The organism is Streptomyces sp. RP5T (genome assembly GCF_003933965.1).
In the GTDB taxonomy this organism is placed as follows: domain Bacteria; phylum Actinomycetota; class Actinomycetes; order Streptomycetales; family Streptomycetaceae; genus Streptomyces.
Map to the genome: position 1 here is coordinate 1 of NZ_RSAJ01000001.1, position 57,671 is coordinate 57,671.

Annotated in this window: 40 protein-coding genes and 3 pseudogenes; 33 read left to right on the forward strand and 10 right to left on the reverse strand. The window is 69.8% G+C overall.

Annotated features, from left to right (window positions below):
- Positions 1-267 precede the first annotated feature (267 nt).
- From EHS43_RS00005 to EHS43_RS47310, 12 genes are all read left to right on the forward strand, one after another.
- A complete protein-coding gene (locus EHS43_RS00005; protein WP_125188179.1) occupies positions 268-2,892 on the forward strand; it encodes a valine--tRNA ligase in 2,625 nt (874 codons plus the stop codon).
- Between the two features lie 105 nt (positions 2,893-2,997).
- Positions 2,998-4,482, forward strand: a complete 1,485-nt coding sequence (locus tag EHS43_RS00010) for a folylpolyglutamate synthase/dihydrofolate synthase family protein (protein WP_125188181.1) — start codon at positions 2,998-3,000, stop codon at positions 4,480-4,482.
- 9 nt (positions 4,483-4,491) lie between these two features.
- Positions 4,492-4,866 carry a DUF4233 domain-containing protein gene (locus tag EHS43_RS00015; protein ID WP_125188183.1) on the forward strand — a complete coding sequence of 125 codons (375 nt, stop codon included), beginning with the start codon at positions 4,492-4,494 and terminating at the stop codon, positions 4,864-4,866.
- A gap of 64 nt (positions 4,867-4,930) precedes the next feature.
- A complete protein-coding gene (ndk, locus tag EHS43_RS00020) occupies positions 4,931-5,344 on the forward strand; it encodes a nucleoside-diphosphate kinase (protein ID WP_125188185.1) in 414 nt (137 codons plus the stop codon).
- Between the two features lie 322 nt (positions 5,345-5,666).
- Complete coding sequence (locus EHS43_RS00025; RefSeq protein ID WP_004931372.1) at positions 5,667-6,686, forward strand: rod shape-determining protein; 1,020 nt, start codon at positions 5,667-5,669, stop codon at positions 6,684-6,686.
- Positions 6,687-6,801: 115 nt separating this feature from the next.
- A complete protein-coding gene (mreC, locus tag EHS43_RS00030) occupies positions 6,802-7,749 on the forward strand; it encodes a rod shape-determining protein MreC (protein WP_125188187.1) in 948 nt (315 codons plus the stop codon).
- 11 nt (positions 7,750-7,760) lie between these two features.
- Positions 7,761-8,438 (forward strand): rod shape-determining protein MreD, encoded by a 678-nt coding sequence (gene mreD / locus EHS43_RS00035; protein ID WP_125188189.1) that lies wholly within the window; start codon positions 7,761-7,763, stop codon positions 8,436-8,438.
- An 80-nt stretch (positions 8,439-8,518) separates the two neighbouring features.
- On the forward strand, positions 8,519-10,774 hold the full coding sequence (gene mrdA / locus EHS43_RS00040; protein WP_125188191.1) for a penicillin-binding protein 2: 2,256 nt from the start codon (positions 8,519-8,521) through the stop codon (positions 10,772-10,774).
- Entirely contained in the window at positions 10,771-11,970 is a 1,200-nt protein-coding gene (gene rodA / locus EHS43_RS00045) for a rod shape-determining protein RodA (RefSeq protein ID WP_125188193.1), read from the forward strand. Before mrdA ends, rodA begins: the two co-directional genes overlap by 4 nt.
- Positions 11,971-12,034: 64 nt before the next feature.
- Positions 12,035-13,534: a CYTH and CHAD domain-containing protein gene (locus tag EHS43_RS00050; protein WP_125188195.1), complete on the forward strand. Its 1,500-nt coding sequence runs from the start codon at positions 12,035-12,037 to the stop codon at positions 13,532-13,534.
- 76 nt (positions 13,535-13,610) lie between these two features.
- Complete coding sequence (locus EHS43_RS00055; protein WP_125188197.1) at positions 13,611-15,572, forward strand: TIGR03960 family B12-binding radical SAM protein; 1,962 nt, start codon at positions 13,611-13,613, stop codon at positions 15,570-15,572.
- Between the two features lie 353 nt (positions 15,573-15,925).
- A complete protein-coding gene (locus tag EHS43_RS47310) occupies positions 15,926-16,342 on the forward strand; it encodes a hypothetical protein (RefSeq protein ID WP_185806062.1) in 417 nt (138 codons plus the stop codon).
- Between the two features lie 599 nt (positions 16,343-16,941).
- Here EHS43_RS47310 and EHS43_RS00070 read toward each other — a convergent pair.
- A pseudogene (locus tag EHS43_RS00070) lies at positions 16,942-18,177 on the reverse strand (IS256 family transposase); the annotation flags it as partial.
- A 352-nt stretch (positions 18,178-18,529) separates the two neighbouring features.
- On the opposite strand from EHS43_RS00070, the gene EHS43_RS00075 reads away from it, so the two are divergent.
- Complete coding sequence (locus EHS43_RS00075) at positions 18,530-19,666, forward strand: protein kinase (protein WP_125188201.1); 1,137 nt, start codon at positions 18,530-18,532, stop codon at positions 19,664-19,666.
- A 45-nt stretch (positions 19,667-19,711) separates the two neighbouring features.
- Here the strand turns inward: EHS43_RS00075 and EHS43_RS00080 are convergent.
- The 3 genes and pseudogenes from EHS43_RS00080 to EHS43_RS00090 form a co-directional block, all read right to left on the reverse strand.
- Positions 19,712-21,310, reverse strand: a pseudogene (locus tag EHS43_RS00080) (recombinase family protein).
- 501 nt (positions 21,311-21,811) lie between these two features.
- Positions 21,812-22,948: an FUSC family protein gene (locus EHS43_RS00085; protein ID WP_125188203.1), complete on the reverse strand. Its 1,137-nt coding sequence runs from the start codon at positions 22,946-22,948 to the stop codon at positions 21,812-21,814.
- Between the two features lie 302 nt (positions 22,949-23,250).
- A pseudogene (locus EHS43_RS00090) lies at positions 23,251-23,571 on the reverse strand (XRE family transcriptional regulator); the annotation flags it as partial.
- Positions 23,572-23,652: 81 nt separating this feature from the next.
- On the opposite strand from EHS43_RS00090, the gene EHS43_RS00095 reads away from it, so the two are divergent.
- Positions 23,653-24,063, forward strand: coding sequence for a hypothetical protein (locus EHS43_RS00095; RefSeq protein WP_125188205.1), 411 nt, complete (start codon positions 23,653-23,655; stop codon positions 24,061-24,063).
- Here the strand turns inward: EHS43_RS00095 and EHS43_RS00100 are convergent.
- From EHS43_RS00100 to EHS43_RS00115, 4 genes are all read right to left on the reverse strand, one after another.
- Positions 24,057-24,395, reverse strand: a complete 339-nt coding sequence (locus EHS43_RS00100) for a hypothetical protein (protein ID WP_125188207.1) — start codon at positions 24,393-24,395, stop codon at positions 24,057-24,059. The genes EHS43_RS00095 and EHS43_RS00100 overlap by 7 nt on opposite strands.
- 80 nt (positions 24,396-24,475) lie before the next feature.
- Entirely contained in the window at positions 24,476-25,309 is an 834-nt protein-coding gene (locus tag EHS43_RS00105; protein WP_125188209.1) for a class II glutamine amidotransferase, read from the reverse strand.
- A 112-nt stretch (positions 25,310-25,421) separates the two neighbouring features.
- Complete coding sequence (locus EHS43_RS00110; RefSeq protein WP_125188211.1) at positions 25,422-26,120, reverse strand: DUF899 family protein; 699 nt, start codon at positions 26,118-26,120, stop codon at positions 25,422-25,424.
- Positions 26,121-26,240: 120 nt separating this feature from the next.
- Positions 26,241-26,825, reverse strand: a complete 585-nt coding sequence (locus EHS43_RS00115; RefSeq protein WP_125188213.1) for a TerD family protein — start codon at positions 26,823-26,825, stop codon at positions 26,241-26,243.
- A gap of 149 nt (positions 26,826-26,974) precedes the next feature.
- Here EHS43_RS00115 and EHS43_RS00120 point away from each other — a divergent pair, with 149 nt between their 5' ends.
- The 17 genes from EHS43_RS00120 (at position 26,975) to EHS43_RS00200 (ending at position 51,210) form a co-directional block, all read left to right on the forward strand.
- On the forward strand, positions 26,975-28,132 hold the full coding sequence (locus EHS43_RS00120) for a hypothetical protein (protein ID WP_125188215.1): 1,158 nt from the start codon (positions 26,975-26,977) through the stop codon (positions 28,130-28,132).
- Positions 28,133-28,180: 48 nt separating this feature from the next.
- Positions 28,181-28,945, forward strand: a complete 765-nt coding sequence (locus EHS43_RS00125; protein ID WP_125188217.1) for a TIGR03936 family radical SAM-associated protein — start codon at positions 28,181-28,183, stop codon at positions 28,943-28,945.
- A 263-nt stretch (positions 28,946-29,208) separates the two neighbouring features.
- Positions 29,209-33,237 (forward strand): Rne/Rng family ribonuclease, encoded by a 4,029-nt coding sequence (locus tag EHS43_RS00130; protein WP_125188219.1) that lies wholly within the window; start codon positions 29,209-29,211, stop codon positions 33,235-33,237.
- Between the two features lie 211 nt (positions 33,238-33,448).
- Positions 33,449-34,516, forward strand: coding sequence for a glucose-1-phosphate thymidylyltransferase (locus EHS43_RS00135; protein WP_125188221.1), 1,068 nt, complete (start codon positions 33,449-33,451; stop codon positions 34,514-34,516).
- The gene (gene rfbB / locus EHS43_RS00140) at positions 34,513-35,499 is read left to right on the forward strand and encodes a dTDP-glucose 4,6-dehydratase (protein WP_020116357.1); all 987 of its coding nucleotides are present in this window, start codon (positions 34,513-34,515) and stop codon (positions 35,497-35,499) included. The genes EHS43_RS00135 and rfbB overlap by 4 nt, the downstream gene beginning before the upstream one ends.
- Positions 35,496-36,392 carry a dTDP-4-dehydrorhamnose reductase gene (gene rfbD, locus EHS43_RS00145; protein WP_125188223.1) on the forward strand — a complete coding sequence of 299 codons (897 nt, stop codon included), beginning with the start codon at positions 35,496-35,498 and terminating at the stop codon, positions 36,390-36,392. The genes rfbB and rfbD overlap by 4 nt, the downstream gene beginning before the upstream one ends.
- Positions 36,389-38,392 carry a glycosyltransferase gene (locus EHS43_RS00150; protein ID WP_125188225.1) on the forward strand — a complete coding sequence of 668 codons (2,004 nt, stop codon included), beginning with the start codon at positions 36,389-36,391 and terminating at the stop codon, positions 38,390-38,392. The genes rfbD and EHS43_RS00150 overlap by 4 nt, the downstream gene beginning before the upstream one ends.
- A gap of 10 nt (positions 38,393-38,402) precedes the next feature.
- Positions 38,403-38,996 carry a dTDP-4-dehydrorhamnose 3,5-epimerase gene (gene rfbC / locus EHS43_RS00155; RefSeq protein ID WP_125188227.1) on the forward strand — a complete coding sequence of 198 codons (594 nt, stop codon included), beginning with the start codon at positions 38,403-38,405 and terminating at the stop codon, positions 38,994-38,996.
- 206 nt (positions 38,997-39,202) lie between these two features.
- Entirely contained in the window at positions 39,203-39,523 is a 321-nt protein-coding gene (rplU, locus tag EHS43_RS00160; protein WP_007381993.1) for a 50S ribosomal protein L21, read from the forward strand.
- A 14-nt stretch (positions 39,524-39,537) separates the two neighbouring features.
- Entirely contained in the window at positions 39,538-39,792 is a 255-nt protein-coding gene (rpmA, locus tag EHS43_RS00165; RefSeq protein WP_030961848.1) for a 50S ribosomal protein L27, read from the forward strand.
- A gap of 117 nt (positions 39,793-39,909) precedes the next feature.
- The gene (gene obgE / locus EHS43_RS00170; protein ID WP_125188229.1) at positions 39,910-41,346 is read left to right on the forward strand and encodes a GTPase ObgE; all 1,437 of its coding nucleotides are present in this window, start codon (positions 39,910-39,912) and stop codon (positions 41,344-41,346) included.
- 101 nt (positions 41,347-41,447) lie between these two features.
- On the forward strand, positions 41,448-42,977 hold the full coding sequence (locus EHS43_RS00175; RefSeq protein ID WP_125188231.1) for an FG-GAP and VCBS repeat-containing protein: 1,530 nt from the start codon (positions 41,448-41,450) through the stop codon (positions 42,975-42,977).
- 202 nt (positions 42,978-43,179) lie between these two features.
- On the forward strand, positions 43,180-44,730 hold the full coding sequence (locus tag EHS43_RS00180; RefSeq protein WP_125188233.1) for an alkaline phosphatase: 1,551 nt from the start codon (positions 43,180-43,182) through the stop codon (positions 44,728-44,730).
- A gap of 90 nt (positions 44,731-44,820) precedes the next feature.
- The gene (locus EHS43_RS00185) at positions 44,821-45,987 is read left to right on the forward strand and encodes a hypothetical protein (RefSeq protein WP_125188235.1); all 1,167 of its coding nucleotides are present in this window, start codon (positions 44,821-44,823) and stop codon (positions 45,985-45,987) included.
- 144 nt (positions 45,988-46,131) lie between these two features.
- Entirely contained in the window at positions 46,132-47,631 is a 1,500-nt protein-coding gene (locus tag EHS43_RS00190) for a bifunctional cytidylyltransferase/SDR family oxidoreductase (RefSeq protein ID WP_125188237.1), read from the forward strand.
- A gap of 150 nt (positions 47,632-47,781) precedes the next feature.
- Positions 47,782-49,857: a hypothetical protein gene (locus EHS43_RS00195; protein WP_260470319.1), complete on the forward strand. Its 2,076-nt coding sequence runs from the start codon at positions 47,782-47,784 to the stop codon at positions 49,855-49,857.
- A gap of 159 nt (positions 49,858-50,016) precedes the next feature.
- On the forward strand, positions 50,017-51,210 hold the full coding sequence (locus EHS43_RS00200; RefSeq protein ID WP_125188239.1) for a glycosyltransferase family 2 protein: 1,194 nt from the start codon (positions 50,017-50,019) through the stop codon (positions 51,208-51,210).
- Here the strand turns inward: EHS43_RS00200 and EHS43_RS00205 are convergent.
- Together EHS43_RS00205 and EHS43_RS00210 are read right to left on the reverse strand one after the other, a co-directional pair.
- Positions 51,194-53,203, reverse strand: coding sequence for a hypothetical protein (locus EHS43_RS00205; protein WP_185806064.1), 2,010 nt, complete (start codon positions 53,201-53,203; stop codon positions 51,194-51,196). The two genes, EHS43_RS00200 and EHS43_RS00205, sit on opposite strands and share 17 nt — an antisense overlap.
- A 158-nt stretch (positions 53,204-53,361) precedes the next feature.
- Positions 53,362-55,407 (reverse strand): hypothetical protein, encoded by a 2,046-nt coding sequence (locus EHS43_RS00210; protein WP_125188243.1) that lies wholly within the window; start codon positions 55,405-55,407, stop codon positions 53,362-53,364.
- 290 nt (positions 55,408-55,697) lie between these two features.
- Here EHS43_RS00210 and proB point away from each other — a divergent pair, with 290 nt between their 5' ends.
- Positions 55,698-56,804 carry a glutamate 5-kinase gene (gene proB / locus EHS43_RS00215; protein WP_125188255.1) on the forward strand — a complete coding sequence of 369 codons (1,107 nt, stop codon included), beginning with the start codon at positions 55,698-55,700 and terminating at the stop codon, positions 56,802-56,804.
- Positions 56,805-57,156: 352 nt separating this feature from the next.
- Positions 57,157-57,666: a hypothetical protein gene (locus EHS43_RS00220; RefSeq protein ID WP_260470322.1), complete on the forward strand. Its 510-nt coding sequence runs from the start codon at positions 57,157-57,159 to the stop codon at positions 57,664-57,666.
- Positions 57,667-57,671: the final 5 nt, after the last annotated feature.

The following is a 57,671-nucleotide window of genomic DNA, read 5'->3' on the forward strand; positions in this document are numbered from 1 at the left end:
GGGTAGCCGTAGCCGGGCTGGGGCGCCTGCGGGGGCTGGCCGTAGGGGCCCGGCTGGCCGTACGGCCCGGGCTGCGGCTGCTGCCCGGGCTGCTGGGGCTGCCCGTACGGGCCCGGCTGGTTGTGACTCATCTCTGGGTTCCCCTCCAGATGCTTATGTGTTCCTCACATCCTGGCCCAGGCCAAGTCGGCACAGGCCATCGGGGGCCCCACCGTTACAGAACAAACGCGTTTCGGGACACGCCCGGGACACCCCTAAACTGACCCCGTGACCGAGAACGCTCAGCAGCAGCCCACAGCGCCCAGCACCGAACTGCCGACCCAGTACGCGCCGGCCGAGGTAGAGGGGGCGCTGTACGAGCGCTGGGTGGAGAAGGGTTACTTCACCGCCGACGCCAAGAGCGACAAGCCTCCGTACACCATCGTCATCCCGCCGCCGAACGTCACCGGCAGCCTGCACCTGGGCCACGCCTTCCAGCACACGCTCATGGACGCCCTCACCCGCCGCAAGCGCATGCAGGGCTACGAGGCGCTGTGGCTGCCGGGGATGGACCACGCCGGCATCGCCACCCAGAACAAGGTCGAGCAGCAGCTCGCCGAGGAGGGCAAGTCCCGACACGACCTGGGGCGCGAGGAGTTCGTCGAGCGCGTCTGGCAGTGGAAGGAGGAGTACGGCGGCCGGATCCTCGGCCAGATGCGCCGCCTCGGTGACGGCGTCGACTGGAGCCGTGAGCGCTTCACGATGGACGAGGGCCTGTCCAAGGCCGTCCTCACCATCTTCAAGCGGCTCTACGAGGACGAGCTGATCTACCGCGCCGAGCGCATCATCAACTGGTGCCCGCGCTGTCTGACGGCCATCTCCGACATCGAGGTGGAATACCAGGAGGACGCGGGCGAGTTGGTCTCGATCCGCTACGGCGAGGGCGAGGACAGCGTCGTCGTCGCGACCACGCGCGCGGAGACGATGCTCGGTGACACCGCCGTCGCCGTCCACCCCGACGACGAGCGCTACCAGCACCTCATCGGCAGGCAGATCAAGCTCCCGCTGACCGACCGCACCATCCCGGTCGTCGCCGACACCCACGTCGACCCCGAGTTCGGCACCGGCGCGGTCAAGGTGACCCCGGCCCACGACCCGAACGACTTCGAGATCGGCCGTCGCCACGACCTGCCGTCCCTGACGATCATGGACGAGCACGGCATCATCACGGTCCACGGGCCCTTCATCGGCCTGGACCGCTACGAGGCCCGCTCGGCCGTCGTCGGCGCCCTCAAGGAGCAGGGCCGCATCGTCGCCGAGAAGCGCCCGTACATGCACTCCGTCGGCCACTGCTCGCGCTGCAAGACCACCGTCGAGCCGCGCCTGTCCCTGCAGTGGTGGGTCAAGGTCGGCCCGCTCGCCCAGGCCGCCGGCGACGCGGTCCGCGACGGCCGCGTCAAGATCCACCCCGAGGACATGTCGAAGCGCTACTTCGACTGGGTCGACAACATGCACGACTGGTGCATCTCGCGCCAGCTGTGGTGGGGCCACCGCATCCCGATCTGGTACGGCCCCGACGGCGAGGTCGTCTGCGTCGGCCCCGACGAGGAGCCGCCCACCGGCGAGGGCTGGACCCAGGACGCCGACGTCCTGGACACCTGGTTCTCCTCCGGCCTGTGGCCCTTCTCCACGCTCGGCTGGCCCGAACAGACCGAGGACCTGCGGAAGTTCTACCCGACCGACGTCCTGCTCACCGGCCACGACATCATCTTCTTCTGGGTCGCCCGGATGATGATGTTCGGCCTGTACGCCATGGACGGCCAGGTCCCCTTCCACACCATCGCGCTGACCGGCCTGGTCCGCGACGAGTTCGGCAAGAAGATGTCGAAGTCGAACCCCAACGCCGTCGACCCGCTGGTCTGGATGGACGCCTACGGCTCCGACGCCGTCCGCTTCACCCTCGCCAACGGCGCCAACCCGGGCGCGGACGTGCCGATCGGCGAGGACTGGGTCAAGGCCTCCCGGAACTTCACCAACAAGATCTGGAACGCCACCCGCTTCGCCCTGATGAACGGCGCCACCATCGAGGGCCCGCTCCCGGACGCCTCCGAGATGTCGGCGACGGACCGCTGGATCCTCTCCCGCCTCAACACCACGGTCGCCCAGGTCGACGCGTACTACGACGACTACCAGTTCGCGAAGCTCGCCGACGCCCTCTACCACTTCGCGTGGGACGAGGTCTTCGACTGGTACGTCGAGCTGTCGAAGACGACGTTCTTCGCGGGCGGCGAGCAGGCGAAGGTCTCCGGCCGGGTCCTCGGCGAGGTCCTGGACGTGATGCTGCGCCTGCTCCACCCGGTCATCCCGTTCGTCACGGACACCCTGTGGACCACCCTGACCGGCGGCGAGTCCCTCGTCATCGGCGAGTGGCCGGCCGACAGCGGCTTCCGCGACAGGGCCGCCGAGCAGGAGATCGAGCTGGTCCAGCGGGTCGTCACCGAGGTCCGCCGGTTCCGCAAGGACCAGGGCCTCAAGGACGGCCAGAAGGTCCCGGCCCGCCTGGAGCTGGGCGGCACCGCCCTCGCCCCGCACGAGGCCGCCATCCGCCAGCTGCTGCGCCTCCAGCCCGAGGGCGAGACCTTCGCGGCCACGGCGACCCTGCCGGTCGCCGGTGCCACGGTCGCGCTCGACCTCTCCGGCACGATCGACGTGGCGGCGGAGCGCAAGCGCCTCGCGAAGGACCTGGCGGCGGCCGAGAAGGAGAAGGCCCAGGCGACCGCCAAGCTCGGCAACGAGGCGTTCCTCGCCAAGGCCCCGGACAACGTGGTGGACAAGATCCGCGGCCGCCTGGCCAAGGCGGACGAGGACATCAAGAGGATCCAGGAGCAACTGGACAGGCTTCCGCAAGCCTGACCCACCCAGGGGGCGCGGGGAACTGCGCGACAAGCCACGGACTCCCCGCGCCCGCCAGTCAGGACCGGCCACCCCTCTCCTCACGCGCAGCCCTAAACTGGCCGTGTGAGTGAGACCGACCCCTTCGACGAGATCGTCGCCGCCGAGACCGACCGCGACCCCGACCTCGCGGTCATCGAGGCCGGCAGCCGCACCCTGCGCACCCAGGGCGGCCCGCCGGAGGCCGACGTGCCCGCGCGCCCCGAGGACCCCGAGGTCGACAAGGCTCTGCGGGAGGTCGAGGCGGAGCTCGCCACCCGCTGGGGCGAGACCAAGCTGGAGCCGAGCGTAGGCCGCATCGCCGCGCTGATGGACGTGCTGGGCGAGCCGCAGCGGTCGTACCCCTCGATCCACATCACGGGGACGAACGGCAAGACCTCCACCGCCCGCATGATCGAGGCCCTCCTCGGCGCCTTCGAACTGCGCACCGGCCGCTACACCAGCCCCCACGTGCAGTCGGTCACCGAGCGCATCAGCCTGGACGGCGCCCCGATCTCCGCCGAGCGGTTCATCGAGACGTACCAGGACATCAAGCCGTACATCGAGATGGTCGACGCCGCGCAGGAGTACCGGCTGTCGTTCTTCGAGGTGCTGACCGGCATGGCGTACGCCGCCTTCGCGGACGCGCCCGTCGACGTGGCCGTCGTCGAGGTCGGCATGGGCGGCTCCTGGGACGCGACCAACGTCATCGACGGCGATGTCGCGGTGGTCACCCCCATCGACCTCGACCACACCGACCGGCTCGGCGGGACCCCCGGCGAGATCGCGGTCGAGAAGGCCGGGATCATCAAGCAGGACGCGACGGTCGTCATGGCCCAGCAGCCGGTCGACGCGGCGCAGGTGCTGCTGAAGAAGGCCGTCGAGGTGGACGCGACCGTCGCGCGCGAGGGGCTGGAGTTCGGGGTCGTCTCCCGGCAGGTCGCCGTCGGCGGCCAGCTGCTCACCCTGCGCGGCCTCGGCGGCGAGTACGAAGAGGTGTACCTGCCGCTGCACGGCCCGTACCAGGCGCACAACGCGGCAGTGGCGCTCGCCGCCGTGGAGGCGTTCTTCGGGGTCGGCGCCCAGCGCCCGGACCCCCTGGACATCGACACCGTCCGCAAGGCCTTCGCCTCCGTCTCCTCCCCGGGCCGCCTCGAAGTCGTACGGCGTTCCCCGACCGTCGTCCTGGACGCCGCCCACAACCCGGCGGGCGCCCGCGCCACCGCCGAGGCGGTCGGCGAGGCCTTCGACTTCAGCCGGCTCATCGGTGTGGTGGGCGCGAGCGGCGACAAGAACGTGCGAGGGCTCCTGGAGGCCTTCGAGCCGATCTTCGCCGAGGTCGTGATCACCCAGAACTCCAGCCACCGCGCGATGGACGCCGACGAGCTCGCCGCGATCGCCGTCGAGGTGTTCGGCGAGGAGCGGGTCCAGGTCGAGCCGCGGCTGCCGGACGCCCTGGAGGAGGCGATCACGCTGGCCGAGGAGGACGGCGAGTTCGCGGGCGGCGGTGTACTCGTCACCGGCTCGGTCATCACGGTCGGCGAGGCCCGGCTGCTGCTGGGAAGGGGCTGAGTCCCCGCCATGCGTACGCTCTGTGCATCGACCCTGATCGGTGAGTTCTTCGTCGTCGGCTTCGCCGCGCTGGTCGCGATGAAGGACCCCGACCTCGCCGGCTCCACGGTGTGGACGGTCAGCGGCATCGCCATGTTCCTGTGTCTCGCGCTGTGCGGGATGGTGACCCGGCCCGGCGGCATCGCCCTCGGCTGGGCGCTCCAGATCGCGCTCATCGCCTCCGGCTTCGTCGTGCCGACCATGTTCTTCATGGGTGCCGTCTTCGCGGCCCTGTGGTGGGCCTCCGTGCACTACGGCCGGAAGATCGACGAGGCGAAGGCGAGATTCGCCGCGCAGGGAGAGCGGGCCGCGCAGTCCGGCCCGACTACACCTGACGCTGTGTGACCGGCGAGCCGACACGCCCTGTAATCTCGTCCCACCGCACACGTCAGCAGGTAAGGAGCCCCTAGTGAGCCAGCGCACCCTCGTCCTCCTCAAGCCCGACGCCGTCCGTCGTGGCCTGACCGGCGAGATCATCAGCCGTATCGAGCGCAAGGCCGGCTGGCAGATCACCGCGCTGGAGCTGCGCACCCTGGACCAGGACACGCTGGAGCAGCACTACGGCGAGCACAAGGGCAAGCCCTTCTACGAGCCGCTGGTGGAGTTCATGGCCTCCGGTCCGGTCGTCGCGCTGATCGTCGAGGGCGAGCGGGTCATCGAGGGAGTACGCCAACTGGCGGGTCCCACCGACCCGATCGCCGCCGCGCCCGGCTCCATCCGGGGGGACTTCGGTGTCGTCGTCCGCGAGAACCTGATCCACGCCTCCGACTCCCAGGAGTCCGCCGAGCGCGAGGTGAAGATCTTCTTCCCCGGCCGCGCATAGGCCCGACGCGCAGGTCCCGTGCGTAGGTTTCGTGGCAATTTCTGAGGGCGCGTCAGTTCGCACTCCCGCCTGACCTGGGACGGCCGTACTTTTTCGGCCGTCCCTCGGCATATGCGTGCCGATCGGGGGAACGAGTGGCCCTTATGGACCGTCTCCACAAGCGAGGCGGCGTTTGATCTGCTGACAATGGCGAAGACCCTCGCGCAGTGTTCGTGCAGGCGCGTCTACGATGGAAGCCTTCACGTCACAGCACCCACTTCGCCGACCTGAAATGCCCTCAAAAGCTCCCAGGAAGGCCAGACGAATCCTGATGGGGAACTCAATGTCGTTCATCGGCCGTGACATGGCTGTCGACCTCGGGACCGCCAACACGCTGGTGTACGTCAGGGGTCGCGGGATCGTACTCAACGAGCCGTCCGTCGTCGCGATCAACACGAACACCGGTGGAATTCTGGCAGTCGGTGCCGAGGCCAAGAAGATGATCGGGCGGACCCCCGGCAACATCGTTGCCGTGCGGCCGCTGAAGGACGGCGTGATCGCCGACTTCGAGATCACCGAGCGGATGCTGCGCTACTTCATCCTGAAGATCCACAAGCGGCGGTATCTCGCGAGGCCGCGCGTCGTCGTGTGTGTCCCCTCGGGCATCACCGGCGTCGAGCGCCGTGCCGTCATCGAGGCGTCGTCCCAGGCCGGCGCCCGCCAGGTGCACATCATCGAGGAGCCCATGGCGGCCGCCATCGGCTCCGGCCTGCCGGTCCACGAGGCCACGGGCAACATGGTGGTGGACATCGGCGGCGGCACCACGGAGGTCGCGGTCATCTCGCTCGGCGGCATCGTCACCGCCCAGTCCATCCGCGTCGCGGGTGACGAGCTGGACAACGCGATCATCCAGCACATCAAGAAGGAGTACTCCCTCCTCCTGGGTGAGCGGACGGCCGAACAGATCAAGATCACGATCGGTTCGGCGTACGACCTCGACGCTGACGAACACACCGAAATCCGCGGCCGGGACCTCGTCTCCGGGCTGCCCAAGACCGTCGTCATCTCGGCCGCCGAGGTCCGCAAGGCGATCGAGGAGCCCGTCAACGCCATCGTCGACGCGGTCAAGACGACCCTCGACAAGTGCCCGCCGGAACTCTCCGGCGACATCATGGACCGCGGCATCGTCCTCACCGGCGGCGGCGCCCTGCTGCGCGGGCTCGACGAGCGGCTTCGCCGGGAGACCGGCATGCCGATCCACATCGCCGAGGACCCGCTGGACAGCGTGGCGCTCGGCTCCGGGAAGTGCGTCGAGGAATTCGAGGCGCTCCAGCAGGTTCTGGACGCCCAGCCGCGCAGATGACGTAACTCTTCGATTCCGCCGTACGAGACGATCTCCTCTCGTGCGGCGGATCGTTGATATCGAGGCATAAGCTCCCACAAACGCAACTCCAATGAGAAGGGCACGGCCGCCGCACGTGAGGGACACACGAGAGAGCCGGCTGCTCCTGGTGCTGCTGATCGCCGTCGCGTTCGCGCTGATCACGGTGGACATCCGCGGCGGGGAGGACTCGCCGGTCGACGGTGCCCGCCAAGGCGCGGCCGCCGTGTTCGGCCCCATCGAGAACGGCGTGTCCGCCGCGGTGGACCCCGTCGGCAACGCCGTCTCCGCCATCCGCGACTCCGGCGAGCGGCACGACCGGCTCGCCGCGCTGGAGAAGGAGAACGCCGCCCTCAAGGCGAAACTCGGCAGCGACGACCGCAACACCAGCCGCCTCAAGCAGCTCGACAAGATGCTGAAGATCGCCGGCGAGGGCCAGTACGGCATCAAGGGCGCCCAGGTCATCGCCATAGGAGCGGCCCAGGGCTTCTCCTGGACCATCACCGTGGACGTCGGCGCCAACGACGGCATCCGGCGCGACATGACCGTCCTCAACGGCGACGGACTGGTCGGCCGCGTCACCACCGTCGGCCCCCACACCGCCACCGTGCTCCTCGCCAATGACCCCGACTTCACCGTCGGCACCCGCATGGAGGCCGGCGACGAGCTCGGCTTCGCCTCCGGACAGGGCGACCGCCCGCTGCGCGTCGAACTCCTCAACGGCAAGGCCGAGGTGAAGAAGGGCGACCGCCTGGTGACCTTCGGCTCCCAGGCCGACAAGCCGTTCGTGCCCGGCGTCCCGGTCGGCGTGGTCTCCCGCGTCGACCCCTCCGGCGGCGACCTCACCCGCACCCTCTACGTCACGCCGTACGTCAGCTTCACCAAGCTCGACATCGTCGGCATCGTCGTCGAGGCCCCGAAGAAGGACCCGCGCGACACGGTGCTGCCCGCCAAACCGAAACCGACGCCCACGCCGACCGTGACGGTCACCGTCACCCCGTCCGCCAATGCGCCGGCCGGCGGCGAGATCCAGCAAGAGCAGTAGGAGCTGTAGTCATGCGCGTCAACCGGATCCTGCTGTCCTCCGCCCTGATCGTGGTCGCCCTGGTGCTCCAGGTGAGCGTCCTCGCCCGCCTCCACCTCCCGGGCGCCGTCCCCGACCTGCTGCTCCTGACCGTCCTCGGCCTGGCCCTCGTCTACGGCCATGTCGGCGGCGCCCTCGTCGGCTTCGCCGCCGGCCTGCTCGCCGACCTCGCTCCGCCCGCCGACCACGCCGCCGGCCGCTACGCCCTGGTCCTGTGCGTCATCGGCTACCTCGCCGGCCTCGCCAAGCCGGAGAACGGCAGACTCAAGTCGGCCACCGGCCCCATGGTCGTCGTGGTCGCCGCCGCCATCGGCACCACCCTGCTGTACGCCGGTGTCGGCGCCCTCGTCGGCGACACCGCCGCCCGTCATGTGGGCCTCGGCAGCCTGCTGTTCACCGCCGCCCTGTACGACCTGCTGCTCGCCCCGTTCGTCGTCCCCGGCATCATGGCGCTCGCCCGCCGGGCCGAGAACGACCCGCTCGCCGAGACCAACTCCGCGGCCAAGTCGGCGGACATCTCCTCGGGCTGGCTCTCCTCGGGCACGGGCCTGAAGATCGGCGGCCAGCGGGGCGGCCTCGGCAGCCTGAAGACCAAGGCGCGCACCCGTACCGCGCGCGTGGGCCGCATCAAGGGGGTCAAGCGGCTGTGACCCCACGGGAGCCGGCGGACCGCGCTCACAGGTTCGCCGTATATGACACGTACACACACTGAGAGGGGGCGGCAGCCGCAGTGACCAACATCCCCGAGACCGGACGGACCCCACGGGTCCAGATCCGGCTCGTCGTCATCCAGATCCTCGTGCTGTCCCTCCTCGGCACCCTCGGCGGCCGCCTCTGGTACCTCCAGATCCGCGAGGGCGACGCGTACGCCAAGGAAGCCTCCGGGAACCACGTCCAGCAGGTCGTCGAGCCCGCCGTGCGCGGCTCCATCCTGGACGCCCGCGGAGTGGCGCTGGCGGACAACGAGACCCGGCTGGTGGTCTCCGCCTCCCGCACCGACCTGCTGAAGATGAAGGACGACGGCAAGGCCGTCCTGACCAAGCTGGCCAAGGTCCTCGGCATGTCCGCCAAGGACGTCATGCTCAAGGTCCGGCTCTGCGACGCGAAGACCCCCCAGCCCTGCTGGAACGGCTCGCCCTACCAGCCCATCCCCATCACCGACGAGGCCACCCCCAAGCAGGCCCTGCAGATCCGCGAGCGTGCCGAGGACTTCCCCGGCATCACCGCCGAGCCCGAGGCCGTGCGCCGCTACGCGGCCCCCGGCAAGTCCAACGCCGCCCAGGTCCTCGGCTACCTCTCCCCGGTCACCGACGACGAGATCACCAAGGCCCAGGACACCGACTCGCCCTATCTGCGCTCCGACCAGGTCGGCCGCTCGGGCCTGGAGCGCGAGTACGACAAGGCGCTGCGCGGCAAGGCGGGCGTGACCCGCTACGAGGTCGACAACCTCGGCCGTGTCATCGGCCAGGCCGAGGCGGACGAGGCCCAGCCCGGTGCCAACCTCGTCACCAGCATCGACGCCCGCGTCCAGCGCGTCGCGGAGTTCGAACTGAACGACGCGATGAAGGAAGCCCGCAAGCAGTTCGACGACAACACCGGCGAGAACTACAAGGCCGACTCGGGCGCCGTCATCGTCATGGAGGCCAAGACCGGCCGCATCGTCGCGATGGCCTCCAACCCCACCTACGACCCGAACGCCTGGGTGGGCGGCATCTCCGCCAAGGACTACGCGAAGCTCACCGGCAAGAAGTCCAACTACCCCCTCCTGAACAGGGCCATACAGGGTCAGTCCGCGCCCGGCTCCACCTTCAAGGTGATCTCCACGGCCGCCGCCGTGGAGGCCGGCTACGACTTCGACGGCCGCTACCCGTGCACGAGTTCGTACTCCGTCGGCGGCCAGGTCTTCAAGAACTTCGAGTCGGAGAACTTCGGCCCCATCAACCTCGGCCGCGCGCTGGAGGTCTCCTGCGACACCGTCTTCTACGGCCTCGCCCACCGGGAGTGGCAGCGCGACGGCGGGATCAACCCGAAGAAGGGCGAGCCCAAGGACTACTTCTTCAAGGCCGCGCACCAGTTCGGCCTCGGCAAGGAGACCGGCATCGACCTGCCCAACGAGGTCACCGGCCGCGTCCCCGACCGCCAGTGGAAGCAGTCGTACTGGAACGCCAACAAGGACGGCTGGTGCAAGACCGGCAAGAAGGACGGCAGTTACGTCGAGAAGATCGCGTACGAGAACTGTCTCGAAGGCAACAAGATGCGCGCCGGTGACGAGATCAACTACTCCATCGGCCAGGGCGACACCCTCGTCACCCCGATCCAGATGGCCACGATCTACGCGGCGATCTCCAACGGCGGCACCCTGTACAACCCGACGGTCGGCAAGGCCGTCGTCAGCGCCGACGGCAAGAAGGTCGACGAGATCAAGCCCACCTCGCACGGCAAGCTGCCCATAAGCCGGACCACGCTCAGCAAGATGGACGAGGCCCTCGCGGGCGTCGCCACCCGCGGTACCGCCGCCTGGCGCTTCGCCCAGGTCGGCTGGCCGCAGGACAAGATCCCGATGCACGCCAAGACCGGTACCGCCGAGGTCTACGGCAAGCAGACGACGTCCTGGTTCGCCACGTACACCAAGGACTACTCGATCGTCATGACGATCTCCCAGGGTGGTACGGGCTCCGGCGCCTCGGGCCCCGCCGTCCGCAACATCTACGACGCGCTCTACGGCGTCTCCGACGACGGCACCATCGACAAGAAGAACGCACTGCTGCCGACCCCCGAGAAGAGCCTGCCGAAGGTCCGGACGGACGGGACCATCAAGTCCCCGAAGATCGCCAAGGACCCGGCCAAGGACCAGCGGGCGAGCCAGCAGGGCGCGCCCGAGCCGGACGAGACACAGCAGGGCGCGACCGTGAACACGTCGACCGGCGGGAACCGTGACACCCGCAGGCGACGCCGCAGCAGGGGGAGCCGGAGGATGCTCACATGACCGGCGCCAACAGCTTCCAGGTCTCCGGGTACGGCCCCGCGCGCGCGGGCTGGACCCGACTGCTGGCCCGCGACTCGCTCGCCCGCCGCCTCGACTGGCCGATACTGTTCGCGGCCCTCGCCCTGTCCATGATCGGCTCGCTCCTGGTCTTCTCGGCCACCCGCAACCGCACCGAGATCAACCAGGGCGACCCGTACTACTTCCTGATCCGGCACATCATGAACACCGGCATCGGGTTCGCCCTGATGATCGGCGTGGTGTGGGTCGGCCACCGCACCCTGCGCACCGCCGTACCCCTGCTGTACGGCGCCTCGGTCTTCCTGATCCTGCTGGTGCTCACCCCCCTGGGCTCCACGGTCAACGGCGCCCACTCCTGGATCGTGCTCGGCGGCGGTTTCTCCCTCCAGCCTTCGGAGTTCGTGAAGATCACGATCATCCTCGGCATGGCGATGCTGCTCGCCGCCCGGGTCGACGCCGGCGACAAGCCCTACCCCGACCACCGCACGGTGCTCCAGGCGCTGGGCCTCGCCGCCGTACCCATGCTGATCGTGATGCTCATGCCCGACCTCGGGTCGGTCATGGTCATGGTCATCATCGTGCTCGGGGTGCTGCTCGCCTCCGGCGCCTCCAACCGGTGGGTCTTCGGCCTGCTCGGCGCGGGCACGGCCGGCGCGCTCGCGGTGTGGCAGCTCGGCGTGCTGGACGAGTACCAGATCGCCCGCTTCGCCGCCTTCGCCAACCCGAGCCTCGACCCGGCCGGCGTCGGCTACAACACCAACCAGGCCCGGATCGCCATCGGCTCGGGCGGGCTCACGGGCGCCGGTCTCTTCCACGGCTCGCAGACCACCGGTCAGTTCGTCCCCGAACAGCAGACCGACTTCGTCTTCACCGTCGCCGGTGAGGAACTGGGCTTCGTCGGCGCTGGCCTGATCATCATCCTGCTCGGGGTCGTCCTGTGGCGGGCCTGCCGGATCGCCCGCGAGACGACCGAGCTCTACGGCACGATCGTGGCCGCCGGCATCGTCGCCTGGTTCGCGTTCCAGTCCTTCGAGAACATCGGCATGACCCTCGGGATCATGCCGGTCACCGGCCTGCCACTGCCGTTCGTGTCGTACGGCGGATCCTCGATGTTCTCGGTATGGGTGGCGGCGGGCCTGTTGCAGTCGATCAGGGTGCAACGGCCGATGTCGGCCTAGCCGTGGTGCCCCGGGTGGCCGTGGCCCCCTGCCGGAACCCGGGACCGGCCACTAGATTCGAATCATGGCGGACACAAAGCGGGAGATCGAACGCAAATACGAGTCCGACGACAGCGGCCTGCCGGACCTGACCGGAGTCGCCGGGGTCGAGGCCGTCGTCGACAAGGGCGTCGCACACCTCGACGCCACCTACTACGACACACCTGACGAACGCCTCGTCGCGTCCTCGGTCACCCTGCGCCGCCGCACGGGTGGATCGGACGCGGGCTGGCACCTCAAACTCCCCGTCTCCGAGGGCGTGCGCGACGAGATCCGCGCACCCCTGACCGACACCCTCCCCGACGAACTCGCCGCCCTGGTCCGCTCCCGCGTCCGGGACGTCCAGCTGGTGCCCGTGGTCCGGCTGCGCTCCGACCGCGACGTACGCCACCTCCTGGACGCGGACGGCCGGCTGCTCGCCGAGGTCAGCGTGGACGCCGTGCACGCCGAGCGGCTCAGCGGCGGCGTCGGCGACGCCCAGTGGACCGAGATCGAGGTGGAACTCGCCGACGGCGGCGACCGGACCTTCCTCGACAAGGTGGAGAAGCGGCTGCGCAAGGCGGGCGTACGGCCCTCCACGTCTACCTCGAAGCTGGCCCGGGCCCTCGCGGAGACCGCGCCGAAGAAGAAGCGCCCGGGCACCGGGGACCCGGTGACGGCCGGCGACCACGTCCTCGCGTACGCCCGCGCCCAGCGGGACGCGATCGTCGCGCTCGACCCCGCCGTCCGCCAGGACGCCGAGGACTCCGTGCACAGCATGCGCGTCGCCACCCGCCGGCTGCGCAGCACCTTCAAGTCGTACGGCAAGGTCCTCGACCGGGCCGTCACCGACCCGATCGGCGACGAGCTGAAGTGGCTGGCCGCCGAACTGGGCGTGGACCGGGACCGCGAGGTGCTCGCCGAGCGTCTGTCGCAAGCCCTGGACGAGGTGCCCGCGACGCTGGTCTCCGGGCCCGTGGCCGACCGCATCAGGACCTGGTCGGGCGACAGCCCGGGCGGGGCCAGCGCACGCCTGATCGGGGTCCTGGACTCCCGGCGCCACCTCGCCCTCCTCGACGCCCTGGACGCGCTGCTCGCCGACCCGCCGCTGCTGAAGGCGGCCGGGAAGAAGCCGCACAAGGTGATCGCCAAGGCCGTGCGCAAGGACTTCCGCAAGGTCGCCGGGCTCGTCGGACGGGCCCTGGAACTGGAGCCCGGCACCGACCGGGACGTCGCGATCCACGAGGCCCGCAAGAAGACCAAGCGCACCCGCTACGCGGCCGAGGCAGCCCGCCCCGCCCTCGGCGATCCGGCCAAGACCATCGTCAAGTCCATGAAGGCGCTCCAGAACCTGCTGGGCGAGCACCAGGACGGCGTGATGGCCCGCCGGACCCTGCGTGAACTGTCCGCGGTCGCCCACGCGGCGGGGGAGAGCGCTTTCACGTACGGGCTGCTGTACGGGCGGGAGGAGCAGCGGGCGGCGGCGGTGGAGGCGGAGCTGCCCGGGGTCTGGGATGACATCAAGGGCGAGGCGGACGCCCTGTGATCCTGCCGGCGTACGGGGGCCGGCCGCGACCGCGTTAGGCTGGGTGGTCACCCCTGTCCGTCCATGGAAGTGCGAGATGTCAGCCGAAACCGCCGCGTCGGTGTTCCCGCAGCTCGAAGCTCTGCTCCCGCATGTGCAGAAGCCGATCCAGTACGTCGGCGGTGAGCTCAACTCCACCGTCAAGCCGTGGGAGTCCTGCGACGTCCGCTGGGCGCTCATGTACCCGGACGCGTACGAGGTCGGTCTGCCCAACCAGGGCGTCATGATCCTCTACGAGGTCCTGAACGAGCAGGAGGGCGTCCTCGCCGAGCGCACCTACAGCGTGTGGCCGGACCTGGAGGCGCTGATGCGGGAGCACCGGGTCCCGCAGTTCACGGTGGACAGCCACCGCCCGGTGGGCGCCTTCGACGTGTTCGGCCTGTCCTTCTCCACGGAGCTGGGCTACACCAACATGCTGACCGCCCTGGACCTGGCGGGCATCCCGCTGGAGTCGAAGGACCGGGGCCTGGACGACCCGATCGTGCTGGCCGGCGGCCATGCGGCCTTCAACCCCGAGCCGATCGCGGACTTCATCGACGCGGCCATCATCGGCGACGGCGAGCAGGCCGTGCTCGACATGACGAAGATCATCCGCGAGTGGAAGGCGGAGGGACGGCCGGGCGGCCGCGAAGAGGTCCTCTTCCGCCTGGCTCGCACGGGTGGGGTGTACATCCCGGCGTTCTACGACGTCGAGTACCTCCCCGACGGCCGCATCGCCCGCGTGGTCCCCAACAAGTCCGGTGTCCCGTGGCGGGTGTCGAAGCACACCGTCATGGACCTGGACGAGTGGCCCTACCCCAAGCAGCCCCTGGTCCCCCTGGCCGAGACGGTCCACGAGCGCATGTCGGTCGAGATCTTCCGCGGCTGCACCCGGGGCTGCCGCTTCTGCCAGGCCGGCATGATCACCCGCCCGGTCCGCGAGCGCTCCATCACGGGCATCGGCGACATGGTGGAGAAGGGCCTGAAGGCGACGGGCTTCGAGGAGGTCGGTCTGCTCTCCCTGTCCTCGGCGGACCACTCGGAGATCGGCGACATCGCGAAGGGCCTGGCGGACCGGTACGAGGAGGACAAGATCGGTCTGTCCCTCCCCTCCACCCGCGTGGACGCCTTCAACGTCGACCTGGCGAACGAACTGACCAGGAACGGCCGCAGGTCCGGCCTGACCTTCGCCCCCGAGGGCGGCTCCGAGCGCATGCGCAAGGTCATCAACAAGATGGTCTCCGAGGACGACCTCATCCGCACGGTCTCCACGGCGTACGGCAACGGCTGGCGCCAGGTGAAGCTGTACTTCATGTGCGGCCTGCCCACGGAGACGGACGAGGACGTCCTCCAGATCGCCGACATGGCCACCAGGGTGATCGCCGAGGGCCGCAAGGTCTCCGGCCAGAACGACATCCGCTGCACGGTCTCCATCGGCGGCTTCGTCCCCAAGCCCCACACGCCCTTCCAGTGGGCCCCGCAGCTCTCCGCGGAGGAGACGGACGCGCGCCTGCAGAAGCTGCGCGACAAGATCCGCGGCGACAAGAAGTACGGCCGCTCGATCGGCTTCCGCTACCACGACGGCAAGCCCGGCATCGTGGAGGGCCTCCTCTCCCGCGGCGACCGCCGTATCGGTGCCGTCATCCGCGCGGTCTACGAGGACGGCGGCCGCTTCGACGGCTGGCGCGAGCACTTCTCCTACGACCGCTGGATGGCCTGCGCCGACAAGACGCTGCCCGCGTTCGGCGTGGACGTCGACTGGTACACGACCCGCGAGAAGACGTACGAGGAGGTCCTCCCCTGGGACCACCTGGACTCCGGCCTCGACAAGGACTGGCTCTGGGAGGACTGGCAGGACGCCCTCGACGAGACGGAGGTCGAGGACTGCCGGTGGACACCCTGCTTCGACTGCGGGGTGTGCCCGCAGATGGATACTTGGCCACAAGTAAGCAACAGCGGCAAGAAGTTGCTGCCCTTGACGGTCAAGAAGGACGCTCCTACCAGCGGGCACACGCACTGACGTGAGTGAGGCGTTGCGGCGGATCGCTGACGCCTTGGCGGACAGTAGCGAGGAAGACAGAGCAGCCGTACTCAACGCGCTCGGCGCTCAGGGGAAGCGGCAGAGGCCCGTGCATGATGCGCCGAGAACGCCTTTGCCACCTCCTGGAGGCTCTTCGGGGATCCATTCCGAGGTGGAGTGGGTCTGAGGGGCTGAGGGCTGTGAGGCGGTCGTCTACGACTGCTTGCGCTGCGGTACAGTCGGCCGCCCGTCGGAACGCCGCCTCACTGCACGGCGGTCGTCCTGGAGTCTCGTTTCGGCCATACCATCAGCTCGCCGCATGATTTGTCATGCCCGTAGCCGCGATTACAGGCATGGCGACTTCGGGGGCAAGGAGCAGTTGGCTCGGTGGCTTGGGGCAGTGGTGGAGCGTCATCGACGCCGCTCTTCTGATCGCCGCATGGATCAACAGGGCCGCGGGAACTGTGGTCGTCGCGACCCTGTCGGGGCTGGTGCTGATCTGGTGCTTCTTCCAAGCGCCAGTTACATGCGGGGCCTCTGTCAGGGGAAGGGAAGACGGTTGCCGTAACAACGCAACGGGTCTTCTCATGGGCTGCCACATCCGCCAACATCGCTGGCAGAAGCTGAAGATGCTGATCCTCCGCCGCCAAGTACGCGAGTTCTGCTCCGGTCTCTTCTCGGACGGGAAAGCCACGCTGGTCACACTGGCCGCGCTCGGCAGCTTCCTCTCTGGGCTCGTGGCCTTCATCCCGGGCCTGGTTCTCGGCTGACCTTCGCATGGACTCGGCGCCACAAGCAGGATTCGAGGAATTGTCAAGAACTGTGGATGGGGTCTCATCCTGGCTGTCTGTAGCATCAGCGCGTGCCGGAGATATGGATCGGTCTCGACGTTGCTGCCCGGCGTAGGAACTGGTGGTGGACCGGGTTCTTGACGCTGCTGTTTGCGGGCATGGCAGTGGCGACGGAGTCGACGGCCACGACGGGCCGCTGGTGGTGGGCTGGCGTCGTCGGCGTCCTTTGGCTGGCCTCGCTCTTCTATATGGTCAACCGCGGATATGGCCTAACGCTCCTCGCGCCTGACCGGATGCAGTTCTCCACACTCGTTAGCCGACGAGCGATCCCGTGGAGTGGGATCACCAGCATTGAGCCGCGCAGTCACCAGACACGCGGCGGGTCCTGGTGGGAGGTGCGCGTGTATCGGGCGCGAGGACGATCGCTTGCGATCCCGGGGGGCTTCACTAGCCGTCGCGGCGATGAGGTCTTCGAAGGCAACCTGGCCGTGGTCCGCGAGTACTGGGCCCGTGCGACAACCTCGGATTAAGTCCCTTGACACGCATGCTGGTTGAGGACGCTCAGCGACTTGCACCTCGGGACGCTCGACGAGATGGCCGTGTTCGAAGCGGGCGCCGGCGCGGACGAGGGTGACGAGGTGGGGTGCGTTCACGGCTCGCCACCGCTGCTGGGCGGACTCGATGAGCTTGAAAACCATGGCGAGCGCGGCGACCGCACTGCCAGCACCTTTGGTCACCTTCGTCCGCAGGCGGACGGTGGCGAAGGTCGACTCGATCGGGTTTGTCGTGCGCAGATGAATCCAGTGCTCGGTCGGGAAGTCGTAGAACGCCAGCAACTCCTCGATGTCGTCGGTGATCTTCTTCACCGCCTTGGGCCACTTCGCGCCGTAGGCATGCTCGAAGACGGTGACCGCCTTGAGCGCGTGCTCGCGGTCCTCGGCGTTGTAGATGTCCTGCATGGCCTTGCGGGCACCTGGCTGGGCCGACTTCGGCAGGGCATTGACCACATCGGCTGTTTTGTGAACCCAGCACCTCTGGTGCCGGGCTTCTGGGAAGACCTCGGCCAAGGCCTTCCAGAAGCCGAGCGCGCCGTCACCGACCGCGAGCGCGGGCGCGCGCATGCCGCGGCGGGCGCAGTCACGCAGCAGGTCGGCCCAGGACTCAGCGGACTCGCGGTAGCCGTCGGCCATCGCGATCAGCTCCTTGGTGCCGTCCGCGCGCACGCCCATCAGCACCAGGACGCAGGACTTCGCCTCGGCAAGGCGAATACGCAGGTGGATGCCGTCGGCCCAGACGTAGACGTAGTCGGATCCGGCCAGGTCGCGCTCGCCGAATGCCTTGTGGTCGACCTGCCACGGGGTGGTGAGGCGGGTGACCGTGGCCGGTGAGAGACCGGGCGAGCTGCCCAGGAACTGCTCCAGCGCGGGCGCGAAGTCGCCGGAGGACAGGCCGTGCAGGTAGAGCAGCGGCAACACCTCGCTGATCTTCGGGGACTTGCGGCACCACGGTGGCAGGATCTCCGAGGAGAACCGCTTGCGCTCCCCGGTGGTCTCGTCGGTGCGCTTGTCGTTCACCCGCGGGGCCTTCACCTCCACCGCCCCGGCGGCCGTGGTCACCGACCGGGGCTTGTGATAGCCGTTGCGCACCACCAGACGACGGCCCTGGTCGTCCCGCTGATCAGCCAACTCGGCTATGTAGGCATTGACTTCGGCTTCCAGCGCGGCGGCGAGCATCCGCCGGGCGCCGTCGCGGACGATCTCGTCGATCAGGGAGCCGTTCGGGGTGCTGCCGTCGGCATTGACTACGCTGAGCACGGGCGTGCCTTCCCGACCCGCGCTGCGAACGCGGGCCTACTCGGTGACCATCACAGGATCAATCGGGAAGGTACGCCCTCCGCGTCCAAGCCGAGATTGATCCACAGGTCTTGAGCATTGCTCCTATCCGAACGAGAGGGGCGCGTGCCTGATCGAAAGCGAGATTGTGATCGTGGACGACGACGGCACAGAGGAACCGTTCGATCCTTCATCGTCGTTCGACTGAGCGGCGGCCGCCGTCCTCGACTTGCACTGCGTGTAACAGTGGCGTCTGGCTTGGTCTTGGACATCCCTGATGCGGGGGCTCGATCGCTACGCTTTGTGCGAGGCGTGAGCAAGGGCGGGAGGCAACGTGGCTACGCAGACCTTGGGCGGCAGGTACAGGCTCATCGAAGTGCTGGGCAGGGGCGCGATGGGCACCGTGTGGAAAGCGCATGATGAAAACCTCGACCGCGCCGTGGCTATCAAGACAATCACGAGTCTCGCTGAGGCGCCTGAAGCTTCTGCTCGTCTGCGTCGTGAGGCCCGATCCGCTGCGGGTTTGACCAATCAGCACATCGCCGCCGTGTATGACTACGGACGTGACACAGACGTGGACACGGACTACGTGGTCATGGAAATGATTGCTGGCTCGAACCTGCGCCAAGTCGTAAGCGAGAACGGATCACAGCCGCCGGAGACGGTTGCACGGTGGGGCGTCCAGATCTGCCAGGCGCTCGCTGAGGCCCACAGTAAAGGGGTTTACCACCGGGATCTCAAGCCTCATAACGTCATGCTCACGCCTGACGGCAACGTAAAGCTTGTTGACTTCGGTATTGCCGCGTACGCGGAGGCCGATGACTATACGCGTATTACCCTTTCGGGGGCGATGGTTGGAACTCCGGCATATATCTCGCCGGAACAAGCACAGGGCCAACGCATCGATCACCGTTCCGACCTCTACTCACTTGGCTGTGCGCTCTACGAACTGCTCACGGGGCGGGCTCCCTTCACAGGCCCACCGATGGCGGTTCTTCTCTCGCATGTGAAGACTGAGCCGATGCCTCCAAGTACACATCGGCCTGAGCTGAGTCTGGCGTGGGATGCCCTTGTTCTCGACCTTCTTGCCAAGACCCCTGAGGAGCGGCCTGCTAGCGCTACGAGTGTTAGTGTGCGTTTGAGGGCTTTGACGGTGTCTCAGTTTGCAATGGAGCCACCCACGGTGAACTCACTGCCTACCCGGCTCCTTGAAGTCCAACCCGTGAAACTGGATGCACCTCGGGAATCGATGAGTGCTCCGGACGGGCACGTGAAGGGGGTCGTGAAGTGGTTCAACTCTGAGAAAGGGTATGGCTTCCTCACGACGGATGGTGGTCCTGACGTGTTTGTTCACTACTCTGAGATCGACGTTGCGGGCTACCGCGACTTGGAGGAAGGGCAACAGGTAACCTTCCGCATCGAATCAGGCCCCAAAGGGCCCATGGCCGCGAGTGTTAGGCCGCTCGACTGACTGAGCTGGCACGGCCCTAAGCGGAAGCCGCGCCAGCTGATCGTTCTACAAGGCTTCCGCGAAGTCGTCCTCTCGGATCACGAGCCGTTCGCGTACGTCCTTTGGAATCAGGAGGCGGAGGTGCACCTTCGGGGCTCGCACCTTCGGCACCTTCGTGCGGGTGACCTCGCACCGAATGCCGACTCGGTACAGGTCTGCGGTCATGGCTTCCATGCCGCCTTCCTGCCAGTGCTCGCGGAAGGTCTTACCGCCGTGGACGTTGACCCATCGGTCCTTCGCTGTCTCGGGGTCGATGGCCTCCAACTCGCCGATGAGCTTGTCCAGCGTCGTCTCTGCCTGCTCCTTCGTGAACCGGGTCTTTGTATATCGGCCTCCGGGTTCAAGCTCCTTCATGTAGAGGGCGATGGACTCTTGAAGGCGCTTGATCTCGCGTCGGACCTCGGCGCCCTCGGCGTACTGGCGGACCTGGACCGGGAAGTCACCCAGGACTTTGAGCGCGTCTTCCACAAGGCGTTCGTAGACCTGCTGGGGGTTGGGTGCGCCGAGTCCGCCACTCTTGCAGTTGCGGCACCTCAGGTAGTGGTAGGTACCGAACTCGTTGTTCGTGATGTGCACGGTCATGTTTGTCTTGCAGTCGGCGCACAAGAGGACGCCGAGGAACTGAGTCGTTCCGCCGACACGGCGTGGAGGTTGGTTCTTCTTGCGTTTGTCGAGAGCGGCACCGAGAGTCTCGAATTCCTCGTCGGTGAAGATCGGGGGCGCAACCTTGATCGGCCTGCCATCCTTACCGAGGATCGGCTTCGAACGCCGTTGCCCTCCTTGACCGAGGATCGGCTTCGAACGCCGTTGCCCTCCTTGTTTGTCCTCCTCTACCCGGTATCCAAGAAGCGCAGGGTTCCGGAGCCGGCGGTGAAGCGTTGCCACAGTGAGCCCCTGGCTCATGAGGCCGGACCGCTTCAGGCAGCGCACCATGAACCGGGCGGAGCGCCCTCGAAGGGCCATGCGCCGAGCCCAGTGCAGTGCTTTGTGCGCTTCGGGGTCGATGACGAGAACGAGCTTCCCCGAGTCGTCCTAGTCGGTCACGTAGCCGTATGTCGGCTTGCCGATGATCCAGTCTTCCTGAGACTTCGCGTAGTCCCACAGGCTCGTGACCCGGGTGGAGGTGTTGGCCGCTTCGATCTCGGCAATGCCGCCGATGATCGTGACCATGATCTTCCCGGCCGTCGTCGTGAGATCAAGGCTGTCGTTCTTCGAGACGAGGTTCTTCCCGCGCCTCAGACTCCACTCGATCATCGTCGAGAGGTCGGAGAGACGACGCACGAAGCGGTCGAGCTTCCAAAACAGGATCTCGTCGAACTCGGGGGAGCGGTTGTTCAGCCAGTCCCCAAGTTCCTTCCTCTTCCATGGCGGCACCTTGGTGGCCGACACGTTCAGGTCTGAGGCGACGCCGACTACTCGGCAGCCCCGCTCCCTGGCAAGGATGCGGAGGTCAAGTTCCTGGCGTACCGGCGATGTCGTGTCATCCGTCAACACGGACAAGCGGACGGACAGGAGGGCCCGAGGTGCGTCCTCGGGTAACAGGGACTCGGCCCGCTTCAGCTCCTCTAACAGAGCTAGATCGGCCTCGGTCCACTCGGCTTCCACGTTGTACGTCGCTCGCTCTGCCGCGAGCCGTCGTTGTCCTCGTTTCCCCATGCTGACCAGCGTAGAGCTGGTTTTGAAAGTTGTTCCATACGTTCGCATATGGACACCCATATCCAGAACCGACCGGGAAGAAGTTGCTCCCGCTGACGGTCAAGAACGCGGGTCCGGCGCCGGCCGCGAGCGGTCACTCTCACTGAGGTGAGGGGGGCGATCGTTCGGGTGGTTGTGGTGGTTGGCGGGGGGCGAGCGAGGGTGCGGATCTGAGGCTCGTCAGCCGCGCACAGGGGCAGTACCGGCAGGCAGGGGCAAGGCGATGCATGGAGGAACGGGACGCCCAGGTTGCCGTCCTGCAAGGGCTGCTGGCCGCGGGTCGCCAGGCGACGGCCCCGTCGAGTGACGACTTGGGGCGTCGGCGGGCGGGCGTGAATGCCTCGTCCGCCTGCGGCCGTGCCGGTGAAGCGCCCGGCCCGGCGTCATGCTCAGTACGTGGGCACGTGGCCGTCAGGTCGTCCGGCGTGATGTTCTGGCGGTGCGTTTGGCGAGCAGGCCGGCCGCCAGCATGACGAGCAGGCCGATTCCCACACCGCACAGGGTCCACAGGACCCGGTAGCCCTCGGCCGTGTAGTCGGAGGGTTGGGGCAGGTCCACCAGGATGAGCGCGCCCGCGGCGATGGTCGCGGTGTAGAGCGCGTAGTTCCAGAAGCGGATTCCCGCCCCGTGCATGAGCAGGATGAGCGCCACCACTTCGAGGCCGCGTTCGACTGCGAGCAGTCTGAGTCCGGTTTCGTTCACGGGCACCAGCAGCAGCAGTGAGGCGGCACAGGCGCCGATCAACGCCCCGACGAGCCGTTGTGCGCTGACGAGCGTGGCCTGTTCCAGGTTCGGCTTCATCGCGATCATGGCCGCGATCGAGATCCAGCTGCCGTGCGCCAGGTCCAGTCCGTATGCGAGCGCCACGGTGCCGGCGATGGCCAGGGCGCGGATCACCGCGAAGACGATCAGCGGGGAGGTCGGCTTCCGTCGCGAAGTGTCGCCGGGAAGCTCAGGGAAGAGCTTGGGCGAGTCGGTGCGTCCGCGGATCAGCCACCAGAGGAACGTCAGCAGGATCCACAGTGCGGACCCGCCGGTCCAGGCCAGTACCTGGGCCCAGGTGTGGCTGGTGATGTGGCTCGTCTTGTGAAGGCCGACCCCCAGCGCGACGGCGATGATGAACCAGATGTTGAGGAGGAGGGCGTTGACGAACCTGCGGGCCCCGAACACGGCGGCCAGCCCGGCCGCCAGGGTGACCAGGAACGCGGCGAGCACAAGCCAGCCCCAGGCGGCCGCCCCGACGCCGAAGGCCAGCGCGGTCATCCCGGCACCGATCAGCGCGAAGAGCGAGGCGTCGAAGGCGCGGTGTCCGTAGCCGCCGCCCGGATCGGCCAGTGCCGTGAACAAGAGCCCGAAGAGCGCGCTGAGCAGGTACTGCTCATGGCCGATCGCCCAGAAGACGAACAGCACCACGACCATGGCGTCCAGGAACAGCACCGCTCGCGGCCAGTTGAGCCCGGAGGGGTTGCGCGCGAACACTTTCGACAGCCGGCCTGCGGCCTTCCCCTCGTTCGCGGGCTGTGCCGCTCGGTCGCTGTCGTCGGCCACGACCGCTCTCCCTCGCTCATGCGCCGAATGTGCCGCTTCCGCGATGAATTCTCCTGTCCGTGTCATCGGTGTGCCGCTGTTACTGGTGCCTGCGAGTGAACTGAGGCTTGAGGCGTCTGCGGCGGCACGCGATGCGTCAGGGTTGCATGAGCCGACGTGTGAACCGGGTTTCCGTCCGCATGCGCCTCGACTGCTCACCCCGGGCCGCCCGTGGTGCGGCCCCCGCGCCGCTCTGGTCGGGAAACCCAGGGCAGAGCGTGTTGCGGTCGCTCATGCCACGCGTCGACGAAGCGGCCCGGCCGCTATCCCGCCACGGGGTACATCGTTCCGCGCCGCCCCTCCGGTGACGCCAGCCACTCCAGCTTGCCCGCGGTGTCCGCCTCGTTCAGCGGCGTGTGCAGCACGATCGACAGGTCGGGCCGCGCCGGCAGCCTCATCACGCTGGACTCGAAGCACAGCAGCCCGAGTACCGGGTGATTCATCTCCTTGCGGATCTGCCCGGCCTCCTCGATGTCCCGTCGCGCCCACAGCTCGGCGAACTCCGCGCTCGCCGCCTTCAGCTCGGCCGCCACCGCTTGGAATCCCTCGTCGTCCGGGCTGGCCAGGCAGGCGGCGCGGAACTGTGGACGTCGCCCCCAGGGCCGCCGCAGAAGAAGCGGCGAGGACGGGGCTGTCTTTGGGGGTGCGCCGGAACTCTGGCCACGGTGGTCGTGATCGTCGTCGTTGTGCTGGCGGTGGCGTCAGGCGGCAAGGACGAGAGCACCGCCCCTGCGCCCAGTGCGACCCCGGCAGCGAGGACGAAGCAGGGGCAGAAACGGGAACCCGCGAGGGAGCGGGCCGACCTCGTCAGCTTCGAGTTGGATGACCGTTCGCAAGCCGGTATCAGCGACATCTGGCTCGTCTGGACGATCAGGAACAGCAGCAGCGAGAAGTCCGACTACGCCTGGGACTGGGAGGCGGTCGACGCCGACGGCACGCGTGTGGACAGCGGTTCGCAGTTGGAGACCAACGTGCAACCCGGCCAGACGGCGAGAGGCGATTACTTCACGACGCTCAACACCGTGAAGGGCATCAAGCTCAACGTCACCAGCTTCGACCGGACTGCCAGCTACTGAACCGACGGGACATGCCGCGGCACTGTGGCCTCGATGGTCAGGGTGTCGTGGGCTGTGTCCGTGTCGTCCCGCAGGGTTATCAGGACGGTGTGGCGGTCGCGGGCGTGGGCGAGGCGGCCGGTGACCGTCACCTTGTGGCCGCGCACCTCGATCCGCAGGTCGGCCCCGGGCGAGGGCGTCGCGCTCACCTGGTGGCGTGGTCCCGCGGGCCATACCGTCACGGACGCCGAGAACTCCTCTCCCGCCGGGACGGCGATGTGAGCCGGAGTGAGGATCATGAAGTCCTCCGGGTGCCGTGACCCGGTGCCTGTGCGTGCCTGGTTGCCGGTCATGCCGTCAGCGTGCGCCGGCACCGCGGGGCGCAGAAGGTGATGACCGGCCCCTGCCATGGGGCCACTCGGCACCCGGTCGTTCAGACGGGCTCGGGGTGGAACGGGTGGAGCACGTCCTGGCCCGGCTGGACTATGCCGTAGCTGCTCTCGGGTACTTCGTTCCAGGCGCCGGGCAGGTCGCCCAGGGGCTCGGAGACGACCAGGCGGGTCTCGTCGCCGACCTCGCGGAGGAACGCGGTGTCCGGGTGCAGCGCGCGCAGGGATTCCACGCGGGTGCTGTAGAACAGGGACCGCGACGAGCCCTCGCTGGAGTAGCGGAAACCCCACAGCCGCTCACCGTCCGAGAGCGAGACGGTCATCTGCAGCGGGTGGACGACGCCGTGTCGGCGTCCGGTCTCCTCGACCAGGCCGGCCATACGGGCCACGGCTCCCGGTGGGTCCTCGGTGAGACCGAAGGTCAGGGACAGGTAGAACATCAGCTCGGAGTCGGTGGAGCCCTCCATCTCGGGATAGAGGGCCGGGTCGACGGCCAGGGCCAGGTCACGTCTGAGCAGATGGAAGTCGTTGATCATGCCGTTGTGCATCCACAGCCAGCGGTCCCTGCGGAAGGGGTGGCAGTTGGTCTGCTGTACGGCCGTGCCGGTCGTCGCCCTGATGTGGGCGAAGAACAGACCCGAACGGACGTGGTGAGCGACTTCCTGGAGGTTCCGGTTGTTCCAGGCGGGCCCCACGTCCCGCAGGACCGCCGGTGTGGTGATCTCCGGTGCGTACCAGCCGATGCCGAAGCCGTCACCGTTGGTGGTCTCCACTCCCAGGCGGGAGTGCAGGCTCTGGTCGATGAGATTGTGTCGGGGCTCGAACAGGATGCGGCTGAGCAGGACAGGCGTGCCTGAATAGGCGATCCAACGGCACATGCGCGCACTCACCTTCCTCGGGCGAAGGGCGGCGACACTCCCGTAACCAGTATGGACGTCCCGGGCGGGGGCGGCAGGGCGTGGAGCCCGCGGCGCCCCGCCCGGGGCCCGCTCAGCGTGCGCCGGCGGCGTCCGGGCCGTACAGCGCGGCGATGTCCTTGGACTTGGCCCAGCGGCTGTAGGTGGGGGACTGGGGCCAGCCCTCGGGGGAGTCCTGCCACTGCTCCTGGCGGCCGTAGGGGAGGAGGTCGATCAGGCCGAAGGTGTGGCCGAGCTGCTCGGTGCCGCGGCCGTCGGTGTGCCAGGTGCGGTGGACGGTGTCGCCGTCGCGCAGGAAGACGTTGACCGCGTATCCGCCGCCGGGCGGGGCGCCGACGTCGGTCCCGAAGGGGCTGTTCGCGGTCGAGTACCACGTCATCGTGTTGCCGACCCGCTCCCGGTAGGCGAGGGCCTCCTCGATCGGGCCCTGGGTGACGACGACGAACCGGGCGTCGTAGTTGTCCAGGAACTCCAGTCGGGCGTACTGCGAGGTGAAGGCGGTGCAGCCCGGACACTGCCACTCCTGGCCGGTGGACCACATGTGGTTGTAGACGATCAATTGCCGCTTGCCCTCGAAGACGTCCACCAGCCGTACGGGGCCGTCCGCGCCCTCCAGGGTGTAGTCGGGCATCTCGACCATCGGCAGGCGGCGGCGCTCGGCGGCGATGGCGTCGAGTTCCCGGGTGGCGGCCTTCTCCCGGGCCCGCAGTTCCTGGAGCCGGTGCTCCCACGTCGCGGCGTCGACGACGGGCGGCAGTGCGTGTGCGGTCATGGGTTCCCTCACGGAGTGCGTGCGCGGTTCTTTCCTGTGCGGAGGCAGACCCCGTGGGGCTTCGGAACTCATCGGCCGGGAGCGGGGCACGCTTGCGCCGAGCCCCGCTCCCGGTAGCCGCTACTTGCTCGCGGCGAAGCGCATCAGGGCCAGTTCGTCGCCCTGCTTGATCTTGCCGGTGGCGTTGATGACCTCGAGCTTCCAGGTGGTGCCGACCCGGACCGCCTTGGCGACCGCGCAGCCGTTGTCCGTGGTGAGCATGCTCGGCCAGATGTCGGCGACCTGCTGGGAGCTGCCGCCGGTGGCGTCGTAGACCTTGAAGCTGATGTTGCGGGCCTTCTGGAAGGAACTGCCCTTCTTGTAGGCGGCGGCGACGAAGACGATCGACGTGATGTGCGGCGGGATCTTCGCGAACTCGACCGTGACCGTCTCGTCGTCGCCGTCCCCGTGGCCGGTCTGGTTGTCGCCGCTGTGCAGCAGGGAGCCGTTGCCGATGGGGTCGAGCGAGTCCAGGCCCGCCAGGCGTACCGGGTCGCCGTCGTGCATGGCGATGGCGATCAGGTCGAGGTCCGTGCCGGTCTTGCGGCGGAGCTTGCCGATCACTCCCCCGCTGGCGCCCGCGGTGGGGTCCCAGGAGACCCCTATGGACAGATGGGTCACACCGTCCAGGTCGGCGGGACCGTCTTCCTTCGTCAGCGTAATCATGGGGACATAGTGCACGGGCCCGCACCGACGTCCCAGAGCGGACCCGGTCTCGTAGAGTGATCGAGGCCGATGGCGGAGAATTTCGAGTACACGCGCGGTGCAAGGTGCGGTACTGGATCCGGACGGGGAACTGAGGCGTCTACGTCGTTATGGACCTGGAGAAGCAGCCCGCGCAGCAGACGCCCCCGCCCGAGGGATGTCTGGCCGTCGCGATTCGCATCCCCGTACGCATCGTCGTGCTCGTGCTGGTCGTGCCCGTGCGGATCGCCTGGGACGCGCTCGTCGTGGTGGGGCGTTTCCTGCGGGACAGCCTGCTGCGGCCGTTGTGGCGGGCGCTGGTCGTCTGGCCCTGTACGGCCCTGTGGCGCTACGGGGTCGTGCCCCTCGCCAAGGCGGTCGGCCTGCTCGGCAAGGTTCTCCTCGTCATCCCGCTGGTGTGGCTGTACCGGTCGGTGCTGACGCCGGTCGGACACGGCATCGCGTGGATCGTGCGAGGGCTCGTGGCCGGTCTGGTGTGGGTGTACGCGCGCGTGCTCACCCCGGTCGGGCACGGGATCGTGTGGCTCCTCAGGGGCGTGGGCGCGGGCTTCGTCTGGCTCTGCACGATGATCGGGCACGGCCTCGCCTGGGTGGTGCGGGGCGTCGTGGCGGGGCTGACGTGGGTGTACGCGCGCATGTTCACCCCGGTCGGGCACGCCGTCGTGTGGCTCCTCAAGGGGATCGGTGCCGTGCTCCTCTGGATCCTCACGCCGGTCGGGCGTGCGATCGTCTGGTGCGCCAGGGGGCTCGCCTGGCTGGCGGGTGTCGTCGTCACCGGCATCGGGGTCGCGCTGTACTGGATCGCCCGTGTCCTGCTGGTCCTGCCCGCCGTCGCCCTGTGGCGCTGGGTCCTCGCGCCCGTGGGACGGGTCCTCGCCGTCGTCGCCCGGGAGGTGTGGGGCGCGCTGGGGCATGCCTGGCGGATCGCCGGGTACATCTCCCTCGCCGTCGGCCGGTTCCTCGGGACCCTCTTGCGGTGGATCTTCGTCGAGCCGGTGCGCTGGGTGTACCGCGAGGTCCTGACCCCCGTGGGACACGTGGTCCGGGACGTGGTGCTCCGCCCCGTCGCCGAGGCCGCGCGGAGTGTGGGACGCATCACCCGGGACGCGCTCGCCTCCGCCCGGGAGTCCGTACGGCAGGCCCGGGCCGACGTCCGGCGCATCCTCTTCGGCGCACCCCGTGCGAGGGAAGCAGTGGCCCGGCGGGAACCGACGGGCGCCGACACACGTACTCTTGGTAGCAGTACGACCGCACTCACGAAGGACTGAGCGACACTGGGCAAGCGACAGCCCGAAGGCCCGCCGCCCGCACCGGCGGTGCAGCGCATCCGACTGCGCTACACCAAGCGCGGCCGCCTCCGGTTCACCAGCCACCGTGACTTCCAGCGCGCCTTCGAGCGTGCGTTGCGCCGTGCCGAGGTGCCCATGGCGTACTCGGCGGGGTTCACACCGCACCCGAAGGTGTCGTACGCCAATGCCGCACCCACCGGCACGGGCAGTGAGGCGGAGTACCTGGAGATCGCGCTCACCGAGGCGCGCGACCCGGAGAAGCTCCGGCTCCTCCTCGACGAGTCGCTGCCCGCAGGGCTCGACATCGTCGACGCGGTCGAGGCCCGGACCTCGGGACTCGCCGACCGGCTCACCGCTTCCGTGTGGGAGCTCAGGCTGGACGGCGTCGACCCGGCGGAGGCCGGGCGCGCGGTCGCCGCGTTCAGCACCGCCGAGGCGGTCGAGGTCCAGCGCACCACCAAGAACGGCCTGAGGACCTTCGACGCCCGCCCCGCGGTCGTACAACTCGAAACGCACAGTGAACCCGCTGATAGGCCGACCGACCAGCCCTGTGCGATACTGCGGCTGGTTGTTCGGCACGTGACGCCTGCCGTACGACCCGACGACGTCCTGTCCGGTCTCCGCGCCGTGGCCGACCTGGCGCCGCCGGTCCCCGCAGCGGTGACCAGGCTGGCGCAGGGGCTGCTCGATGAAGAGACCGGCACGGTGACCGACCCGCTCGCGCCCGACCGCGAGGCAGTCGAGGCCCACTCAACGGCCGAACCGACTGCCGCCGCGAAGGCGCCGGCGTAAGGAAGGTCCCGCGAAGGACGGGCGTCGTAGCGCAGCCCTCGTACTCGGGAGCCACCTGGGTCGGGCAGCGCACCGACCACAAGACTTTCGCCAGGCCGTACCCAGCAAGGGCGTACGGAACCGGCGAGACAGGACACAGAGAGCTCCCGTGCGGCGCCCGCGCCCCGGACGGCGGCACCGCGCATCGCGCGAGCCGCGGACGTCACCGGCATCCTCGCCGGACCAGGCGCGGCGCCCGGGAGCCTGACGGGAGACAAGCCCGCATGCTCGAACCGACCGAACCCATCGAGGGTTCCGAACAGAACACTCCGAGCGACACCCTGCCGCCGCGTCGTCGGCGCCGTGCCGCGTCCAGGCCGGCGGGACCGCCGGTCGCCGCCGCCGCGGGCGGTGAGGAGGTCGTCGCTCCGGCCATACCGGCCGCGGAGGCGGAGGACCTCGTCACGGACGAGGAGGAGAAGCTCGACGAGAACGTCGCGGCCACCGGGAGCCCCGAGGCTCAGGAGCCGGCCGAGGCCGCCGCGCCCGCCGCGCGTCCGCGTCGGCGTGCGACCCGCCGGGCCTCCGCTCCTGCCGGGGCGCCCGCGGCTGCCGAGGCCGCCGAGACCGTGCTGCCCGTGGCCGCCGCCGAGGCGCCCGCCGAGACCGCGGCCGCCGACAGCGCGCCCGCCGTCGAGGCCGAGGAGCCGGCCCCGCCCGCCGCGCGTACCCGCCGCCGTGCCACCCGTCGGGTGTCCACGCCCGCCGCCACGCCCGCGGCCGACGAATCCGCCGAGAGCGAGGCCCCGGTGACCGCCGAGACGCCCGCCGCCGACGAGGCACCTGCCGACGAGGCCGCCGCGCCCGCTCCCCGTACGCGCCGCCGGGCCTCGCGACGGGCCGCCGCGCCCGCCGGGGCTCCCGAGGCCGCCGAGGTCACCGAGACCGTCGAGCCGGTGGCCGCCGAAGCGCCCGCCGAGCCCGCCGAGGCCGAGGACGCGGCCCCGCGTCGTACCCGCCGCCGTGCCACGCGTCGCGTGTCCGCGCCCGCCGGTGCCGCCGAGGGCGAGGCCGTGGAGGCTGTGGACGCCGCGCCGTCCGAGCCCGCCGTCGAGGCCCCCGTACAGGAACCCGCCGCTGAGGCGCCCGTCGAGGAGGCCGCCCCGCGTCGTGCGCGTCGTCGGTCCGTCCGGCAGGCCGCCACCGGGTTCTCCGAGCCCGCGCGGCGCGGTGCCGCCGCCGGTGCCGACGACGAGGACGGCTCGCCGCGCCGGCCGGCGCGCCCCGCGGTCGCCGTGTTCCAGGCGCCCGTCTTCACCGAACCGCAGTTCCAGACCCCGCAGCGGGCCGCCGCCGAGGCCGCCGCGGAGGCGGAGGCCGGGCAGAGCGAGCCCGTCCGGTCCGTCGAGCCGGTCGAGGAGACCGCCGCCGAGGAGCAGACCGCCTCGCGGCGCCGCCGTCGGCGCCGGGGTGCCGGTGACGAGCCCGAGGCGCAGGAGACCGCCGCCGAGGCCGTCGTCGAGGTCGCCGAGGAAGAGGAGACGGATGAGTCGGCCGAGGACTCCGCCGACGGGGACGACACCGAGGAGACCGGGTCGCGGCGCCGCCGTCGGCGCGGTGGCCGCCGCCGTCGCCGCGGTGAGTCCGCCGATGCCTCCGGTGACGAGGACGCGGACGACTCCGACGAACCCGCCGAGGAGACCGGGCGGTCCGCGCAGGACGACGACGAGCACGACGACGAGGACGACGAGGACGCCCGCTCCGACGAGGCCGGTGGCTCCAGCTCCAGCAGCCGTCGCCGCCGTCGCCGCAGGCGCCGGGCCGGGGACTCCTCCGCCGACACCGAGCCCGGTGACGGCGACCCCGAGCGGACCGTCGTCAAGGTGCGCGAGCCGCGCCCGAAGGCGGAGCCGTCCGACGAGGTGCAGTCCATCAAGGGCTCGACCCGTCTGGAGGCCAAGAAGCAGCGCCGCCGCGAGGGCCGCGAGCAGGGCCGCCGCCGCGTCCCGATCATCACCGAGGCCGAGTTCCTGGCCCGCCGTGAGGCGGTCGAGCGCGTGATGGTCGTCCGGCAGAGCGGTGAGCGCACCCAGATCGGCGTCCTGGAGGACGGCGTGCTCGTCGAGCACTACGTCAACAAGGAGCAGGCCACCTCCTACGTCGGCAACGTCTACCTGGGCAAGGTCCAGAACGTCCTGCCGTCGATGGAGGCCGCCTTCATCGACATCGGCAAGGGCCGCAACGCCGTGCTGTACGCCGGTGAGGTGAACTTCGAGGCGCTCGGCATGGCCAACGGGCCGCGCCGCATCGAGTCCGCGCTCAAGTCCGGCCAGCCCGTGCTCGTCCAGGTCACCAAGGACCCGATCGGGCACAAGGGTGCGCGTCTGACCAGCCAGGTCTCCCTCCCGGGCCGCTACCTCGTGTACGTCCCCGAGGGCTCGATGACCGGCATCAGCCGCAAGCTGCCCGACACCGAGCGCGCGCGTCTGAAGACCATCCTCAAGAAGATCGTCCCCGAGGACGCGGGCGTCATCGTGCGCACCGCCGCCGAGGGCGCGAGCGAGGACGAACTGCGCCGTGACGTCGAGCGGCTGCAGGCGCAGTGGGAGGACATCCAGAAGAAGGCCAAGAGCGGCAACGCCCCGACGCTGCTCTACGGCGAGCCGGACATGACCGTCCGGGTCGTCCGCGACATCTTCAACGAGGACTTCTCCAAGGTCGTCGTCAGCGGTCAGGACGCCTGGGAGACCGTCCACGGATACGTCTCCCACGTGGCGCCCGACCTCGCCGAGCGGCTGTCCAAGTGGACCTCCGAGGTCGACGTCTTCGCCACCTACCGGATCGACGAGCAGCTCGCCAAGGCGCTGGACCGCAAGGTCTGGCTGCCCAGCGGCGGTTCGCTGGTGATCGACCGGACCGAGGCCATGGTCGTCGTCGACGTCAACACCGGCAAGTTCACCGGCCAGGGCGGCAACCTGGAGGAGACGGTCACCAGGAACAACCTGGAGGCGGCCGAGGAGATCGTGCGTCAGCTCAGGCTGCGCGACCTCGGCGGCATCATCGTGATCGACTTCATCGACATGGTCCTGGAGTCCAACCGGGACCTGGTGCTCAGGCGCCTGCTGGAGTGCCTGGGCCGGGACCGGACCAAGCACCAGGTCGCCGAGGTCACCTCGCTGGGCCTGGTCCAGATGACCCGCAAGCGGGTCGGCCAGGGCCTGCTGGAGTCCTTCTCCGAGACCTGCGTGCACTGCAACGGCCGCGGTGTCATCGTGCACATGGAGCAGCCGACCTCCGCCGGTGGCGGCGGCAAGCGCAAGAAGCGCGGGCGCGGCGGCGACGGGCACGAGCACACCCACGAGGCCGCGGCCGTCGTGGAGGCGCCGGAGGAGATCGAGGCCGAGACCGAGGCGGAGGTCGCCGCGGAGGTGGCCGAGCCGATCTCGCTCGCGCCGACCGAGTTCGCGCCGGACGAGGAGCTGTACAGCAGCGTCGCCGAGGCGGAGGCCGCGGCCACGCGCGGACGGGGTCGTCGCCGGACGAGCCGTCGGGCTTCGGCTCCGGCCGGTGCGCCGCGCGGCGGGTCGCGCAGGTCGGGCGGGACCGAGGAGCCGGCCGTCGAGGTGGGCCCGGTCTCCGAGAACGCCGAGGTGCCGACCGCTCAGGCGGTGCCTGCCGAGGTCGAGGCCGAGCGTCCCGTGCAGCCGGAGACGGCCGCCGAGGCGCAGGCCGTGCCGGTCGCGGCGGAGGACCCGGTGGTCGAGGCGGCTCCCGCCGAGGAGGCCGCACCGAAGGGCCGTACCCGTCGTCGGGCCACCCGCAAGGTGTCCGCGCCCGCCGGGTCGCCCGCCGGGGCGGAGGCCACCGTGGTGACGGTCGCCGAGGCCGCGCCGGTGGCCGAGGCACCGGCGGAGGAGGCACCGGCGGTGTCGCCCGAGCCCGAGCCCGAGGCGTCCGCCGAGAGCGCGGCCCCGGCCCGTCCGCGGCGCCGTGCCGTCCGCAAGGCCACCGCGCCCACCGCGTCCGAGGAGGCGGCCGTCGTGGTCGTGCCCTCGGCGGAGGCGCCGGCCGAGCCGGTCGCCGCGGAGGAGCCCGTGGAGGAAACGGTTCCGGCCAAGAAGACGGCCCGGAAGACGGCCAAGAAGGCCACGGCGAAGAAGGCCGCGACCAAGAAGGCCACCACCGCCAAGAAGACGGCCGCGAAGAAGACCGTCGCCAAGAAGACGACCGCCAAGAAGGCGGCGGCCAAGAAGACGGTGGCGGCCGAGCAGCAGTCGTCGCCGTCCGTCTCCGGCCAGGCCGACGAGTCCTGACGGGCGGTCACCGCACAGTTTCAGCCGTCTGAAGATCGAAATCCGCTCCCGGTTCGCCGGGGGCGGATTTCGTGATTCTGTGGGTATTGCGGCCAACGGAAAGTTGTCAACCGGTGATCGATCATGTGAATGGCCGGTGAATCCCCGGCCTGTGCACAGGGTTATGATGTGAGCCGAGATTGACGCTTAATTTAGACAAATAGGGATTTTCGTGAAGGCTCTCGTGCTCTCCGGGGGAGCGGGCACCCGCCTCCGCCCGATCACCCACACCTCCGCCAAGCAGTTGGTGCCGGTCGCCAACAAGCCCGTGCTGTTCTACGGCCTGGAGGCGATCGCCGAGGCCGGGATCAGCGAGGTCGGCATCGTCGTCGGCGACACCGCGGAGGAGATCCGCGAGGCGGTGGGTGACGGCTCCCAGTTCGGGATCAAGGTCACCTACATTCCGCAGGAAGCCCCGCTGGGCCTCGCCCACGCCGTCCTGATCGCGCAGGACTTCCTCGGCGACGAGGACTTCGTCATGTACCTCGGCGACAACTTCATCGTCGGTGGCATCACCGGTCTGGTGGACGAGTTCCGCGCCGAGCGGCCCGACGCGCAGATCCTGCTGACCCGCGTCCCCAACCCCACCTCCTTCGGTGTCGCCGAACTCGACGGCGCCGGCCGGGTGGTGGGCCTGGAGGAGAAGCCGAAGCAGCCCAAGAGCGACCTGGCACTCGTCGGTGTCTACCTCTTCACCCCGGCCATCCACGAGGCCGTCCGCTCCATCGAGCCCTCCTGGCGCGGCGAGCTGGAGATCACCCACGCGATCCAGTGGCTGATCGACCAGAAGCGTGACGTCCGCTCCACAACGATCTCCGGCTACTGGAAGGACACCGGCAACGTCACCGACATGCTGGAGGTCAACCGGTCGGTCCTGGAGACCGTCGAGCCGGTGAACGAGGGCACGGTCGACGAGTCCAGCGAGATCATCGGCCGGGTCCGCATCGAGGCGGGTGCCAGCGTCAGTGGCAGCCGGATCGTGGGGCCTGCCATCATCGGTGCCGGCACGGTGGTCAACGACGCGTACATCGGTCCGTTCACGTCCGTCTCCGAGGACTGCCGGATCGAGGACAGCGAAATCGAGTACTCCATCGTGCTGCGCGGCTCCTCCGTGACCGGCGTGCGCCGCGTGGAGGCCTCGCTCATCGGACGTGACGTAGAGGTCACGCCCGCGCCCCGCAACCCCAAGGCACACCGGCTCGTGCTCGGTGATCACAGCAAGGTGCAGATCTCTTCATGACCACTCGGATTCTGGTGACCGGCGGTGCCGGCTTCATCGGCTCGCACTACGTCCGTACCGTGCTCGGCCCCGAGGGCCCCGGTGACGTCTCGGTCACCGTCCTCGACAAGCTGACCTACGCGGGCAACCCGGCCAACCTCGACGAGGTGCGCGAGCACCCCGGATTCGCCTTCGTGCAGGGCGACATCTGCGACCCCGAGCTGGTCGGCAAGCTGATGGCCGAGCACGACCAGGTGGTGCACTTCGCCGCCGAGTCGCACGTCGACCGTTCCATCGACGGCGGCGCCGAGTTCGTGCGCACCAACGTGGTCGGCACCCACACGCTCATCGACGCGGCCCACCGCGCGGGCATCAAGACCTTCGTGCACATCTCCACCGACGAGGTCTACGGCTCGATCGACGAGGGCTCCTGGCCCGAGACGCACCCGCTGGAGCCCAACTCGCCGTATTCCTCGGCGAAGGCGTCCAGCGACCTCATCGCGCTGTCGTACCACCGCACCCACGGCCTGGACGTGCGCGTGACCCGCTGCTCCAACAACTACGGGCACCACCACTTCCCCGAGAAGGTCATCCCGCTCTTCGTGACCAACCTCCTCGACGGCAAGAAGGTCCCGCTGTACGGCGACGGCGGCAACGTCCGCGACTGGCTGCACATCGACGACCACGTCCAGGGCATCGAGCTGGTGCGCACCAAGGGCCGCGCCGGCGAGGTCTACAACATCGGCGGCGGCACCGAGCTCTCCAACAAGGAGCTCACCGGGCTGCTGCTGAAGGCGTGCGGCGCCGACTGGGAGACCAGCGTCGAGTACGTCGAGGACCGCAAGGGCCACGACCGCCGCTACTCCGTCGACTGCACGAAGATCCGCGAGGAGCTCGGCTACGAGCCCCGCAAGAGCTTCGAGCAGGGCCTCGCCGAGACCGTGCAGTGGTACCGCGACAACCGCGCCTGGTGGGAGCCGCTGAAGGAGCGTGCCGCGCTGTGACCGGCAACCGCACCTGGCTGGTCACGGGCGCGGGCGGCATGCTGGGCCAGGACGTCCTGGCCCGGCTGGACCGGGCGGGGGAGCGGTACGTCGCGCTCGACCGCAAGGCGCTGGACCTCACCGACGCCGACGCGGTGGACGCGGCCCTCGACGAGCACCGGCCCGCCGTGGTCGTCAACTGCGCTGCCTGGACGGCCGTCGACGACGCCGAGGCCCGTGAGGACGAGGCGCTCGCCATCAACGGCGACGGCCCGCGCCACCTCGCCGACGCCTGCGCCCGCACCGGCGCCGTCCTGCTGCACGTCTCCACGGACTACGTGTTCGCCGGGGACGCCACCGAGCCGTACGCCGAGGACGCGCCCACCGCGCCCCGCAGCGCCTACGGGCGCACCAAGCTGGCCGGCGAGAAGGCGGTCCTCGGGTACGAGCGCGGTTACGTCGTGCGCACCGCCTGGCTCTACGGCACCGGCGGCCCCAACTTCGTCAAGACGATGATCAAGCTGGAGGGCGTCAAGGACACCCTCGACGTCGTCGACGACCAGCGCGGCCAGCCCACCTCCAGCGCCGACCTCGCGGGCCTGCTGGTCGAGCTGGGCCTGGGCGCCCTGGCCGGCACCGCCCCGGCCGGCGCCTACCACGGCACCAACTCCGGCGAGACCACCTGGCACGGCTTCACCCAGGAGATCTTCCGCCTGCTGGGCGCCGACCCGGAGCGGGTCCGCCCCACCACCAGCGACGCGTTCGTACGCCCCGCTCCCCGTCCCGCCTACAGCGTCCTCGGTCACGGCCGGTTCGCCGAGGCCGGCATCGAGCCGCTGCGCGACTGGCGCACGGCTCTCACCGAGGCCTTCCCGGAGATCCACCGGGTCCATCTGAAGGAGAACACGGCGTGACGGTCAAGGTCAGCGTCGTCATCGCGGTCTACAACCCCGGCAAATACGTCGAGGACTGCATCACGGGCCTGCTCCGGCAGAGCCTGACCCCGGACGAGTTCGAGGTCTTCTTCGTCGACGACGGCTCCACCGACGAGACCCCGGCCCGCCTGGACCAGCTCGCCGCCGAGCACCCGCACTTCCACGTCATCCACCAGGAGTCCTCCGGCTGGTCGGGCAAGCCCCGCAACACCGGCATCGAGGCCGCCCGGGGCGAGTACGTCATGTTCGTCGACCACGACGACTGGCTGGGCGACGAGGCTCTTGAGCGGATGTACGACTACGGCAAGGTCAACGAGGCCGACGTGGTCGTGGGCAAGATGGCGGGCATCGGACGCCCGGTGCCCCAGGAGCTGTTCCGGGTCAACCGGCCGCGTGCCACCGTGTCCAACGCGCCGCTGATCGACAGCCTCACCCCGCACAAGATGTTCCGGCGGGAGTTCCTCAACGAGCACAACATGCGCTTCAAGGAGGGCCGCCGGCGCCTTGAGGACCATGTCTTCGTCGTCGAGGCCTACCTGCGGGCCAAGAGCGTCGCCGTGCTCGGCGACTACCTCTGCTACTACCACATCACCCGTGACGACGGCTCGAACGCGGGCTTCCAGCGCTTCGACCCGGTCGGCTACTTCGGCAACCTGCGCGAGGCCCTCGACGTCGTCGAGGAGCTGACCGAGCCCGGCGCGCTGCGCGACAAGCTGTTCAGCCGCTGGCTGCGCAACGAGATGGTCGAGCGGCTGCGCGGCCAGCGCCTGCTCAAACTCCCCGAGGACTACGCCGAGGAGCTGTACACCGAGATCCACAAGGTGGTCACCGAGCGCTTCGGGCCCGGTGTCGTCGCCCGTCTCGGACTCACCCAGAAGGTGGTCGCGGGGCTGGTCTTCGCCGACCGCTACCAGGACATCCGCACGCTCGCCGAGTGGGAGGCCGGGATCAAGCCCACCGGCGAACTCACCTCGCTGGAGTGGCAGGACGGCACCCTGAAGGTCGGCTTCGACTCCGAGCTCCGGATCGACGGCGAGCCGATGACGTTCCGCCGTGACGGCGAGCGCCGGCTGCTCGGCCTGCCGCTGCCCGAGGAGGCCCTGGAGGCCCTCGCCGAGCAGGGCATCAAGCTGGACGCCCCGCTCGACAAGAGCGATGTCGACCTCGTCGTGCGCCACCGTGAGGACGCCCGGCAGTTCTACCTGCCCGTGACGAGCGAGCCGCACGAGATCGCCGCCGGTGACGGTGTCCTCCGGCAGCGGATCTCCGCCCGCGCCGAACTCGACCCCGAGACCGCGGCCTCCGGCGCCCCGCTCGACAAGGGCCTGTGGGACCTGCACCTCAGGATCAAGTCCTGCGGCTGGAGCAAGGAGACCCGGCTCGGCGCGGTGCGCGGTGAGGACGTCGAGGCCGGCCGCCTCGCCGCCCTCACCGGCGAGCCCAAGCGGCTCGTGCTGCCGTACTGGACCGAGGGTCCCGGCAACCTCTCGCTCGACGTGGACCAGCACACCAACAAGCTGGAGGGCGAGGCGGTGGCGATCATGCCGCCCGCCGACGCCACGGTCGAGGGCTCCGCCGTACGGCTGCCCCTGCCGCTGCACCTCGCCGCGACCGGCGGTGACCCCGTCCAGCTGCGCTTCGAGCGCAAGAACGTCGGCAAGTACCCGGCCGACGCCGTCCTGGACGGCCGCACCCTCACCGCCACGCTGCCGCTGGAGCAGCTCACCGGGATGCGCTGGGCGGTCCGGATCGGTGTGCCCTCCGCGGCCCGTGGTGAGCGCAAGTGGACGCGGCTGCCCGTGGATGTCGTGGTGGACGCCTCCGGCGGTGCCAAGGTGATCGACCGGCACACTCCGTCCGCGAAGCCGGCCGCGAAGAAGGCGGCCGCCCCCCAGAAGAAGGCCGCCGCGCCGCGCCCGCTGTGGCGCCGGGCCGCCGGGCGTATCAAGCGCGCCCTGACCAACCAGAAGAAGGGCTGAGACCCCCGCGATGCGACCCCTTTCGATCTCCGGTGCCTGGGTGTTCGAGCCGAAGGTCTTCCCCGACGGCCGGGGCAGCTTCCACGAGTGGTTCAAGGCCCCCGTCTTCGCGGAGGCCGCGGGTCATCCGCTGAGCCTCGCCCAGGCCAACATGTCGGTCTCCAGCCGGGGCACCCTGCGCGGCATCCACTTCGCCGACGTGCCGCCCGGGCAGGCCAAATACGTCAAGTGCGTGCGCGGCGCGGTCCTCGACGTGATCGTGGACATCCGGGTGGGCTCGCCGACCTTCGGCCAGTGGGAGATCGTCCGCCTGGACGACCAGGACCACCACGCCGTCTACCTGTCCGAGGGGCTCGGCCACGGGTTCATGGCGCTCACCGACGACGCCACGGTGGTCTACCTCTGCTCGGAGGGTTACGCGCCCGAGCGTGAGCACGGCATCCACCCGCTCGACCCGGAGATCGGCATCGAGTGGCCCGAGGGCCTCGCCCCGCTGCTGTCCCCCAAGGACGAGCAGGCGCCGACCCTGGCCGAGGCGCGCGAGCAGGGACTGCTGCCCTCCTACGAGGAGTGCGTGGCCTACCGCGAGAGCCTCGGCTCCTGACGCGCGGGTTTGAACGCGACGGGGCCCGGTTTGACCCGTTCGGCCGCGGCCCCGTAACCTAGACCGTCGGCGTGTCCACTGGTGACACGCCACATCCCCGTAAACCTCTTCCTCTCGGGTCGCTGTTCCGGCCGGGAGAGGCCGCTCGCTCTGCCGGGCGGCTGGACTGCGGGGGTGCCGTCCCCGAGCGAGAGAGTGAGATCCGCGTGTACGCCATCGTGCGCAGCGGTGGTCGCCAGCACAAGGTTGCTGTCGGCGACATCGTTGAGGTTGACAAGATTTCCACTGCCAAGGTTGGCGACACGGTCGAGCTCTCGACCCTGCTCGTTGTCGACGGCGACGCTGTGACCAGCGACCCGTGGGTTCTGGCCGGCATCAAGGTCCAGGCCGAGGTCGTGGACCACCACAAGGGCGTCAAGATCGACATCCTTCGCTACAAGAACAAGACCGGCTACCGCCGTCGTCAGGGCCACCGCCAGCAGTACACGGCGATCAAGGTCACTGAGATCCCCGCGGCTGCGAAGTAAGGGACTGAGGAGAGATGGCACACAAGAAGGGCGCATCGTCCACCCGTAACGGTCGTGACTCCAACGCTCAGCGCCTCGGCGTGAAGCGCTTCGGTGGTCAGGTCGTCAACGCGGGCGAGATCCTGGTCCGCCAGCGCGGCACCCACTTCCACCCGGGTGCGGGCGTCGGCCGCGGCGGCGACGACACGCTGTTCGCGCTCAACGCCGGTGCGGTGCAGTTCGGCACCCACCGTGGCCGCAAGGTCGTGAACATCGTTCCGGTCGCCTGAGCCCAGGCTCAGACCGAACTTTTCGCGAGGCGGACCTCACTTCCCTGGTGGGAAGGCGGGTCCGCCTTTCGCGTGTTACGCCTGTAGTACCCATGACGTTTTTGGAGGCACCGAACCATGACCACCTTCGTGGACCGCGTCGAACTGCATGTCGCCGCGGGTAACGGAGGTCACGGCTGTGCCTCCGTCCACCGGGAGAAGTTCAAACCGCTCGGCGGTCCCGACGGCGGAAACGGCGGGCGGGGCGGCGACGTCATCCTGACCGTCGACCAGTCCGTGACCACGCTGCTCGACTACCACCACTCCCCGCACCGCAAGGCCACCAACGGCAAGCCCGGTGAGGGCGGCAACCGTTCCGGCAAGGACGGCCAGGACCTGGTCCTGCCGGTGCCGGACGGCACGGTGGTCCTCGACCGGGCGGGCAACGTCCTGGCCGACCTGGTCGGACACGGCACCTCCTTCGTCGCCGCCCAGGGCGGCCGCGGCGGCCTCGGCAACGCGGCGCTGGCCTCCGCCCGCCGCAAGGCCCCCGGCTTCGCGCTGCTCGGCGTGCCCGGCGACCTCCAGGACATCGTCCTGGAGCTCAAGACGGTCGCCGACGTGGCCCTCGTCGGCTACCCGAGCGCCGGAAAGTCCTCGCTGATCTCCGTCCTCTCGGCGGCCAAGCCGAAGATCGCCGACTACCCCTTCACCACGCTGGTCCCGAACCTGGGCGTGGTCACCGCCGGCGAGACCGTCTACACCATCGCGGACGTACCGGGCCTGATCCCGGGCGCCAGCCAGGGCAAGGGCCTGGGTCTTGAGTTCCTGCGGCACGTGGAGCGCTGCAGTGTCCTCGTGCACGTCCTGGACACCGCCACGCTGGAGTCCGACCGCGACCCGGTCTCCGACCTCGACATCATCGAGGCGGAACTCAGGGAGTACGGCGGCCTCGACAACCGTCCCCGCATCGTCGTCCTGAACAAGATCGACGTACCGGACGGCAAGGACCTCGCCGAGATGGTGCGGCCGGATCTGGAGGCGCGCGGTTACCGCGTCTTCGAGGTGTCCGCGGTCGCCCACATGGGGCTGAAGGAGCTGTCCTTCGCACTCGCCGACCTGGTGGGCCGGGCACGTGCCGCCAAGCCCAAGGAGGAGGCGACCCGGATCGTCATCCGGCCCAAGGCCGTGGACGACACCGGCTTCACCGTGGTCCGCGAGGAGGACGGCCTGTTCCGGGTGCGTGGCGAGAAGCCGGAGCGCTGGGTGCGGCAGACCGACTTCAGCAACGACGAGGCCGTCGGCTACCTCGCCGACCGTCTCAACCGCCTCGGTGTGGAAGAGGAGTTGATGAAGGCGGGTGCCCGTTCGGGTGACGGCGTCGCCATCGGCCCCGAGGACAACGCGGTCGTCTTCGACTGGGAGCCGACCGTCATGGCCGGCGCCGAGATGCTCGGCCGACGCGGTGAGGACCACCGCTTCGAGGCTCCCCGTCCCGCCGCCCAGCGCCGCCGCGACAAGCAGGCCGAGCGCGACGAGGCGTCGCAGGAGTTCGACGACTTCGAACCGTTCTGAGTGAACGGCGGGTGACCCCCGGCCCGCCGAAGGACAACCAACCGCACTTCCTGTGAGTCGTACCGGGCAATCCGTACGACCGTCACAGGAAGGGATGCGGCATGCGCGTACAACGAAGAGGGTGGCGCACGGGCCTCGCTGTCGTCCTGGCGCTCGGCGGGGCCGTCGCCCTGCCGGCCGCCGCGGGGGCCGCTCCCCATCAGGTGCGGGACGACTTCAACGGGGACGGTTACGCCGACCTGGCGGTGGGCGCGCCCGACGGGACCGTCGCGGGGAAGGCGAAGGCCGGGTTCGTCGGGGTGCTGTACGGGTCGGCCAGTGGCCTGAAGTCCTCCACGAAGCAGGTGTTCAGCCAGAACAGCGCGGGGATACCGGGCACCGCCGAGGCCGGGGACCGGCTCGGCAGCGCGCTCACCGCCGCCGACCTGGACCGGGACGGGTACACCGACCTGGTCGTGGGGGCGGGCGGCGAGGACGGCGGTTCCGGCCGGGTGCAGGTCGTCTGGGGCGGTGCCCGCGGCCTGGCGGGCGGTGCCACCCTCGCCTCCGGTGCGGCCGGCGACCGGCTGGGCGCCGCGGGACACCTCGCGGCGGGGGACGTCGACGGGGACGGGGCGACCGACCTGCTGACCGCGGTGGACCGGTACGGCCTGGTGGCGACCGGCGGCCCCTTCACCCGCTCCGGCGCGGCCACCGGGGAACGCCAGGTGGTGAGGGACCGGTACGACAGCCGCGTCCTGGACCTCGACGTCGGCGACCTCAACGGCGACGGGATCACCGACGTCGTGGCCGCCCAGACCGGCACCGACACCTTCGACTCCCGGCGGGTCGCGTACTGGTGGGGCACCAAGGACGGCCTCACGCCCTGGAGCCTGGTCTGGGACATCGACGGCGCCGCGCTCCAGGGCGGCGAGAACCTCGCGGTCGGGGACGTGAACCGGGACGGCTACGCCGACATCGTGGTGGGCCGGGCCGTCGACGGCTACGAGAGCGACCATGACGCCTACCGCGCCAAGGGCGGCCGGGTCACCTGGATCCCCGGTACCTCGGGCGCTCCTGACGGAGTGGCGGAGCAGGCCGTCAACCAGGACAGCCCGGGGGTGCCCGGCACCGCCGAGAAGGGCGACGGCTTCGGCACCGACGTGCAGCTCGCGGACGTCGACGGGGACGGGTACCTGGACGTGATCACCGGTGTGCCCGGCGAGGACCTGGGCCCCGCCGCCGCGCCGAACTCCGTCAAGGACGCGGGCGCGGTCGTCGTGCTGAGCGGCCGGGCCGACGGGCTGACCGGGGCCGGCTCGCACCAGGTGGTCACGCAGAACACCACGGGTGTGCCGGGGGCCGCCGAGAAGGGCGACGTCTTCGGCGGGGCCGTCCATGCGGGGGACGCGAACGGCGACGGACTGGCCGATCTCGCGGTCGGCGCGCCCGGCGAGAACGCGGGCGCCGGGTCCGTGTGGTCCTTCCGGTCCCGGGCGCAGTACGTCGTCTCGCCCGGCGGTGTGCCGGTTCCGGCCACCGTCGTTGCTCCTGGGGGTGCCCCCTCTGGGGGAGGGACGTTCACCTTCGGCCACACCCTCCTCGGCACCACCGCCGCGAAGGCCCGTCTGGGCTCGGACTTCGCCAACTAGAACCCAAAAGATCGTCAGTCGGCAGTGTCCTGAAGGCCGTTGCGGCCGGATCACGTTCATCATGTGATACCCGAGTCGCAACGGCTCTTCTGTTGTCTACCTATTTGTCATGCACGCGAACACTCTGGTTCAACGCACGGATCACCCCGAAGCGTGAGCTTCCAGGGTGCCCAAGAGGTCAGCGACGCAAGGGAGTTCGCCCATGTACGGAGCAGCATCACCCGGCCGACGCCGCTTTCTGACCGCCGGCGCAGCCGTGCTCGGCGCCGCCGCCTCCGCCCAGCTGTGGCTGCCGGGCACCGCGCGAGCGGCGGAGCCTCCGCTGCCCGACGGGGTGTTCAACCTCGGCGTGGCCTCCGGAGACCCGCTGCCGGACGGCATCGTGCTGTGGACACGGCTCGCCCCGGACCCGCTGAACGGCGGCGGCATGCCCGACCGAGCGGTGCCGGTCGAATGGGAGCTCGCCGAGGACCAGCGCTTCAGAAAGGTGGTCCGCCGCGGCACCGCCCAGGCGCTGCCCGCCTTCGGACACAGCGTCCACGTCGACGTACGCGGCCTGCGCCCGGGCCGTACCTACTGGTACCGCTTCCGCGCCGACGGACAGCTCTCGCGCACCGGCCGCACCCGCACCGCCCCCGCCCGCAACAGCTCCGGCGGCAGCCTCCGGGTCGCGCTCGCCTCCTGCCAGAACTGGCAGCACGGCTACTTCACCCCCTACGCCGACATGCTGGACCAGGACCCCGACGTCGTGCTGTTCGTCGGCGACTACATCTACGAGTCGGCTCCGTCGTCGTCCGGGCCGCGCCGGCACGAGGGCACGGGGGAGCCGTACACCCTCGTCGAGTACCGCAACCGGTACGCCCAGTACCGCACCGACCCGGACCTCGCCGAGATCCACGCGAACGCGCCCTGGGTGGTCACCTTCGACGACCACGAGGTCGACAACGACTGGGCCGGCGAGATCCCGCAGGACCCCGCCAAGCAGCCGCACGATGCCTTCGTGGCCCGCATCACGGCCGCCTTCCAGGCGTACTACGAGCACATGCCGGTGCGCGCCACCGCCGTCCCCGACGGCCCGCACATCCAGATGTACCGGCGCCTGGAGTTCGGCCGGCTGGTCCGGCTCAACGTGCTCGACACCCGGCAGTTCCGCAGCGACCAGGTCACCAGCCAGGCCGCCGCCCAGGACCCCGCGCTCACCATGCTCGGCGCCGAGCAGAAGCAGTGGCTGCTCGACGGGCTGCACGGCTCACCGGCCCGCTGGAACCTCATCGCCTCGCAGATCATGATGGCCGAGACCGACATCCTGCCCGGCGAGGGCAAGCTCTGGTACTACGACGCCTGGGACGGCTACCAGGTCGAACGCAACGCCCTCCTGGAGGAGTTCAGGACCGTGCGCAACCCCGTCGTGCTCTCGGGCGACCGTCACCTCACGATGATCAGCGACCTCAAGGAGGACTACGCCGACCCGGACTCCCGGGTCGTCGGCGCCGAGTTCGTCGGTACGTCCATCTCCAGCAACGGCGACCAGGACCAGGCCGCCTTCCATGCCCAGTGGGACCCGCTGATGGCCGACAACCCGCACTGGAAGTACATCGACGCCCACCGCGGCTACCACCTCTTCGACATCGACCGGCACGGCATCGACGCGCAGGTCCGGGCCGTGGACACGGTGGTCAGGCCCGAGGCGACGGCGAGCACGCTGGCGCAGCTGCGGGTGGAGGCGGGCAAGCCGGGGGTACGGCCCGCGTAGCGCGGACTGCCTGAGAGGGGCAGGGTCCTCATCCCGGCCCCAGGCTCCTCTCAGGCAACACTCAGGCACGTCTCTTACCGTCCTCTGACCATGGAGACGGAATGTAAGAGCGACGACCTTCCGGTGCGCGGCGTGACCGCCGCCCTGCCCGCGGGTACGCGTCTGCTGCACATCGGCCCGCACAAGACCGGCACCACCGCCATCCAGGGCGCCCTGTTCGCGGCGAAGGACCTGCTGCCCGAGCACGGTGTCGTCTTCCCGGCGCACAGCAGACACCCCATGGAAGCCGTCCTGGCCGCGTGCGCGAGGCCCGCGATGATGGGTGACACCGCACCCACCGAGAAGCACTGGACCCGGCTGCTGGAGAGGGTCGGGGCCACCGGCGGGAAGACCTCGGTGATCAGCAGCGAGTTCTTCGCCGACGCCGAGGACGACGACACGATCGCGCGGATCGTCGAGCAGCTCGGCGGGCGGGAGAGGGTGCACGTGCTGGTCACGCTCCGGCCGCTGGCGCGGATCATGCCCTCGCAGTGGCAGCAGTACGTCCAGAACGGGCTGCGCATGGGCTACGAGGACTGGCTCACCCACATGCTGCGCAAGGCGCCGTACGAGCAGCCCAACCCCAGCTTCTGGCGCCGGCACCGGCACGACCGGCTCGTGGCGCGCTGGGCGCGGGCGGTCGGTCCGCAGCGGGTCACCGTCGTCGTGGTCGACGACCGCGACCGTGGTGGTCTGCTGCGCACTTTCGAACAGCTCCTCGGGCTTCCCGAGAATCTCCTCCGGCCCGTGCCGGATGCCGCGAATCGCTCTCTCACCCTCGCCGAGACCGAAATGCTGCGGAATCTTAACAAGGAATTCCGCGGCAATGGACTGCCCGACGAGTTGTATTCCAGGCTCGTCCGCAACGGCGCCGTCATGCATATGAAGAATGCGTGCAGCCCCTCGCCCGAGGACGTGAAGATCCTCACTCCGGAGTGGGCCGTGGAAGCCGCTGCCGGGATCGGTGCCGAGATCGTCCGGAACATCACGGACTCGGGGGTGCGGATCGTCGGTGATCCGGGTCTCCTTTCCGCCGTACCGAAGACGCCCGCGCCGGCCGGGATCCCCGCCCCGCGCATCTCCCCGGAGGTCGCGGCCCAGGCGCTGTACGGGGCGCTCGCCTCGGCGGCCAGGACGCGTACCGTGCACCAGACGCCGTCGAGGGAACTGGTGCGGGTACTTGGTCACCGGTGCCTGAAGAAGCTGCGCCGGCGTTGAACTCCTGTGCCGTCACCGTTACCGGCAGTGCAAGATGAATGACAGGTAGCGCGTACATATGCAGTGAACGGCGGTCACCTTGCACAGCGGTAACCGCAAGTGGGACCATTTCCCCGTTCCCTGTCGCCCCGAGGTAGGTCTTCTGTGTCCCAGCACATCGCCAAGCCCCGTACCACCGCAGTGATCCTGGCCGGTGGTACCGGTCAGCGCGTGGGTCTCTCGATCCCCAAGCAGCTGCTGAAGATCGCCGGCAAGGCAGTCATCGAGCACACCCTGACCACCTTCGAGAAGGCCGACTCCATCGACGACATCATCGTCCTGATGGCGCCGGGCTACGTCCCGGACATAGAGAAGATCGTCGCCAAGGCCGGGTTCACGAAGGTCAAGAAGATCATCGAGGGTGGCTCCACCCGGAACGAGACCACCGAGCGCGCCATCGAGGCCCTCGGCGAGGGCCTGGCCGAGGGCGAGGACCTCAACGTCCTGTTCCACGACGCCGTGCGCCCGCTGCTCTCGCGGCGCGTCATCGACGACTGCGTGGCCGCCCTGGAGCGCTACCAGGCCGTCGACGTGGCCATCCCGTCCGCGGACACCATCATCGTCACGCGCAAGCACGGAGACGACGGCGAGTTCATCACCGAGATCCCGGACCGCTCCCGGCTGCGCCGCGGCCAGACCCCGCAGGCCTTCAAGCTGTCCACCATCAAGCGCGCCTACGAGGTCGCCGCCGGTGACCCCAACTTCCAGGCCACGGACGACTGTTCGGTCGTGCTCAAGTACCTGCCGGACGTGCCGATCCACGTCGTCGCGGGTGACGAGTACAACATGAAGGTCACCCAGCCCGTCGACGTCTTCATCGCCGACAAGCTCTTCCAGCTCGCCTCCACCGCCGCTCCCGAGCAGGTCGGCGACGAGGCCTACCGCGAGCTGCTCACCGGCAAGACCATCGTGGTCTTCGGCGGCTCCTACGGCATCGGCAAGGACATCGGCGAACTCGCCGAGTCCTACGGCGCCAAGGTGTACGCGCTCGGCCGCTCCACCACCGGCACCCACGTGGAGAACCCGGAGGAGGTCGACGACGCGCTGTCCAAGGCGTACGCCGAGACCGGGCGCATCGACTACGTCGTCAACACCGCGGGCGTGCTGCGCATCGGCAAGCTGGCCGAGACCGACAACGCCACCATCGAGGAGGCGCTGAAGGTCAACTACCTGGCCCCGGTGCAGATCGCGCGGTCGAGCTACAAGTACCTGGCGGAGACCAAGGGCCAGCTGCTGCTGTACACCTCCAGCAGCTACACCCGCGGCCGCGCCGAGTACAGCCTGTACTCCTCGACCAAGGCGGCGATGGTCAACCTCACGCAGGCCCTGTCCGACGAATGGGCGGGTGACGGCGTCCGGGTGAACTGCATCAACCCCGAGCGCACCGCCACTCCCATGCGGACCAAGGCCTTCGGCCAGGAGCCCGCGGGCAGCCTGCTGTCCTCCGAGGCGGTGGCCCGCACCTCGCTCGACGTGCTGCTCTCCGAGCTGACCGGCCATGTCATCGACGTCCGCCAGCAGGACCCGACGGCCTCCGCGGGCCAGGCCTCCGGCTTCGAGCAGGCCCTCGCCAGTGTGCTGGACCGTCAGGACGGCGTGGCATAATCAGGGACAATTAGTTTTCGGTAAATTCAGGCCTCTGTGGCTGCCCGTTCCTGGCGCATTCACAGGGGCCTGAAGCCGTAAGCAAGGTTCTGCAGCCCCAAGCACCGTTAATTCGTAAACAACCGGCATCCCTCCCAGAGCAGGTTTTCAGTGATAAGCACCGCTATTCGCGTCGCCCGGGTGGGCAGCGCGGCCGAACTGGCCGCGGCGGTCCTCATGCTGGCGGGCTACCCCGCCATAATGGTGGCCGCGCTCGTCCCGAGCGTCCCCGCCTTCGCGGCCGCGACCGCCGTCACGTACCTTGCGGACCACTATCTGCACCGCCAGGGCAGTTATCTGATCAACCGCCTCAGCAAGGTGCGCGCCGGTCTGTCGATCCGCTTCCTGATCAGACAGCTCCTGCTGATCCTGCTGCTGGCCCGGCTCGACCTCTCCAACAACCTGATCTTCTACGGGGCCACCGCCTGCTTCATCGCGTTCTACGGCCTCCAGGCCCCGCACGGCGCGCTGGTCACCCTGATCCGCAACCGCCGCCGGCTCCCGGTCGCCACCCGCAACGTCGACCTGGCCTCCCGGGTCCGCATCCCGGACGCCCCGCCGATGGGCCTGCTGAACCGGTCGGCCGAGAAGATGCTCCACCTCGACCTCGCGGCCGTGGTCGGCATACTCGTCGCCGCCGCCCTGGACTCCGCGCTGCCGGGCTTCATCGGCATCGGCGTGACGATAGTCCTGGGCTCCCTGTACGTCCTCGCGCTGATGCCGTACGTGCGCGGCAAGAAGGTCCCGCCGAGCGCGGACAAGGTCCTCGCCAAGGTCGACGACTGGCTGCGCGACTACCAGCCGGAGACGGTGCTCTACTTCTCCGGCTCCAAGGACTCCGCCTACCAGGTCAACATGTGGCTGGAGACCATGGAGCAGCTGGAGTCCCGGCCGCTGATCATCCTGCGTGAGCGGGTCATCCTGCAGAACCTCGCGCCCACCACGGTCCCCGTCATCTGCGTGCCTGGAGGGGTGCACCTGATGAACATGGACCTGTCCTCGGTGCGGGTCGCGCTGTACGCGGCGAACGTCGGCAAGAACATCCACCTGCTGCGCGTGCCCACCATGAAGCACGTCTTCATCGGCCACGGCGACAGCGACAAGCTGGCGAGCGTCAACCCGTTCAGCAAGGCGTACGACGAGGTGTGGGTGGCCGGCCGGGCCGGCCGCGACCGCTACGCCATCGCCGACGTCGGTGTCCGCGACGAGGACATCGTCGAGGTGGGCCGCCCGCAGCTGGCCCCGATCCAGAACGGGCAGGGCGTACCCGAGGGCCCCCGCGGCGGAGCCGCTGACGGATACTGCCCGACCGTGCTCTACGCCCCCACCTGGGAGGGCTGGGACGGCAACCCGGGCAACACCTCGCTGATGCTGGCCGGCGAGAACATCGTGAAGAAGCTGCTGAAGGCCGACCCGCCGGTCCGTGTCCTCTACAAGCCGCACCCCTTCACCGGCACGGTCCTGCCCAAGGCGGGTGCCGCGCACCAGAAGGTCACCGCGCTGATCGAGAAGGCCACCGCCGAGCGCGCCACGGACCCCCGCTTCAAGGCCGACGCGAGCGCGTCGGCCGCCGCCAAGGCCGAGCTCGCCCGCATCGAGGCGCGGCTCGCCACCCTGGCCGGCAGCGGAGCCGAGAAGGGCGACGAGGCCGAGGCCACCCGTGACGGCGTGGTCGACGTGGCCAAGTACGAGGAGATCGCCCGGCTGCGCGGCGAGTGGAACGACGCCTACTGGCGCTCCTTCCCCGTGTGGGAGCACCGGGTGATCACCGGCGCCGAACCGCGGCTGTACGACTGCTTCAACGTCTCCGACGCGATGGTCTCCGACATCTCCAGCGTGGTCTCCGACTTCATCGCGAGCGGCAAGCCGTACGCGGTCACCGACTCCGCCGAGCTCGGCGCGGAGGAGTTCAAGCGGCAGAACACCGCGGTGCGGGCCGCCACGATCCTGTCCAACAGGGCCACCGAGCTGGGCGAGCTGCTCGACGCGGTCCGTGACCCGGCCACCGACCCGATGGCCGAGGACCGGGTGGAGCTCAAGCAGTACCTGCTCGGGCCGGACGAGCCCACCTCCATCGAGCAGTTCAACACCGCGGTGGCGAACCTCGCGATCAAGGCCGAGGCGCGCAACGTCGGCCAGGAGTCACGGGCGGCGGCCTCCGCGGCGGAGGCCACGACCAAGGCCTGACCTCCCCTTCGTAAAGAAAGGGCCCGGTTTCGGGGGTGATCCCGAAAGCCGGGCCCTTTCTGCGTATGTCCCAGTGCCGGAACCAACCCGTTCCCCCGGCCGCCGTCCAGGGATCGCCCCTGAGCGGGTCCGGGGAAACAGACCGTTACTGGGGGAGAAGTGACCCTTGCGCAGCCTGATGTGACCGTGGTCATCGGGGCCTACGAGGCGATGCCGTATCTGGTGGCCTGTCTGGCCTCCGTCGAGGCCCAGACGATCGGGCCCGCGCGCATCGAGGTCATCGCCGTCGACGACGGCTCGGCCGACGGCACCGGGGAGTACCTGGAGGAGTTCGCCGCGCGCACCCGCCTCGACGTGACGGTGATCCGCCAGGACAACTCCGGCGGCCCCGGCGGCCCGCGCAACGTCGGTCTGGGCAAGGCGAGGGGGCGGTACGTCTTCTTCCTCGACGCCGACGACCGGCTCGGCCCCGAGGCCCTTGCGCGGATGGTCGCGATGGCCGACCGCAACGGCACGGACGTGGTCCTCGGCCGGGTCGAGGGCGTCAACCGCAAGCCCCCGACGTCGATGTGGGGGCAGACCCTGGAGCGCACCGACGTCTTCTCCTCCACCATCAAGTTCACGCTCAGCGCGCAGAAGCTGTTCCGCCGCACGTTCCTCGAACGGCACGGCATCCGCTTCGACGAGTCCCTGTGGACCGGCGAGGACGCGCTGTTCACGATGGAGGCCTATCTGCGGGCCGACGGCGTCTCCGTGATCGCCGACCACACCTGCTACTACCTGGTGGGCCGCGAGGACGGCAAGCACGTCACGAAGACCGGCGGCCACACCCCGCGCTTCGACTCCGCGCGCGCCCTGATGAACCTGATCGCCGACATGGTCCCGCCGGGCGCGCGGCGCGACGCGCTCATGGTCCGCCCCTTCCTCGTCACCCTGCTCCCGCAGTTCGGCCCGACGTTCCTGACGGACACCGAGGCGCTCCGCCGGGAGAAGCTGGAGCTGGCGAGGCCGCTGATGGACGCCCACTGGACCGGTGAGGTGGCCCACCGCCTCCGCGTCCACGAGCGGCTGCGGCTCCAGCTGGTGGCGATGGGCCGTCCCGATCTCCTGGTGGAGGTCCTGGAGTTCATGAGGACGAAGGACACCCCTCGGGCGGTGCTGGAGAAGGGCGGCCGCCGGGTGTACTTCGCCTACCCGTTCTTCCGCGACCGGTCGGCCGGCCTGCCCGACTCCCTCTACCTGGCCGAGCCGCGCGAGGCCCGGCACGTCGCGGGCTACCGGGAGGTCGGCGTCGACCAGTTGCTGCGGCGGGCGGTCCGCAAAGCGCGCAGGGTGCTCACCCCGGCAGCGTGAGCGTCCCGGAGGCGCACACGGTCTCCTCCTGCCGCTGTCCCGGCAGCCGCCGCTCGCGGGCCGCCGCGCACAACGCCTGAACGGCCCTGTCGAACCGTTCCTGCGCGGTCGGTTCGTCCGGCCCCAGCAGCCGCCGCTTCAGCTCGGCGCGGGCGCCCACGCGTTCGTCCCGCTCCGGATGCCGCACCGCGTCCAGCAGGGCGGGCACCCCCACCGCGTCCGGCGTCAGCACGGTCGCCGCCCCCGCCGTGGGAAACGCCGCACGGAACGCGGCCTCGCTCAGACCGCTGGTGTTCGCCACCGCGTACGGCTTCCCGCTCGCCAGGAAGTCGCTGACCACGCTGGACACATCGCTGATCAGCAGGTCGGCCCGGTTGAAGCAGGAGTACAGCGTGGGCCGGGCGTCGGTGACGACCCGGTGCTCCCCCTCCGGCAGCGAGGCCCAGTACGCCCGCTCCCAGGCGGCCGTCGCCCGGGCCACCGCCTCGGCGCGGCCCGGCTCCGGCGTGGACTGCAGCAGCATCCGCTCGACCGAGTCGGCCGCGGTCCGGAAGGAGGCGGTGGTGAGCCGGTCCAACTCCCGGGTCCTGCTCGACAGTTCCCCGTTATCTGAGGGCCGCTCACCGGTCCGCTGCCGGTTCGCCGCCCGTACCAGCTCACGGATCCTGCGGTCCGCCGCGCCCGCCCGCGGGTCCACCGACCCGGTCAGCGGATGCGGCTTGTACAGCAGCCGCACCCCCGGATCCGCCAGCAGCGCCCGCACGATGTTCTCCCCGGCCTCGATCACCGAGGTGTTGCCCGGGTTGCCGTCCCAGCCCTCCCAGGTGGGGGCGTACAGCACGGTCGTGTACGTCCCGGCCGGCGGCCCCTCGTACGGCCGGACGGCGTCCAGCTGCGGGCGGCCGATCTCCACGACGTCCTTGTCCTCGACGCCGACCTGGGCCGCCGCGTACCGCTCGCGGGCCGCGGGACCGGCCACCCACACCTCGTCGTAGGCCTTCGCGTACGGGTTGCACGAGGACAGCTTGTCGCTCTCGCCGTGGTTGACGAAGGTGTGCTTGATCGTCGGGATGCGCAGGACCTGGGAGGTCTTGCCGGAGTTCGAGGGGTGGATGAGGACCTGGAGGGTGGAGTGCTCCAGGCGCAGCAGCGTGGACACCTTCGGCAGGCAGACGATCGGCACGTCGGTGGCGGCGATCCTCTGCATCATGAACCGCTCGCGCAGGATGATGACCGGCTTCCCGCCGAGCTTCGCGAGCGGCTCCAGCCACATGTCGGCCTGGTAGGCGGAGGAGGCCCCGCCGGAGAAGTACAGGCCGACGGTGGGCCGGTACTCGGCGAGCCAGGCGTCGAACCAGTCCAGCACCTCCTGCTCGCCCGCCGGACGCCGGCTCGGCAGCAGTCGTACGAGAAGGCCGGCGAGGCCCACGAGGGCGAGCCCGAGGGACACCGCGATACCGAGGGCCGCGTACCGGGGTTCACCGGTGACCGCCGTGACCAGCAGGCCCGTCGTGGCGGGCAGGCCGTGCACCAGCAGGCGCGGGCCGGGGCGGCGCAGCAGGGCGGGCGGGGCCGGGGTCAGACGGAGCGCGGAGGCGTCGACGTTGCGGGTGAGCACCGGGAGGGTGCGGGTGCGGCGGACCAGGACGGAGGCCGCCTGGATCGCGCAGTGCAGCGCGTAACAGGCGAGCAGGCCGGCCACCAGCACGGTGTACGCCGTCTCCTCGTCCTCCGGGGCCAGCCGCAGCAGCCCGAGGACCAGCAGCAGGTCGCGCAGCACGTGCCGCACGGTGATGTCCGCGTGGGACTTGGCGAACAGCGACACCATGCCGCGCTGCCAGCGGTGCAGGACGCCCTCGACGGCCAGGGAGGCGGCCGTCGCGGCGAGCAGCAACGGGACGTGCGGACGCAGGGCCGCGGCGGCCTGGGCGACGACGGCGGCTGCCAGGACGGCGGCGACGAGCACTCTCGTCACGGTCTGCCGGCCCGGCAGCCGCAGCGCGGACCGGAGGTGGGGGAGGCGTTTTCGCACGGGGGACACTCCAGGGTCGTCGCGAGACGGACGCCTTGGTTAACGCGGGGTGGCCTGCGGACGACACGCGCGTGTCCTCCGCCCTCCGTGCCCGGAAGGTGCTAATGCGCGGGGTGCGGTCAGGCGAGCGGGGCCAGGAGATCCTCGGCGCGCTCCGCCGTCGACCGGTCGGCCAGGGCGTTGACGGCCGCGTTGAACCGCTCCATCGAGGTGGGGCTGTCCGGACCCAGCACGTACTCCTTGAGCGCGCGACGCCGCGGGGCCATGGGGTCGTGCAGGGGTTCGCGGACCGAGCGCAGGATCTCCGGCAGCCGGGTGCAGGCGCGGTCCAGGAGATAGGCGCCGCCCGCTGTGGTGTAGGCGGCCCGGAACTCCTCGTCGGACAGGTCCTGGGCGTTGGTCAGGACGTACGGCTTGAGGCTGGCCACGAAGTCGGCGACCACCGAGGAGACGTCACTGATGAGGAGGTCCGCCTGGTTGAAGCACTCGTACAGGGTGGGGAGCTGTTCGAGGATCACGTGGTGCCGGGCGCCGCTCCGGCTCGCCCAGAAGATCCGGTGCCACTCGTCCCGCAGCTCCTGCCACTCGGCCGTCCCGTCCCCGTCGGGGACCCGCGCGTCCCTCATCTGCTGGGCGTCGTCGCCCTCGTGCCGGCCGGACATCTCGTCGAGCCGGGCCCGGATCTCCTGGAGCCGGCCTCTCGCGGCCTCCGCGTCCTTCTCCGCGTCCTTCTCCGTGTTCTTCTCCGTGTTCTTCTCCGTGTCCTTCTGTGCGTGCTTTTCGTCGTCGTGCTTCAGCAGTTCCCTGATGGCCAGGTCCGCGGCGGCCGCCTCGGGCGAGCGCTTGCCGGTGAGCGGGTGCGGTTTGTAGATGATCCGGACGTTCTCCGCGAGGAGCCTCTCGATCAGCGGTACGCCCATCGGGGTCAGGGAGGTGTGGCAGTCGTCGTCGCTCCAGCCCTCCCAGGTGGGCGCGTACAGGACGACGGGCACCGGGCCGGGCAGGTGCTCGGTGTGCGAGCGGACCGGGGCCAGCTGCGGGCGGCCCACCTCGACGATGGCCCCGTCGCTGATGGCGTGCCGCACCCGCCGGTAGCGGTCCCGCCCCGCGCGTCCGGCCACCCAGATCTCGTCGTACACCTTGCTGACACGGTTGCTGCTGGCGAGCTTGTCGCTGTCGCCGTGGCCGATGAAGACGTGCTTGGCCTCGGCGATCCGCAGCATGTGGACGTTCTTGCCCGCGTTGCCGGGGTAGAGCACGACCTGGACACCGGACAGGTCCAGCTCGGCCAGGTCGTCCGCCTTGGGCACGCAGACCACGGGGAGGCGGGTGCGGGCCAGGAAGCGGAACGAGGCCCGCTCGCGCAGCACGATCACCGGGCGCCGGTCGAGCTGCTCCAGCGTCTCGATCCACATGTTGACCTGGTACATGAAGTCCCGGGACACCGCGGCGAAGCTGAAGTACAGGGCCACCTCGGGCCGGTACGCGTCGAGCCGGCGGTTGACCTCGCCGATCACCGCGTCCCGATCCGGCATCAGGCGCACCGCGCGAAACCGCCCCAGCAGGGCCGTCAGGGCGGCCGCGGCGGCACCGACCGTCACCGCGTAACCGACGTAGGCCGCGTACCAGGTTCCGGTCGCCAGCGCGATGATCAGTCCCGTGTGGGCCGCGAGGTCGAGGTGGAGCAGCTTGCGCAGGAAACGCCGGTAAAGGCCGGCGGGCGGGCGCTCGGGGATTTCCATCCCGCTCATGTCGAGATTGCGCACGATCACCGGCAGTACGCGGCGTCTGCGGATCGCGTGGTGCAGTGCCGAATACATCGTCACCAGCAGGAAATGGGCGCTGAGGGCGGCGAGCCCGATGACCAGCACCGCGTCCGGCGCCGCCATCCGGTCGGCCAGGGCGAGCAGCATGACCGTGCGCACGGCGAACCGCATGGTGCGGCTCAGCTGGAGGGTCGCGAGACGCCGCACGAACCCCGGTGCCCTGGCGTGCAGGGCCTCGTCGGTCAGATACGTCACGGCCCACGCCGCCGTGAAGCCCCACAGTGACGGCAGCAGTGCCAGAACGGGCAGCGCCGCGAAACCGGCGGCGAAAAGGATCACCAGGAGAAGTTCGGCTTTCCCGCGAACGCGCAGGACGGCGCACAACCGACGGATCGTCATGGGCAGGGCTTTCTTGAGCGGCGATGACCTTGATGTCGGCCAGTTCGACACGAGGAAGTGATGAATGGTTGTACATCTTCTGGTCGGAAAGAATTCACTTCCGATTAACAGGAGGGTGTAATTCCGTTTTTCTCGGAACGGGAACCGGAACCGCCCCCGAAGGCGTCCGGTACCGGGTCCGGGGACTGGACGGATGCGCGGCGCCGGGTCCCCTTCGCGTACATTGCGGACGAGGTACCCATCACGTGCGCGAGGGGACAGGACACAAGGTGGCAGGGGCAAGGCAGGCCGTGGGCGAGGCCCGCAGGATCGTCGTCAAGGTCGGTTCCTCGTCGCTGACCACCGCCGCCGGCGGCCTCGACGCCGACCGGGTCGACGCGCTCGTCGACGTCCTCGCCAAGAGCCGCAGCGGGGGAGAGCGCGAGATCGTCCTCGTCTCCTCCGGGGCCATCGCCGCCGGACTCGCCCCGCTGGGCCTGCGCCGCCGCCCCCGGGACCTGGCCCGCCAGCAGGCCGCCGCCAGTGTCGGCCAGGGCCTGCTCGTCGCCCGCTACACCGCCTCCTTCGCCCGCTACGGCGTCCGCGTCGGCCAGGTGCTGCTGACCAGCGACGACATGAGCCGCCGCGCCCACCACCGCAACGCCTCCCGCACCCTCGACAAGCTCCTCGCGATGGGCGCGCTCCCGGTCGTCAACGAGAACGACACCGTCGCCACCGACGAGATCCGTTTCGGCGACAACGACCGGCTCGCCGCCCTGGTGGCCCACCTGGTCCACGCCGACCTGCTCGTCCTGCTCTCCGACATCGACGGCGTGTACGACGGCGACCCCGGCAAGGCGGGCACCTCGCGGATAGCCGAAGTGCGCGGCCCCGAGGACCTGGCCGGCGTCGAGATCGGCAGCGCCGGCAAGGCGGGCGTCGGCACCGGCGGCATGGTCACCAAGGTCGAGGCCGCCCGGATCGCCGCCGCCGCCGGCATCCCCGTGGTACTGACCAGCGCGGTCCACGCCGCCGAGGCGCTGTCCGGCGGTGACACCGGCACCTACTTCCACCCCGCCGACAAGCGCTCCGCCGACCGGCTGCTGTGGCTCCAGCACGCGTCCACCCCGCAGGGCTCGCTGACCCTGGACGACGGCGCGGTCCGGGCGGTCGTCGACCGCCGCACCTCGCTGCTGCCGGCCGGGATCGCCTCCGTCGAGGGCGAGTTCGTCGCGGGTGACCCCGTCGAGCTGCGGGACGGCACCGGGCACGCCGTGGCCCGCGGGCTCGTCAACTTCGACGCCAAGGAGATCCCGCGGCTGATCGGCCGCTCCACCCGGGAGCTGGCGCGCGAGCTGGGACCGGCCTACGAGCGGGAGGTCGTCCACCGGGACGACCTGGTGATCCTGCACCCCTGAGGACCGCCCGGCGGCCGGACGGGGCGCGGTTGCCCGAAAACGGGGTGAACGCCCTGCCAAGACAGTCGCCATGAGGTGGACGTTCCGCAAAACCGCCCCACGAGCTCTTGCGGCCTGCTCAACTTTGTCCCAGGGACACATTCCGCCCGACCCGTGGGGTCGACCTGTGATGAAGGAGGCCGTCGTGAGACGAGTGCGCCCTGGGGCGGCGGCGTCCCGCGCGGGTACGGCGACTCCCCGCGGCGGATCCGGTCCACTCGGGGGGTCGGTGACGCGGATGACCGACGGCGGTTCGGGTCCGGCCCCGGGCTCCGTGCCGGCCCCGGCGGCCGGCGAGACGGGCGACCCGGCCATGCCGGCGGCGGGTGGATCTTCGGCCAGGGCCGCGGGTGAGGCCGGTGGGCCGGCCGTGCGGGCGACGAGGGAGGGGCGGGCGCTGACCAGGGTCGCGAGCGGTGAGGAACGGGCGCTCACGAGCGTCGCGGCCGGTGACCGGTTCAAGGCGGAGGAGCCCCGGGACCTGCCGCGGCTGTGGCATGTCACCCTCAGCGTCTCCGGCGAGGAGGCCCCCCTGAAGGAGGTCCGGCGCGCCCTCGAACAGCTCGCCCACGACCACCCCTTCCTGCTGACCAGCCGCTACGCCAACGACCACGCGGAGATCCGGTACTGGGAGGAGGCCCGCGACCTGCACGACGCGGCCGCCGTCGCCCTGCGCCTGTGGGGCGAGCACCGGCAGACCGCGGGCCTGCCGCCCTGGGAGATCGTCGGCCTGGAGGTCATCGACCGCCAGACGTACCACCAGCGCATCGCCGAGGGCTACGGCCCGGCACCGGCCTCACCCGTGGGCGTGCACCCCTACTGAGGACC

Bases quoted from the DNA above. Each gene is read 5' to 3' on its own strand.
- rfbB (WP_020116357.1), top strand. From the start codon at position 34,513: ATGACCACTCGGATTCTGGTGACCGGCGGTGCCGGCTTCATCGGCTCG.
- EHS43_RS00050 (WP_125188195.1), top strand. From the start codon at position 12,035: ATGGCGGACACAAAGCGGGAGATCGAACGCAAATACGAGTCCGACGAC.
- EHS43_RS00115 (WP_125188213.1), bottom strand. From the start codon at position 26,825: ATGATTACGCTGACGAAGGAAGACGGTCCCGCCGACCTGGACGGTGTG.
- EHS43_RS00110 (WP_125188211.1), bottom strand. From the start codon at position 26,120: ATGACCGCACACGCACTGCCGCCCGTCGTCGACGCCGCGACGTGGGAG.
- EHS43_RS00220 (WP_260470322.1), top strand. From the start codon at position 57,157: ATGCCGGCGGCGGGTGGATCTTCGGCCAGGGCCGCGGGTGAGGCCGGT.
- EHS43_RS00105 (WP_125188209.1), bottom strand. From the start codon at position 25,309: ATGTGCCGTTGGATCGCCTATTCAGGCACGCCTGTCCTGCTCAGCCGC.
- obgE (WP_125188229.1), top strand. From the start codon at position 39,910: ATGACCACCTTCGTGGACCGCGTCGAACTGCATGTCGCCGCGGGTAAC.
- mreD (WP_125188189.1), top strand. From the start codon at position 7,761: ATGCGCGTCAACCGGATCCTGCTGTCCTCCGCCCTGATCGTGGTCGCC.
- rfbC (WP_125188227.1), top strand. From the start codon at position 38,403: ATGCGACCCCTTTCGATCTCCGGTGCCTGGGTGTTCGAGCCGAAGGTC.
- rodA (WP_125188193.1), top strand. From the start codon at position 10,771: ATGACCGGCGCCAACAGCTTCCAGGTCTCCGGGTACGGCCCCGCGCGC.
- EHS43_RS47310 (WP_185806062.1), top strand. From the start codon at position 15,926: ATGGCGACTTCGGGGGCAAGGAGCAGTTGGCTCGGTGGCTTGGGGCAG.
- EHS43_RS00055 (WP_125188197.1), top strand. From the start codon at position 13,611: ATGTCAGCCGAAACCGCCGCGTCGGTGTTCCCGCAGCTCGAAGCTCTG.
- EHS43_RS00120 (WP_125188215.1), top strand. From the start codon at position 26,975: ATGGACCTGGAGAAGCAGCCCGCGCAGCAGACGCCCCCGCCCGAGGGA.
- EHS43_RS00130 (WP_125188219.1), top strand. From the start codon at position 29,209: ATGCTCGAACCGACCGAACCCATCGAGGGTTCCGAACAGAACACTCCG.
- EHS43_RS00175 (WP_125188231.1), top strand. From the start codon at position 41,448: ATGCGCGTACAACGAAGAGGGTGGCGCACGGGCCTCGCTGTCGTCCTG.
- EHS43_RS00100 (WP_125188207.1), bottom strand. From the start codon at position 24,395: ATGACCGGCAACCAGGCACGCACAGGCACCGGGTCACGGCACCCGGAG.
- EHS43_RS00185 (WP_125188235.1), top strand. From the start codon at position 44,821: ATGGAGACGGAATGTAAGAGCGACGACCTTCCGGTGCGCGGCGTGACC.
- rpmA (WP_030961848.1), top strand. From the start codon at position 39,538: ATGGCACACAAGAAGGGCGCATCGTCCACCCGTAACGGTCGTGACTCC.
- EHS43_RS00025 (WP_004931372.1), top strand. From the start codon at position 5,667: ATGTCGTTCATCGGCCGTGACATGGCTGTCGACCTCGGGACCGCCAAC.
- EHS43_RS00210 (WP_125188243.1), bottom strand. From the start codon at position 55,407: ATGACGATCCGTCGGTTGTGCGCCGTCCTGCGCGTTCGCGGGAAAGCC.
- EHS43_RS00015 (WP_125188183.1), top strand. From the start codon at position 4,492: ATGCGTACGCTCTGTGCATCGACCCTGATCGGTGAGTTCTTCGTCGTC.
- EHS43_RS00180 (WP_125188233.1), top strand. From the start codon at position 43,180: ATGTACGGAGCAGCATCACCCGGCCGACGCCGCTTTCTGACCGCCGGC.